We start from the raw sequence: 55,947 nt of genomic DNA on the forward strand, positions 1-55,947 counted from the left end.
TGTGCAAACTCGTAAGAGGACGTATACGGTGTGACGCCTGCCCGGTGCCGGAAGGTTAATTGATGGGGTTAGCTTCGGCGAAGCTCTTGATCGAAGCCCCGGTAAACGGCGGCCGTAACTATAACGGTCCTAAGGTAGCGAAATTCCTTGTCGGGTAAGTTCCGACCTGCACGAATGGCGTAACGATGGCCACGCTGTCTCCACCAGAGACTCAGTGAAATTGAAATCGCTGTTAAGATGCAGTGTACCCGCGGCTAGACGGAAAGACCCCGTGAACCTTTACTACAGCTTTGCACTGAACTTTGAGCCTACTTGTGTAGGATAGGTGGGAGGCTTTGAAGCAGTAACGCTAGTTACTGTGGAGCCGTCCTTGAAATACCACCCTGGTATGTTTGAGGTTCTAACTCTGGTCCGTTATCCGGATCGAGGACAGTGTATGGTGGGTAGTTTGACTGGGGCGGTCTCCTCCCAAAGAGTAACGGAGGAGTACGAAGGTGCACTCAGCATGGTCGGAAATCATGCAATGAGCATAATGGTATAAGTGCGCTTGACTGCGAGTCAGACATGACGAGCAGGTACGAAAGTAGGTCATAGTGATCCGGTGGTTCTGTATGGAAGGGCCATCGCTCAACGGATAAAAGGTACTCCGGGGATAACAGGCTGATACCGCCCAAGAGTTCACATCGACGGCGGTGTTTGGCACCTCGATGTCGGCTCATCACATCCTGGGGCTGAAGCCGGTCCCAAGGGTATGGCTGTTCGCCATTTAAAGTGGTACGCGAGCTGGGTTTAGAACGTCGTGAGACAGTTCGGTCCCTATCTGCCGTGGGCGTTGGAGATTTGAGAAGAGTTGCTCCTAGTACGAGAGGACCGGAGTGAACGAACCTCTGGTGTTCCGGTTGTCACGCCAGTGGCATTGCCGGGTAGCTATGTTCGGACGGGATAACCGCTGAAAGCATCTAAGCGGGAAGCCTCCTTCAAGATAAGATCTCCCTGACTCCTTGAGAGTCCTAAAGGGCCGTGGAAGACTACCACGTTGATAGGCTGGGTGTGGAAGCGCTGTGAGGCGTTGAGCTAACCAGTACTAATTGCCCGTGCGGCTTGACCATACAACAGAGATGGTTACTAACGACTAGCTAAGCTAGCGGATTGTGAGTAAGAGACATACAATCGCTTGCGGTGTATTACTACAGATTTTTTCACCGACCTTATTTGGGTTGACTGTTAACTGAGAAAAACTCAGTGGCAAACGGACAGTCAAACGGCAGCGCAGGGCAAACGCCCATAAGACCAAGCCAACCCAAGCCAGTTTGCCTGACGACAATAGAGTTGTGGAACCACCTGATCCCTTGCCGAACTCAGAAGTGAAACGCAACATCGCCGATGGTAGTGTGGGGTCTCCCCATGTGAGAGTAGGTCATCGTCAGGCTTCTAATCCGAAAGGGCCACCCAATGGGTGGCCCTTTTTTTATGTGTGAAAGAATTAATAAAAATAATAAAAGCGGAAAATAAAAAAATAGAGTTGGAAGAAAAATCCGCTCTAGAGAAAAATAAAATTCCGGCCAAACCCCAGTCGAATTTTTACTCGCAATACTCTCGCTGAAAAATCCAACTCGACAGAAAAACCAGAAAAATTCTAAGCTTCCACAAAAATTGGAACAGCTTCCGACCCTCTAAACAAAGCAGTTTTCTCAACATTTACGTTAAGCAAAAAATAGAAAATACAGAAAAACCTGTCGCTTTATTTGATCCTTAGATCAGATACAGCAAAAAAATCCTCCAAAATTAAAAAATAATCTCCAGTACATAAAAGCCATTGCACTGAAAAAACTGACACAACAATACCAATAAAAAACCGGTGATTTTTTGCACGTTTTGGTGAGCCTGAGCAACCACGGGCCCTGGCGCTGATATACCGCAGTTATGCACAAGTCTATCCAGGCTTTCTGTTAGTAAAGTCAGCCTGTGGAAAATGGATAAAGGGCTGGTGCTTTTTTACCCGTTGAAAAGGGCCCCACGGAAACAGGGGCCTGAGCGTGGATATCCCGGAGTTATACACAGGTCTGTCCATGGAATCTGTTAGTAACAGCCTGTTAATAGAATTGTCATTATGGGGAAACAGAGATTTGCTGTGGATATATGGGGAAATGGGATGGGCTTGATCGCATCAGCTAGAAGGCAATAAAAAGCCCCACAAGGGGCTTTGAAGAGGCTTTAGAGGTAGCTGGTATTTGTGTTACGCCATTTGTTCGTAGGCATTATCAGGAACCAGGTCGTATTGCATTTCCTTCAAGCTTAATTCATCGAGAGGGACGAGAGCAGAAGGAAGAGAAAACCGCCGAATCGGCGAGTCCCCATGGCAGTCCATGACTTCGATATCTTCTAAGCTCTCCTGCAATTTATGCAACAAACTCTTCAGGTGCGTTGCACTCGCCGAGGATAGCGATTGGTAATCGTATGTGCCATCGAGCTTAACAAAACGTGCCTCATTGCCAGCCTCTTCTATTCGGAGCCAGGCTGCACCTTTATTTGTACTTGGATCGCCAAGGATCATAGGCCCGAGAGGGTCCTCATAAACGGGAACTAGCTCTGTTTCTTTCGGAGATAGCAGGGTACCCACCCAGACCCAGCCAGAGAGGCTTATACGGCTTAATTGCCATTCACATAACCAGACAGTTTGATCGTCATCTATGCGAAATTCCCGGTAGTCTCGCTGGCCGAGATAATTGTCGAAAGAGACTTTGGCACTGGGGTTGTCTCTGCGAAAGCTGTGTAGTTGCTGGGTCATTTCATAATTGACTTCCCAGTGCTTTTTTAAACGCCACTGCATGGGGTATTGGCCCCACTCGACAATGTACTCTTCCCGTTCAGAAATGGTTTCAACTACCCGCCAGAAAGCACCATCAATCAGTATGCAGGTTTCACCGATTTTGCAGCCGGGTGCAATAAAGCTGCACTCTGGCGATGTCTCAGAGGCGCTGACGATATGCTCGGCGCGTCCCTCGATAACCTCATACCAGGGAAAACCATGGCGAAGTGGGGGAGGGAAAGCCAGTGCAGGTCGGCCGCCAAGTAAGCGGCGGAAAAGTACCGATTTTTCAATTTCCAGGTCAGAAAGTGTATACCCCTCCTGCTGGGTGATCTGGCCCCAGGCAAAAGCGGCTCGAATTAAATGTTTTTCACGGTCTGAAAAGCTCATGGGTGCAGTCATGGGCAAGCTAAAACAGAAACCTTACCACTGAGCGCAGATGGGTGCTAATGCAATTCTTCGATTGAGAGCTGTATAGGACATGGATACAGGAAGTTGGATACACTGCTGTGATCGACACCATAGGTTAAGGAGAATAATGTCGTGTTTGGTGTTAAAAGGCCGCTAAATGACATAGCCATAGTATGTAGCCTGTTATTCGCATCGGTCTCGGTCTCGCAAGAATTGTCTGGTGCTCAGGATTGCTATTTGGATGGCTGGAGACATCCACTACAGTGTGAGCGAATTCCAGTGGGTGAGGGAGATAGTAAAGTTGAATTGGCGGTATTTGTTTCACCGGCTTTAGATAAGGCAGAGCGCGAACCTTTATATCTTCTTGCCGGTGGGCCAGGGCAAGCGGCGAGTGATCTCGTTCCTCTACTGAATAAGTTCCGTAAAATTAATCAAAATCATGCAATCGTCATGGTAGATCGAAGAGGAACTGGACTTTCCCGGCCATTTAATTGTGGTATTGATCGGCATACGCCAATGGACTTAACGCTTATCTCCAGGGAGTTGGAACAGTGTTATCTACAGCAGGCTAACTTTGCTAATTCCTTGAGCAGTCGACAAGCTGTTGAGGACCTGGAAGCGGTGCGAAAGCACCTCAATCACAATCGAATCTCTCTGTGGGGGGGATCCTGGGGGACGCGGACAGCGCTTCTTTATCAGCAGTGGTATCCCAACAGTTTAAAAGCTCTAGTACTTGATGCTGTAGCACCCATTGATACGAAGGTATTTCTCAGTGCGGCGGCCGCCGAAAGTGCTCTTCAAATATTGATGCGAGACTGTCAGTTCGATCCAACCTGTTCTGAGTTCGGTAACTGGAGGAAGGTTTTGGACGATCTGTTAAGTCAGTGGAGTGAGTCTATGGCAATAGACTTCCGTGATCCACTGACAGGAGAAACAATGAAATACCCAATGTCTCGTTGGGTTTTACAAAATACGATACGTACTGCGCTTTATTCTCCAGAGGCAGCTGCACAATTACCCTTTGCTATTCAGCAAGCGGGTTTGGGTAATTACAACCCTCTCGCCGGAATTGCCGGACTATTTCCCGACTCGGCAGTAGGCATGTCCCTTGGGTTAACGCTTTCAATAGCCTGTGCGGAAGAATTATCTCGTATTACGGATGAAGAAATTTCAGCGGATACCAGTAACACCTTTGTGGGGAATGCTTTTTTAGAGATATTTGAGCGTGGTTGTGAAGTCTGGCCAGTAGCCGATAGGCACTATGCTAAGCCACAACTCCGCGATCATCCGGTGCTGCTGATTTCCGGTGAGGCCGACCCAATCACACCGCCAAAATATGCGGAAAAGCAACTTGGCTACTTGGCCAATAAACAGCATTTGATTATTGCCAGTGGCGGTCATATTAATTCGATGAGAGGTTGTGTTCCTCGATTGATCAAAGAGTTTCTGGACTCCCCAGAGGAAGAACTGCAAAAAACCTGTGTCAATAAAATCCAGAGGCCACCCTTTATGAGTGGAATTTATGGGCCTGAGATCATGCCGGATATAACTCCTACAGCCGAAAATGAAGAGCTTAAGGAGAAAGTGTTGTGATTATATTGGAAGGAGTAAATAAGCAGTTTTCTGGAAATACTGTACTTCACAATCTGCAATTTTCTGTGCCCGATGGTCGGATTACAGCCTTACTAGGAGCTAACGGTACAGGAAAAACGACATGCTTGAGAATTATTGCAGGGCTACTGAAAGCCGATAGCGGTAATGTTTCTGTAGGTGGTTTCGATCCCTATAAAAACCCAAAGGGTGTTCGTCAGCAGCTCGGCATTGTCGGTGATAGGGAAGGGCTTTATGAGAGGCTCACCGTCGCAGAGTACTTATCCTTTTTTGCCGGTGCACAAGGATTGGCAGGGGCAGAATTGGAAAGGGCTTTACAGTCGGTGAGGGATGAGCTGGAACTATCCAGCCTTTGGAATCGCCGAACCAAGGGATTCTCCCAGGGAGAACGAATGAAAGTTTCTCTCGCCAGAGCATTGGTGCATAGACCTAGGCACTTGGTGCTTGATGAGCCAACCCGGGGGTTGGATGTGCTTGCGGCCCGCCTGCTGCGCAAAACCCTCTTGCGGTTACGCGAAGAGGGAACGGCTATTTTATTTTCCAGCCATATTATGGCTGAAGTCCTTGAACTTTCCGATGAGGTTTTGGTTATGGCCGAAGGTGCAATAGTGGGAAGTGGTGCCCCAATTGAGCTTATGCGGCAAACCGGTTGTGAAAATCTTGAGGATAGCTTTGTAAAGCTCGCCTACGGAAATTTGGCAGAGAGAAGTAAATATGGTGAGCCGGCATGATGTTTTTTAAAAATAGGCTTACCCAACAAATGCGAGTACTACTTCTCAAAGAGTTGCGCGAAGTTTGGCGAGACCGGCGCGCTTTACTGATCACACTGGGTTTTACCTTGTTGTTTCCCGCGCTGATGGTTGGCAGCGGGGCTTTATCTTTGAAGGTAATGTCTGAAACCACCTTTAATGTAGCGATTGTTGGAGCAGAGTATGCTCCTCTCTTAGAGGAGAAGTTGCAGGGAGGGGACCTTAATGTTGAGCGATTGCAGGATGGGGTTCCACAAGCACTTTTGGCAGGTAATTATGATGTGGTTTTGCAAATAGAGGAAAGTTTTGCAGAAGATTATCGAAGCCTGTTGTCTCCCAAGGTTTATTTGTATGTGGATAGCGCGGATCAGTCCGGTGGGCGCGGAGCACAATTGGTACAGCAGCATCTGGCACAACTTCAACAGCTGGTTGTGCAACAACGCTTAGCGGCTCGAGGTTTAGCCACACAGGTTTTAGCCCCATGGCAACTTGAAGTGAGGGATGTCAGTACGCCTTCTAGTCGAGGATTGGCAATGTGGGGGCTGATGGTTCCCGTGCTACTGATAATGGCATTACTGGTGTGTAGCGCGGCCCCCTCTATCGACACTTCTGCTGGGGAGCGTGAACGCATGACCATTGAGGTGTTGTTGCAGCAGCCTTTTAGTGGTTGGCAACTTCTAGTGGCAAAGGTTGTGGCCGTTACCAGTATTGGCTGGTTTGGTGCGCTCCTTTCACTGGCAGTTTTAACCGTTTCATTTAGCTTGCTTCCTCTGGCTGAGATTGGGGTTCGCTTTTCTGCGGGGATCTTTGAGCTCATTACGATAAGTCTCATACTGCTCCCCCTTGCGCTTCTGATCGCTGTACTGCAGATCCTGTTGTCGTTGCGCTCCCGCTCCTTCAAGGATGCCCAGATCCAGCTGAGTATTTTGCAGGCGCTACCTGTCACACTATTAGTTGCATTAAAGCTCTCCAATATTGAGCTGGACTCTCCCTGGTGGCAGCTGACTCCGCTTATCGGGCAGCAACAGTGGTTGAGTGCGTTAATGGCCGGGGAGTCTGTTTCTGCGTTCCTGGCCATAGCTGGTTCCTTGGTCACCCTTTCTTTGGTGGGGCTGTGTATATTAGTAGGTGCCCGTGCTTTACGACGTGAAAGCTTACTGGGGGCAACCTAGCTGGTGAATAGAGAGTTGTGATGGCATGAACGATTTTCGCGAGGGGCTGCTGAGTATCAATTTGCAGTCCATTGCTGACAATTACCTGGATCTGACTAAGCGGTTGGCAACTGGTACCCGCTGTGGCGCAGTGGTCAAAGCCGATGCTTATGGTCTTGGTATGAGCCAGGTTGTGCCTGCTCTTTACAGGCAGGGTTGCCGAGACTTTTTTGTGGCAACTCAGACAGAAGGGGAGCGCTTGCGCAAGGAGCTGGGAGATAGTGTTCGCATTGTTATCTTGACCGGAGTACGCGCTGGTGCGGAGCTGGAGTGTGCTCGCGCAGGATTAATGCCGACGCTCTTCACTCTAGAGCAGCTTCGCAACTGGGTAGATATTTGCGCCAGTGCCAAGGTTGAGGCCCCCTGTGCGGTAAAAATAGACTCGGGTATGACCCGCCTGGGTATGGCTCCAGAGGAGTTTGACGAGTTACTAAAGGATAGTCAGTTACTGCACTCGGCGGAAATCCGTCTATTGCTGAGCCACCTTGCGTGCGCGGATGAGCCACAGCATCCGCAAAATGATTTTCAGTTGCGTAGCTTCAAGGAAGCAGGGGAAAAACTGCGTGCGCTGTGCCCAGAGGTTCAGCTGAGCCTTGCCAATTCATCGGGCATTTTCCTCGGCGAGGACTATCACTTTGATATCGCACGACCGGGCTCTGCGCTTTATGGGGTCAATCCGATACCCGGTACCCCTAACCCAATGCGCCCCGCCGTGTCGCTGAGCCTGCCTATCGTGCAAAAGCGTTATGTCAGCCGCGAACAGTGGGTGGGTTATGGAGCGACCCAGCAGATAGCAGCGGGCAGCTGGCTGGCAGTGGCCCGCGGTGGTTATGCCGATGGGATAATCCGGGCTCAGGGCGGGCGTGGTTGTGGCTGGGCATATGGCCGCCAGCTGCCAATAATTGGCCGGATTTCCATGGATTCCACAACGTTTGATATTTCTGCGCTCTCCCAAGAAGAGCGAGAATCCCTCCAATCGATTGAGGTCCTGAACAAAGACCTAACCGTAGATGAGGTAGCTGAATACGCTGGTACCATAGGTTATGAAGTGCTGACCAGCTTAGGGCACCGCTATTTCCGTCGCTACATAAAAAGTTGATTACCTTGCTAGATACTATTGCGAAGAGTCCGCTGGAGCCGTTGCGTCCGGTATTGGAATTATTGGCTGATGGTGAAATGCACTCTGGTGAGGCCCTCGGCGCAGCCTTGGGGGTCAGTCGCGCTGCGGTTTGGAAACAGCTGCAGAAGCTTGAACAGTATGGATTGATACTGCAGTCCATTAAGGGGCAGGGTTATCGCTTGCCTGGAGGCTTGGAGCTCTTATCTGCCGAAAGTATTTACAGGGCACTCGGCGAGGAAGCTGGGGCGTTATTGCGGGAGCTGATCCTATTTGATGAGGTGGACTCCACCAATACCCAGTTGTTATCGCTAATGGAAAAGGGCGAAGGTCATGCGGTTGCACTGCTTTCAGAGCGTCAGAGTGCAGGCCGCGGACGTCGTGGTCGCCAGTGGATTAGCCCCTATGGTGCGGGTATCAGTCTTTCTGTTGGCTGGGAGTTCAATGGCGGTGTGCAATGCCTGGAGGGGTTGAGTCTCGCCGTGGGGGTGGCCATCGCCAGGGCATTGAAGCGCTTTTCGGTACCGGATGTCCGCCTCAAGTGGCCGAATGATGTTTGGTGTCGAGGTCGAAAGTTGTCCGGTGTTTTACTGGAGTTAAAAGGCGATCTCACGGATCGCTGCGCTGTGGTGATTGGTATTGGCTTAAATAGTGGCCTGCGAAATGAGAGTGCTACTGCTATTGATCAGCCTTGGGCGGATTTGCAGCAGGTAAAGCCTGGAATTTCACGGAATCAATTGATCGCAGCGATCCTGGCTGAGCTACTGCCACTTTTATACAGTTATGCCGAACAAGGTTTTTCTGCTTACCGAGAAGCCTGGATGCAGCTGGATCAGTTTGCCGGGCAAAAGGTTACTCTGCAGGCTGGCACCCAAACCTGGTGCGGAATTGCCGCAGGAGTCAGTGAAAAGGGTGCTTTAGAGTTAAATATTGATGGTGAGATACAACACTTCCACGGTGGGGAGATCTCTTTACGGGGGCAGGTTTGATTCTCGAACTGGACATCGGTAATACCCGGGGCAAGTGGCGCTTGCTGAGTGAGGGGCAGGTGCGTTCCAGAGGCAGTTTTAAAACGGCTGATCTGCGTGCGGGACATTTGCCCGAAGGGTGGGATCTGCTGGATCCCCGGAGAGTGCGGGTGGTCAATGTGGCGGGGCCGCAAGTCGCGGAAACGCTGATTGGGCATGTACAGGAGTTGTTCTCTCTCGAGGTGGAGTTTTCCCAGGTTCTGCTGGAGTGCGCTGGAGTAGCCTGTGGCTATGACAACCATCGCCTGCTTGGCGTCGATCGCTGGCTGGCGATGCTGGCGGCTTATGATCGAGAGCGCCGGGCGGCTCTAATTGTGGACTGTGGCAGCGCAGTGACTTTGGATCTGGTCGACAATAATGGGTGTCATTTGGGGGGCTACATAGTCCCCGGTATCGGCCTTATGCAGCGCTCACTGTATCTCGATACCCACGCGGCCAAGAGTGCGCAGGATATCACCTTAATAGAGTCCCTCGGCGCCGGTCGCAGCACCGATGACGCTATTAACCGAGGCCTCCTGTTGATGGTGCTCGGAGCTATTGATCGCGCACTGGAAGAGTTGCGCGGATATTGTGAGGAGGAGCCGTTGTTATGGCTAACAGGCGGCGATGCCCCTCTATTGTCAGCACTTTACCAGCGGGAGCACCACCTGGTTCCAGAGCTGGTAATGGACGGCTTAGCATTAAGTAACCCTTGAAAAATAAATAATGCTCTATGCGTTGGACAGCTCTTTCTTTACTACTGTTGAATTTCGGCGTTTTCGCTTGGTTTGTCAGCACCACAACCGCTGAAAAAGAGAGGGTAAGGATCGCCGACAAGCGGGCGGAGGCCCAGATTCAGGGTATTACCCTGGTCAGCGAAATGTCGCGGAAGGATCTATCTCCTCTGGCAGCGCCTTCTGCGCCGCCACCTGCCGAGCACTCAGCAGAACAGCTTTGTACATTACTTGGCCCCTTTGCAGAGGAATTCCTGGGTGAGGCGATAGTACAGCGCTTAAAGGCCTTACAGGTTGACGCCATTTTGCGAGATGTGGAAATGCAGGGGCAGATGCGTTATTGGGTCTTTCTGCCCCCCTTAAATTCCCGTCGAGAAGCCTATAACCGCTTGCGTGAATTGCAGGCGCAGGGGATCGATAGCTATGTGATTCCCAAGGGGGCGCTGGCGGATGGAATTTCCTTTGGTATTTTTAGTGAACGTTTACGGGCTGAATCACTGACCAGTGAGCTGCTTGAGAAAGGGATTCGCGCGCAATTCCGTGAGGAGCCACAGACCCATAGCGAACGCTGGATTGTGTTGGTACCAGGGGCATCCGATGATTTGGCTCCCGAGTTTTGGCTCCAGCTACAGCAGGAGTACCCCGATTTGGATCGTCGTCGAAATCTCTGTGCAGAGGTGGCGGGTTGAAAGGGGTTGGGCTATAGGTCTAGATCCTCAAACGCTGATCGTACGCGGCCGTTTTTTGCTGCATGTAGCAATAGGCGACACAAAAAATTCTGATTTATCTGCAAAAAGGGTGTTGCTTGTCGGGATAACTTCCCCTAGAATCCCGCCTCCATTGACGAGGGTGACAATTCAACTTCGACAATGGATGGGATAGGGCTGGCGTAGCTCAGTTGGTAGAGCAGCTGACTTGTAATCAGCCGGTCGGGGGTTCGACTCCTCTCGCCAGCTCCATTTTTATCCCGGCGCTGTCCAGCATTAAGTTTTGTAGCTAAGTCTGTGAAATTTAAAGAAAAAAATGTTGACAGCGCGGCGGAAGGTGTAGAGAATGCACCCCGCATTGAGGCAGGGGTTCCCGAGTGGCCAAAGGGATCAGACTGTAAATCTGACGCGAAAGCTTCGGTGGTTCGAATCCACCCCCCTGCACCATTTTTTACACCGTAAGGTGTTGCCGGCGAAACAGGTAGTTTCGTCTGGAGGCTCCCGCAAGCGGGCATAGTTCAATGGTAGAACCTCAGCCTTCCAAGCTGATGATGCGGGTTCGATTCCCGCTGCCCGCTCCAATTATGGGTTCGGCTGGAATGCTCTCCAAAACGGCAAGCCTTGTGGTCGCCTAGAAAAGGCGGTGATTTGCTCATGTAGCTCAGGGGTAGAGCACACCCTTGGTAAGGGTGAGGTCGGCGGTTCAAATCCGCCCATGAGCTCCATTTTTCAATAGCCGCAAGAGTGAGAGCTCTTGCGGTTGTTTGTGTCCGGGGTCGGGGTTTTTCCGGGTCGGATGCGCATGTTCTGGACGTGGGTGGTGTCGTTAGCGGCTCATCCATATTAGGAGGCTGCAATGGCAAAAGAAAAGTTTGAACGTTCCAAGCCCCACGTGAACGTGGGCACCATCGGTCACGTTGACCACGGTAAAACCACCCTGACCGCTGCTCTGACTCGCGTATGTGCCGAGGTTTGGGGCGGTGCTGCCGTTGCTTTCGACGGTATCGACAATGCTCCAGAAGAGCGTGAGCGCGGTATCACCATCGCTACCTCTCACGTTGAGTACGAGTCCCCGACTCGCCACTACGCGCACGTAGACTGCCCCGGACACGCCGACTACGTTAAGAACATGATCACCGGTGCTGCTCAGATGGACGGCGCTATCCTGGTATGTTCCGCAGCTGACGGCCCCATGCCGCAGACTCGTGAGCACATCCTGCTGTCCCGTCAGGTAGGTGTACCTTACATCGTGGTATTCCTGAACAAAGCGGACATGGTAGACGACGAAGAGCTGCTCGAGCTGGTAGAAATGGAAGTTCGCGAACTTCTCGACCAGTACGAGTTCCCGGGTGACGACACTCCGATCATCGTTGGTTCTGCTCTGATGGCCCTGAACGGCGAAGACGATAACGAAATGGGTACTACCGCTGTTAAGAAGCTGGTAGAAACTCTGGACGAGTACATCCCTGAGCCGGAGCGTGCGGTAGACCTGCCGTTCCTGATGCCGATCGAAGACGTATTCTCTATCTCTGGCCGTGGTACTGTTGTTACCGGTCGTGTAGAGCGTGGTGTAATCAATACTGGCGACGAAGTTGAGATCGTTGGTATTAAAGAAACCACCACCACCACCTGTACTGGTGTTGAAATGTTCCGCAAGCTGCTCGACGAAGGTCGTGCTGGTGAGAACATCGGTGCGCTGCTGCGTGGCACCAAGCGTGACGAAGTTGAGCGTGGTCAGGTACTGGCTAAGCCGGGCTCCATCACTCCGCACACCAAGTTCGAAGCGGAAGTGTACATCCTGTCCAAGGACGAAGGTGGTCGTCACACTCCGTTCTTTAAAGGCTACCGTCCTCAGTTCTACTTCCGTACTACCGACGTAACTGGTGCGGTAGAGCTGCCGGAAGGCACTGAAATGGTAATGCCGGGCGACAACATTCAAATGGTTGTTACCCTGATCGCTCCGATCGCCATGGAAGACGGCCTGCGTTTCGCTATCCGCGAAGGTGGTCGTACCGTAGGTGCGGGCGTTGTTGCTAAGATCATTGAGTAATCTTTGATCTTCGTGTCGCCGGGATTCCCCGGCGGCGCAATAGATGAGAGGGTTGTCTGTAGCCCTCTCTATCTTCGGATGCTGTAGCATCCATGCTGTACAGGCCAGTAGTTCAATTGGTAGAGCACCGGTCTCCAAAACCGGCTGTTGGGGGTTCGAGTCCCTCCTGGCCTGCCATTTTAAACACTCCACTTGAAATAAGTTTAGGGGTGTCGCAAGACCCTACTTTTCAGTGGGGCTTTTGTGTTTTTGAGCACTAAGGGCTTATCTATAGTGCGCTAAGGGCTTCATATATGAATGCTAAAGCAGAAGCGAAAACCTTTCGTCTTGACGGCCTGAAGTGGCTGCTAATAGTGCTGCTGGTTGGTGGTGCTGTAGCGGGCAATTCTTATTATGCCGAATTTCCCCTGATTTACCGCGTACTGGCAGTGACTGCAATCTGCCTGGCTGCCCTGGTTGTTGCGGTGAATACTGCGAAGGGTAATGCACTCTGGCAACTTTTGCGCGAGGCGCAAACAGAAGTCAGGCGCGTGGTTTGGCCGACTCGCCAAGAGGCCACCCAGACGACAGTGATTGTGGTGGTTTTTGTGTTGATTATGGCGCTAATTCTCTGGGCGCTGGACTCCGCTTTAGGTTGGGCGGCATCCAAACTCATCGGCTAAAGGTTGATACATGGCAAAGCATTGGTATGTGGTCCAGGCTTACTCGGGCTATGAGAAGCGTGTCGCCAGCTCTTTGAAAGAGCGTATTGAGCTACACGAAATGGACCACCTGTTTGGTGAAGTGCTGGTTCCCACCGAAGAAGTGGTGGAGATGCGAGCAGGACAAAAGCGCAAGAGTGAGCGCAAGTTCTTCCCGGGTTATGTCCTGGTGGAAATGGAACTGAATGACGATACCTGGCACTTGGTGAAAGAAACCCCCCGAGTGCTCGGTTTTATCGGTGGCAAGGCAGATAGGCCGGCCCCGATTACCGATCGAGAGGCCCAGGCTATCCTGAATCGAATCGACGATTCCGCCGATAAGCCCAAGCCCAAGACCCTGTTTGAACCAGGTGAAATGGTTCGGGTTATCGACGGTCCGTTTAATGATTTCAACGGTGTGGTCGAAGAGGTCAACTACGAAAAGAGCCGCCTGCGCGTGGCCGTATTGATCTTCGGGCGCTCCACCCCCGTTGAACTGGAGTTTAGTCAGGTAGAAAAGACCTGATTCCAGTGTAAATTTTTTGCCCTCTTTCGCCGCAAGGTGGAAGGGGGTTTTCGCGTCCCCGGAAAATATATTTTGTTGTTTTTTGGGGCGGGGAGCCAGCTCTCTGCCGAGAGGTAAGTTGTGGCTGGCGTTACCACCCATCTAGAGGAGAGCTGTAATGGCTAAGAAAGTAGAAGCTTATATCAAGCTGCAAGTTAAGGCCGGTCAGGCCAACCCAAGTCCGCCCGTTGGTCCTGCACTGGGTCAGCACGGCGTGAACATCATGGAATTCTGTAAGGCGTTCAACGCCCAGACTCAAAGCCTTGAGCCGGGTCTGCCGGTGCCGGTTGTGATCTCTGTATACAGCGATCGCTCCTTCACCTTCATCATGAAGTCCCCGCCTGCTGCAGTACTGCTGCGCAAGGCTGCCAAGATCAAGAGCGGTTCCGGTCGTCCGAACACCGACAAGGTAGGTAAGGTTACCCGCGCTCAGATCGAAGAGATCGTAGAAATGAAGAAAGCCGACCTGACTGCATCCGATATGGACGCGGCCGTGCGCACTATCGCCGGTTCCGCACGCAGTGCCGGTATCGAAGTGGAGGGTCTCTAAGTGGCTAAATTGAGCAAGCGTCAGCGCGTAATCGCTGAGAAAGTTGAAGCTGGTAAAGCCTACGGTATCGAAGAAGCCGTAGCTCTGCTGAAAGAGCTGTCCAACGTTAAGTTTGCAGAGACTGTAGACGCCTCTGTAAACCTGGGTATCGACCCACGTAAATCCGATCAGGCTGTTCGCGGTGCGACCACTCTGCCGCACGGTACCGGTAAAGAAGTTCGCGTAGCTGTTTTCACCCAGGGTGCAAACGCTGATGCCGCTAAAGAAGCGGGCGCTGACCTGATCGGTATGGACGAGCTGGCTGCCGACGTTAAAGCGGGCAAGATGGACTTCGACGTAGTGATCGCTTCTCCAGATGCGATGCGCGTTGTGGGTCAGCTGGGTCAGATCCTCGGCCCGCGCGGCCTGATGCCGAACCCGAAGACTGGCACTGTAACTCCAGACGTTGCTACCGCTGTTAAAAATGCTAAAGCTGGTCAGGTGCGTTTCCGCGCTGACAAAGGCGGCATCATCCACGGTGGTATCGGCAAAGTTGCTTTCGATGCTAACTTGCTGAAAGAAAACCTGGAAGCTCTTGTAGCAGACCTGAAGAAAGCCAAGCCGGCTTCTGCAAAAGGTGTGTACCTGAAGAAGATCACCCTGAGCACCACTATGGGCCCAGGTCTGGTTATCGACCAGTCTTCCCTGAACATCTAATTGAAGCTGTGCGCTAACAGTTTTAACGCACAGTAAATCGAACTTTGGGGTCCACTTGATGCTTCGGCAGAAATGTGGGCCGTCAAAGACCGTAGGTGCCAGGTACGTTGAGGTTTAACGTGTCTGGCTTAATCCAAGCCTCGGCCAGGTTGGCCGTTAAGAGGCTTGAGCCTACGCAGACGGTGTCGCCCAAACCAGTATTTTTACTGGATTTGAGCTTTATGCACCGGAACGGATCGGGCGTTGAGCCCGGTTTTTTTCAAATCCAGGAGTGACACTATGGCTATTGGACTCGAAGACAAGAAAGCGATTGTCGCAGATGTCCAGCAAGCTGCTGAGGGTGCTCTGTCTGCGGTTGTTGCGGATTCCCGCGGCGTTACCGTAAATGACATGACTGCCCTGCGCAAAGAGGCTCGCGAGAACGGCGTTTGGTTAAAAGTCGTCCGCAATACTCTGGCGCGTCGCGCTCTGGCAGGAACCGATTACGAATGTCTGACTGACAAATTCGTAGGTCCTAGCATCATTGCATTCTCTAACGAACACCCAGGTGCCGGCGCGCGTATCCTGAGCCAGTTCGCCAAGGGCAATGACAAGCTGGAACTGAAAGGTGCTGCCTTCGAAGGCGCGATCACCGACGTCGCATTGTTGGCAAGCCTGCCGACTTACGACGAGGCGATCGCCAAGCTGATGAGCGTATTGAAAGAAGCATCTGCTGGCAAGCTGGTCCGCACTATTGCGGCCGTTCGCGACCAAAAAGAGCAGGAAGCTGCGTAATACATTCGCTTTGGCGAATCGCGGTTTCAAAACGAAATACGAGCAGCTACTGCTCAAACCAATTCAGGTAATGACTCATGTCTCTGACTAAAGAAGATATCATCAACGCTGTTGCCGAAATGTCTGTTAAGGACGTTGTTGAACTGATCGAAGCAATGGAAGAGAAGTTCGGTGTAACTGCTGCTGCAGCAGTTGTAGCCGGCCCGGCGGCTGCTGAAGCAGCTGAAGAGAAAGACTCTTTCGACGTAGTTCTGACTTCTGCAGGCGACAAGAAAGTAAACGTGATCAAGGTTGTTCGCGGCATCACCGGCCTGGGCCTGAAAGAAGCCAAGGCACTGGTTGACGGCGCTCCAAGCCCGCTGAAAGAAGGCGCAACCAAAGACGAAGCTGAAGCCGCTAAGAAAGAGCTGGAAGAAGCTGGCGCTACTGTAGAACTGAAGTAATTCAGTTACTGCGATTCCCGCTAGCGGTCGCGTAAAGCGACAGATAGCGGTAAGGCTGGTGGACTTTTGTCCGCCGGCCTTTTTGCCGTTTGCGGTACTGAGGTTTTAGCGGTGCCGGCGGTATAAAACCGTGGCAAACCTCAATTTAACCATAGCGCAGTTGCGCTGCCCGAAAGCAAGCGGAGAGGTTTCTGAACAGTGCAGGCAATCTGTATTGTTCAGAGGCTTCTCGCCCGGAGGGGCTCCCGAATGGAGTCCCACGAAGTCTTGTCACTGATCAAGCTGGGGAATTTGAATGGCTTACTCATATACTGAGAAAAAACGTATCCGCAAGGATTTTGGCAAACTGCCTAAGGTCATGGATGTGCCCTTCCTGCTTGCGATACAGCTGGATTCATATCGCAATTTTACACAGGCCGACAAGCGCCCCGACGACCGCTTGGACGTTGGCCTGCAGGCGGCGTTTAAATCCGTATTTCCGATTGTTAGCTATTCCGGAAATGCCGCCCTGGAGTACGTGAGCTATACCCTGGGTAAGCCCGCCTTTGATGTCAAGGAATGTACCCTGCGCGGCGTGACTTACGCCTGCCCGCTGCGTGTACGTGTGCGTCTGATTATTTACGATAAAGAGTCTGCCAATAAGTCCATCAAGGACATCAAAGAGCAGGAAGTCTACATGGGCGAGATTCCGCTCATGACGGACAACGGTACCTTTGTGATTAATGGTACCGAGCGTGTAATCGTTTCCCAGCTGCACCGCTCCCCAGGTGTTTTCTTCGATCACGATAAAGGCAAGACTCACTCCTCCGGTAAGCTGTTGTACGCCGCGCGCGTAATCCCCTACCGTGGTTCCTGGCTGGACTTCGAATTCGATCCAAAAGATCTGGTATTCGTACGTATCGACCGCCGCCGCAAACTTCCAGCGACGATTCTGCTGCGCGCTCTGGGTTATAGCTCCCAGGAAATGCTGGAAATGTTCTTCGAGACCAGCAAGTTCGAACTGCAGGAAGACCGCGTTAGCCTGGAACTGATTCCCTCCCGCCTGCGCGGTGACGTGGCTTCTTTTGATATCAAAGATGGCCAGGGCAAGGTGATTGTGGAAGAGGGGCGTCGTATCACTCCGCGCCATATTCGCCAACTGGAAAAAGCCGGCGTAGAAAAGCTGGACGCGCCGTTGGAGTACCTATTTGGCCGTATTCTGGCTCACGACATTATCGATGAGTCTACTGGTGAAATTGCAGTCGAGTGTAATGCTGAGATTACCGCTGAGGTGATCGCGCAGCTGCGTGCTCTGAATATCAAGCAGTTCGAAACGCTGTATACCAACGATCTGGACCGCGGACCGTTTATCTCCGATACCCTGCGTGCAGAGCCTTCCCGCACCCAGCTGGAAGCGCTGGTAGAAATCTACCGTATGATGCGCCCGGGCGAGCCGCCCACCAAGGAGTCTGCGGAATCCCTGTTTGAAAACTTGTTCTTCACCGACGAGCGCTACGACCTGTCTGCCGTTGGCCGTATGAAGTTCAACCGCCGTCTGGGCCGCGAAGACGAAACTGGCCAGGGTACCTTAAGCAAAGAAGATATCGTCGATGTACTGAAAACATTGATTGATATCCGCAACGGTCAGGGTATGGTCGACGACATCGACCACCTGGGTAACCGCCGCGTGCGTTCCGTGGGTGAAATGGCCGAGAACCAGTTCCGTGTTGGTCTGGTACGTGTTGAGCGCGCGGTGAAAGAGCGCCTGTCCATGGCGGAGTCCGAAGGCCTGATGCCGCAGGACCTGATCAATGCCAAGCCGGTGGCCGCTGCAGTGAAGGAATTCTTCGGTTCCTCACAGCTGTCCCAGTTTATGGACCAGAACAACCCGCTGTCGGAAGTGACCCACAAGCGCCGTGTTTCCGCACTGGGCCCAGGTGGTCTGACCCGCGAGCGCGCCGGCTTCGAAGTGCGCGACGTACACCCGACGCACTACGGCCGCGTATGCCCGATTGAGACGCCGGAAGGACCGAACATCGGTCTGATTAACTCCCTGGCAACTTATGCCCGTGCCAACCATTACGGTTTCCTCGAGAGTGCCTACCGCAAAGTGGTTGACGGCAAGGTAACTGACGAAATCGAGTATCTGTCTGCGATCAACGAAGCAAACTACGTTATCGCCCAGGCCTCTGCGGCAGTGGATGACAACGGTAACTTCGTTGACGACCTGGTGAGCGTGCGTCACCACAACGAGTTTGCTTTGAAAGCTCCGGCAGAAATCCAATATATGGATGTCTCTGCCAAGCAGGTGGTCTCCGTAGCTGCGGCGATGATCCCGTTCCTTGAGCACGATGACGCCAACCGCGCATTGATGGGATCGAACATGCAACGTCAGGCGGTTCCAACCCTGCGCGCTGAAAAGCCGTTGGTGGGTACCGGTATGGAGCGCACCGTAGCGCGCGACTCCGGCGTGTGCGTGGTTGCCAAGCGCGGCGGCATTATTGAGCGTGTCGACTCCAGCCGCGTGGTAGTCCGTGTAGCGGACGCCGAGGTTGAAGCCGGCGATGCAGGTGTGGATATCTACAACCTGACCAAGTACATCCGTTCCAACCAAAATACCTGTATCAATCAGCGTCCGATTGTTAACACTGGTGATCGCGTAACCCGCGGCGATATCCTCGCCGATGGTCCTTCGGTAGATCTGGGTGAGCTGGCTCTGGGCCAGAACATGCGCATCGCGTTTATGCCCTGGAACGGATACAACTTTGAGGACTCCATCCTCATTAGTGAGCGTGTTGTACAGGAAGACCGTTTCACCACGATCCATATTCAGGAACTGACCTGTATCGCCCGTGACACCAAGCTGGGCAGCGAGGAAATCACTGCGGATATCCCCAACGTGGGTGAGTCTGCGCTGAACAAGCTGGACGAGTCCGGCATTGTATATATCGGTGCGGAAGTAGGTGCCGGCGATATCCTGGTGGGTAAGGTGACTCCTAAAGGCGAAGCTCAGCTGACCCCGGAAGAGAAGCTGCTGCGCGCTATCTTCGGTGAAAAAGCTTCCGACGTTAAAGACACCTCTCTGCGCGCGCCCAGTGGCACCCGCGGTACCGTGATCGACGTTCAGGTGTTCACCCGTGACGGCCTGCAGAAAGATCAGCGCTCCATCGATATTGAGAAGGCGCAGCTGGATGAGGTTCGCAAGGATCTCAACGAGGAATACCGCATTGTTGAAGGTGCGACTTTTGAGCGTCTCCAGCAAGCGCTACAGGGCCAGAAGGCTGCCGGTGGCAAAGGTATCAGCAAGGGCCAGGAGCTCACTGCTGAAGTACTGGGTGGACTGCCGCGCGAAGACTGGTTCAAGCTGCGCATGGAAGACGAGAGCCTCAACGAGCAGCTGGAGAAGGCCGAAGCACAGCTGAAAGAGCGTCGCAAGCTGCTCGACGAAGCCTTCGAAGACAAGAAGAAAAAACTGGAGTCTGGCGATGACCTGGCTCCGGGCGTGCTGAAAATCGTCAAGGTTTACCTGGCGATCAAACGCCGCATCCAGCCGGGTGACAAGATGGCCGGTCGCCACGGTAACAAGGGTGTGATCTCCGTGATCAAGCCCGTTGAGGATATGCCTTACGACCAAAACGGTGAACCAGTCGATATCGTTCTGAACCCGCTGGGTGTTCCCTCGCGGATGAACGTTGGTCAGGTTCTGGAAATGCACCTGGGTATGGCCGCGAAAGGTCTTGGCGTAAAAATCGACAAAATGATCAAGGACCAGCAGGAAGTCGCCAAGGTGCGTGGGTTCCTGGAAGAGGTATACAACTCCACAGGCGGTCGCAAGGAAGAACTGGATCAGTTCTCCGATCAGGAAGTCATGACCATGGCGCAAAACCTGCGTCGCGGTGTGCCCATGGCGACTCCGGTATTCGATGGTGCCGATGAGAGCGAGATCAAGCAGTTGCTGCGCCTCGCCGATATCCCCGATTCCGGCCAGATCACTCTGCACGACGGTCGTACCGGTGATGCTTTCGAGCGTCCGGTTACCGTGGGCTACATGTACATGCTGAAGCTGAACCACCTGGTAGACGACAAGATGCACGCGCGTTCTACCGGTTCCTACAGCCTGGTTACCCAGCAGCCGCTGGGTGGTAAGGCACAGTTCGGTGGTCAGCGCTTCGGGGAGATGGAAGTGTGGGCGCTGGAAGCCTACGGCGCCGCATACACCCTGCAGGAGATGCTCACGGTCAAATCCGATGACGTGGAAGGGCGGACCAAGATGTACAAAAACATCGTGGATTCCGACCACCGTATGGAGCCCGGCATGCCGGAGTCCTTCAACGTACTGGTTAAGGAAATCCGCTCTCTCGGTATGAATTTCGAGCTCGAGCACGAGTAAGACCGATTGGTGCAAAAGCCTGTTCGCAGGTGAATTGAGACAAGTGCCGGCACCCCAAAGCTGTGGGATTGCCGGCCCGCCCGGCCCGGCGTAACGGCCGGGTTGACTACCCCCTAGTGGAGGAAAGGCCTTGAAAGATTTATTAAATCTGGTGAAGTCCCAGGAGCACCTGGAAGAGTTTGATGCGATTCGTATCGGTCTGGCTTCGCCGGACATGATCCGCTCCTGGTCCTACGGCGAAGTGAAGAAGCCGGAGACCATCAACTACCGTACCTTCAAGCCCGAGCGCGAAGGTCTGTTCTGCGCCAAGATCTTCGGTCCGGTCAAGGACTACGAGTGCCTGTGCGGTAAGTACAAGCGCATGAAGCACCGCGGCATCATCTGTGAGAAGTGCGGTGTTGAAGTCACCAAAGCCAAGGTACGCCGCGAGCGTATGGGCCACATCGAACTAGCCAGCCCGGTTGCGCACATCTGGTTCCTGAAATCTCTGCCGTCCCGTATCGGTCTGCTGCTGGATATGACCCTGCGCGATATCGAGCGTGTGCTGTACTTCGAATCCTATGTGGTCACCGAGCCCGGCATGACTACCCTGGAGCGCGGCCAGCTGCTGAACGATGAGCAGTACTTTGAGGCGATGGAAGAGTTCGCCGACGAGTTCGAAGCGAAAATGGGTGCCGAGGCAATCCAGGAACTGATGGCAGATATCGAGCTGCCAGCGGAAATCCAGCGTCTGCGCGAAGAGATTCCGGCGACCAATTCCGAAACCAAGATCAAGAAACTGTCCAAGCGCCTGAAGTTGCTGGAAGCCTTCTACAAATCCGGCAACAACCCGGAGTGGATGGTGATGAAGGCTCTGCCGGTTCTGCCGCCGGATCTGCGTCCGCTGGTACCGCTGGATGGTGGCCGTTTTGCGACCTCCGATCTGAACGACCTCTACCGTCGCGTGATCAACCGTAATAACCGCCTGAAGCGCCTGCTCGAGCTGAATGCGCCGGATATTATCGTGCGCAACGAAAAGCGCATGCTGCAGGAATCTGTGGACGCACTGCTGGATAACGGCCGCCGCGGCCGCGCCATCACCGGCTCCAACAAGCGCCCGCTGAAGTCCCTGGCGGACATGATTAAAGGTAAGCAGGGCCGCTTCCGTCAGAACCTGTTGGGTAAGCGTGTGGACTACTCCGGTCGTTCCGTGATCGTGGTTGGCCCGACCCTGCGCCTGCACCAGTGTGGTCTGCCCAAGAAAATGGCTCTGGAGCTGTTCAAACCGTTTATTTTCGGCAAGCTCGAAACTCGCGGTTTGGCCACTACCATCAAAGCCGCCAAGAAAATGGTGGAGCGCGAAGAGGCTATCGTTTGGGATATTCTCGACGAGGTGATCCGCGAGCACCCGGTGCTGCTCAACCGTGCACCGACCCTGCACCGTCTGGGTATTCAGGCGTTCGAGCCGGTACTGATTGAAGGTAAAGCGATCCAGCTGCACCCGCTGGTTTGTGCGGCCTATAACGCCGACTTTGACGGCGACCAGATGGCGGTACACGTACCCTTGACTATCGAGGCGCAGCTGGAATCCCGCGCGCTGATGATGTCCACCAACAACATCCTATCGCCAGCCAACGGTGAGCCGATCATCGTACCGTCCCAGGACGTGGTACTGGGTTTGTACTGGATGACCCGCGAGCGCGTGAATGATAAAGGCGAGGGCATGTTCTTCTCCGATATCAAAGAAGTGAGCCGCGCCTTCTACGCCAAGCAGGTTGGCCTGCAGGCGAGGGTTAAGGTGCGTATCCGCGAAAATATCGTCGGTGAAGATGGTGAGAAGCACGAAACCATCTCCGTACAGGACACAACTGTTGGCCGCGCGCTGCTATGGAATATCGTACCGGAAGGCCTGCCGTTCTCGCTGGTTAACCAGCCGATGAAGAAGAAGTCCATCTCCCGTGTACTGAACGAGTGCTACCGTAAGGTGGGCCTGAAGGCGACCGTTATCTTCGCCGACCAGCTGATGTACACCGGTTTTGATTTCTCCACCAAATCCGGCTCCTCCATTGGTGTGAACGACTTCGAAATCCCGGCAGAGAAAGCTCAATTGATCGAATCCGCCGAAGCGGAAGTAAAAGAGATCGAAAGCCAGTTTGCCTCCGGTCTGGTAACCGCCGGTGAAAAATACAACAAGGTCATCGATGTTTGGTCCCGTACCAACGATAAGGTGACCCAGGCGATGATGGCGGGCATTAAGAAAGAGCCCGTGATTGACCGAGAGGGCAAAGAGACCAAGCAGGACTCTTTCAACTCTGTTTTCATGTATGCAGACTCCGGTGCACGGGGCTCCGAAGCACAGATTCGTCAGCTCGCTGGTATGCGTGGTCTGATGGCCCGACCAGACGGCTCCATTATCGAGAACGCCATTACCGCGAACTTCCGTGAAGGTCTGACCGTACAGCAGTACTTCATCTCGACCCACGGTGCTCGTAAAGGTCTGGCGGATACCGCACTGAAAACCGCGAACTCCGGTTACCTGACCCGCCGTCTGGTAGACGTTGCTCAGGACGTGGTAATTACCGAACTGGATTGTGGCACCGACGACGGCCTGACCATGGCGCCGGTGATCGAGGGCGGTGACGTTATCGAATCTCTCGGTGACCGTATCCTCGGCCGTGTTGTGGCTCGCGATGTATTGAAGCCCGGCAGCGATGAAATCGCCGTTTCCGCCGGCACCATGATCGACGAGAAGTGGGTAGAGCGCATCGAAGCCATGGGTATCGATGAGGTTCTGGTTCGCTCCCCGATCACCTGTACCACTGCACACGGTATCTGTGCCCAGTGTTACGGCCGTGACCTGGCCCGTGGCCACCGCGCCAACCCGGGTGAATCTGTGGGCGTTGTTGCCGCACAGTCCATCGGTGAGCCGGGCACCCAGCTGACCATGCGTACCTTCCACATCGGTGGTGCTGCGAGCCGTGCTTCTGCCGCAGACAGCATCCAGGTGAAGCTGGGTGGTACCGTACGTCTGCACAATGTGAAGACCGTTAAGACCGAAGCTGGCAACCTGGTTGCGGTTTCCCGTTCCGGTGAATTGGCGATTGCCGATAGCGCCGGCCGCGAGCGCGAGCGCTACAAGTTACCTTACGGTGCTGTGATCAGCGTCAACGAGGGAAGTTCGGTCGATGGTGGCCAGATCGTGGCCAAGTGGGATCCGCACACCCACCCAATCATTACCGAAGTTGCCGGCTGGGTGAAACTGTCCGGCATGGAAGAGGGCCTCTCGATCCGCAAGCAGACCGATGAAATTACCGGTCTGTCCTCAATCGAGATTATCGATCCGGCCGAGCGTCCCTCTGCGGGTAAAGACCTGCGTCCAGCGGTGACCCTGGTTGATGAGAATGGTGAAGAGCTGACCCTGGCTAACAGTAATGCGCCTGCGCACTACGCACTGCCAGCGCGCGCGATCCTCAGCCTGAAAAATGGCGACAAGGTGAACGTGGGCGACGTTATCGCACGTATTCCGCAGGAATCCGGCGGTACCAAGGACATCACCGGTGGTCTGCCACGTGTTGCCGACCTGTTTGAAGCGCGTAAGCCGAAAGAACCGTCCATCCTGGCGGAGATCTCCGGTACCGTTTCCTTCGGTAAAGAGACTAAAGGCAAGGTGCGTCTGCAGATCACCCCGCGCGACGGCAAGCCGCTGGCCAACGGTAAGGACCACTACGAGGTTCTGATTCCTAAGCACCGCCAGCTGACTGTGTTCGAAGGTGAAACTGTAGAGAAGGGCGAGGTTATTTCCGATGGCCCGTCCAACCCGCACGATATTCTGCGCCTGAAAGGCGTTGAAGAACTGGCGCGCTACATCACTAACGAGATCCAGGAAGTTTACCGTCTCCAGGGTGTAGGCATTAACGATAAGCACATCGAGACCATCGTGCGCCAGATGCTGCGCAAGGTCGAAATCCTCGAAATGGGCGATTCCGGCTTCATTAAAGGCGACCAGGTGGAATACCAGCGCGTGATCGAAGAGAACGAGCAGCTGCGCGCCGAAGGCAAGCAGCCCGCACAGTTCGAGCGTCTGCTGCTGGGTATCACCAAAGCGTCTCTGGCCACCGAATCTTTCCTGTCTGCGGCTTCGTTCCAGGAGACCACCCGCGTTCTGACCGAAGCGGCGGTAACCGGCAAGGAAGACAGCCTGCGCGGCTTGAAAGAGAACGTGGTTGTTGGCCGCCTGATTCCGGCCGGTACCGGTCTGGCCTACCACGCAGAGCGCAAGCGCAAGCGCAACCTGCAGCTGGAAGAAACCTTCGGCGAAGGTCCTTCCGCAGCAGAGGTAGAAGCGGCACTGACCGAGGCCCTCAAGTCCTCTGGCGAATAAGGCGTATTCCACTCCATCCGATGATGGAGTGGGGTAGGTCGGGGCACTTCGGTGCCCGATCTGATATTGGCGACTGTCTGTGATGTAAGCACTTACTTCTGTCGCCGATTGACTAGGCGGGTTGTCGCTTATAGAATGCGGCCCCCGCTGATGTGGGGTGTTTCGTTCGACCTCTGGGTCGGCGCTACACACAGACGACAGGCCCTCACTTTTAGAGGTGGGGGCATTTTATTTTTGGAGTGATTTTTAATGGCAACGATCAACCAGTTGGTTCGTAAGCCGAGAAAACGCAAAGTCGAAAAAAGCGACGTTCCCGCTCTGCAGGCTAGCCCGCAGCGTCGTGGAGTTTGCACTCGTGTGTACACCACTACACCGAAAAAGCCGAACTCCGCACTGCGCAAGGTTTGCCGTGTGCGTCTGACCAACGGTTACGAAGTAACTTCGTACATCGGTGGTGAAGGCCACAACCTGCAGGAGCACAGCGTGGTACTGATTCGCGGCGGTCGTGTAAAAGACCTGCCGGGTGTGCGCTACCACACTGTACGCGGTGCACTTGACTGTGCCGGCGTAAACGACCGCAAGCAGGGCCGTTCTAAGTACGGCGCCAAGCGTCCTAAAGGTTAATCTCCTTTAACGATTTGCGTTTCGGTTTCCAACCGGAGTAAGGCTGAGCTCGCCGGATTGTAAGGTTTTACGGCGGCGTCTCAGAATAACCCTGAAGAGAGGCAATACCCATGCCGAGAAGACGAGTAGTCGCCAAGCGCGAAGTACTACCCGACCCCAAGTTCGGGAACGTCACCCTGGCCAAGTTCATGAACCACGTCATGATCAGCGGCAAGAAATCAGTAGCAGAGCGTATCGTATACGGTGCCCTTGAGACTATTTCTGAAAAATTGAACAAAGACCCGATCGAAGTATTCGAAGAGTCTTTGGAAAACATCGCGCCTATGGTGGAAGTTAAATCCCGCCGTGTTGGTGGTGCGACCTATCAGGTGCCTGTAGAAGTGCGCCCCTCGCGCCGTACGGCTCTGGCAATGCGTTGGCTGGTAGAGTTCTCCCGCAAACGCGGCGAGAAGTCTATGGCTCAGCGCCTGGCCAATGAAATGATCGATGCAGCTCAGAACAAGGGCGGCGCGGTCAAGAAGCGTGAAGATGTACACCGCATGGCGGAAGCCAACAAGGCGTTCTCTCACTACCGCTTCTAAGTCTGATGATTACCAACATCGGAAATTAATACCGAAAGGCAGCACGGAAATTTCCAGGCTGCCTTTTGCCGTTATATCGAGGATACAACTGTGGCACGTAAAACGCCTATCGCACGCTACCGTAACATCGGTATCTGTGCCCACGTAGACGCCGGTAAAACCACCACTACTGAGCGCGTACTTTTCTACACTGGTCTGTCCCACAAAATTGGTGAGGTGCACGAAGGCGCCGCAACCATGGACTGGATGGAGCAGGAGCAGGAGCGTGGTATTACCATCACCTCCGCTGCAACCACCTGTTTCTGGGCCGGCATGCAGCAGCAGTTCGACCAGCACCGCGTAAACATCATTGACACCCCAGGACACGTTGACTTCACCATTGAAGTAGAGCGTTCCCTGCGCGTACTCGACGGCGCGGTTGTTGTACTGTGTGGTTCCTCTGGTGTTCAGCCGCAAACTGAAACCGTTTGGCGCCAGGCCAACAAATACCACGTACCGCGTATGGTATTCGTGAACAAAATGGACCGCGCCGGTGCGAACTTCCGCAACGTTGTGGACCAGCTGAAAGATCGTTTGAACGCGAACGCCGTACCGCTGCAAATGACCATCGGTGCCGAGGACGAGTTCAAGGGTGTTGTTGACCTGGTGAAAATGAAGGCCATTCTGTGGAATGAAGCCGACCAGGGCATGACCTTCGACTACGCTGACATCCCCGCTGAGCTGCAGGACGAGTGCGACGAAATGCGCGAGTACCTGGTAGAGGCGGCCGCTGAAGCCAGCGAAGAGCTGATGGAAAAGTACCTGGAAGAGGGTGAGCTGACCGAAGAAGAGATCAAGGCAGCGATCCGTCAGCGTACCCTGGCCAATGAAATCGTACCGGTTCTGGGCGGCTCTGCGTTCAAGAACAAGGGCGTGCAGGCCATGCTGGACGCGGTTATCGAATACCTGCCGGCGCCGACTGAAGTAAAGGCGATCGAAGGTACTCTGGAAGACGGTGAAACCGTTGAGACTCGCGAAGCCGACGATGACGCTCCTTTCGCCGCTCTGGCGTTCAAAATTGCTACTGACCCCTTCGTTGGTACTCTGACTTTCTTCCGCGTTTACTCCGGTAAGTTGGAGAGCGGTACTGCGGTATACAACTCCGTAAAAATGAAGAAAGAGCGCGTTGGTCGTATGGTGCAGATGCACTCCAACGATCGTAAAGAGATTAAAGAAGTACTGGCAGGTGACATCGCCGCTGCGATCGGTCTGAAAGACGTGACTACTGGTGACACTCTGTGTGCCGAAAACGCCAAGATCGTCCTCGAGCGCATGGAATTCCCGGAGCCGGTAATCTCCGTAGCGGTTGAGCCCAAGTCCAAGCCGGACCAGGAAAAAATGGGTATTGCCCTCGGCAAGCTGGCCCAGGAAGACCCGTCTTTCCGCGTGAAGACCGACGAAGAAACTGGCCAGACCATTATCTCTGGTATGGGTGAGCTGCACCTGGACATCATCGTCGACCGTATGCGTCGCGAGTTCAACGTTGAAGCAAACATCGGTAAGCCTCAGGTGGCCTACCGCGAAGCGATCCGTAACACTTCTGAGATCGAAGGTAAGTTCGTTCGTCAGTCCGGTGGTCGCGGTCAGTTCGGTCACGTTTGGGTGAAATTCGAGCCCGCCGAAGACGAGTCTGCGGAAGGCTTGGAATTCGTTAACGAGATCGTGGGCGGTGCAGTGCCTAAGGAATATATCCCAGCGGTATCAAAAGGTATCGAAGAGCAGATGCAAAACGGTGTTCTGGCTGGCTACCCGCTGCTGGGCCTGAAAGCGACTCTGTACGACGGTTCCTACCACGATGTGGACTCCAGTGAAATGGCGTTTAAAATCGCCGGCTCCATGGCAACCAAGAAACTGTCCTCCGTGGGCGGTGCGGTACTGCTCGAGCCGATGATGAAGGTGGAAGTGGTTACTCCCGAAGAGAACATGGGTGACGTGGTCGGCGACCTCAACCGTCGTCGCGGCCTGATCCAGGGTATGGAAGACAACCCCGCTGGTAAGGTTGTAAACGCAGAAGTGCCTCTGGCAGAGATGTTCGGTTACGCAACCGATCTGCGTTCTGCAACTCAGGGCCGTGCTACCTACACCATGGAGTTCCTGAAGTACGCCGAAGCGCCGAAAAACGTTGCCGATGAGATCATCGCCAAGAACAAAGCCTAATTAACTTCTGCTCAAAAGGGTCCCCGGAAATAAAATAAACCGGGGGTTCCTTTGGCAAACTTTTAGCTAGAGGACATCTAAGATGGCAAAAGAAAAATTTGAACGTTCCAAGCCCCACGTGAACGTGGGCACCATCGGTCACGTTGACCACGGTAAAACCACCCTGACTGCTGCTCTGACTCGCGTATGTGCCGAGGTTTGGGGCGGTGCTGCCGTTGCTTTCGACGGTATCGACAATGCTCCGGAAGAGCGTGAGCGCGGTATCACCATCGCTACCTCTCACGTTGAGTACGAGTCCCCGACTCGCCACTACGCGCACGTAGACTGCCCCGGACACGCCGACTACGTTAAGAACATGATCACCGGTGCTGCTCAGATGGACGGCGCTATCCTGGTATGTTCCGCAGCTGACGGCCCCATGCCGCAGACTCGTGAGCACATCCTGCTGTCCCGTCAGGTAGGTGTACCTTACATCGTGGTATTCCTGAACAAAGCGGACATGGTAGACGACGAAGAGCTGCTCGAGCTGGTAGAAATGGAAGTTCGCGAACTTCTCGACCAGTACGAGTTCCCGGGTGACGACACTCCGATCATCGTTGGTTCTGCTCTGATGGCCCTGAACGGCGAAGACGACAACGAAATGGGTACTACCGCTGTTAAGAAGCTGGTAGAAACTCTGGACGAGTACATCCCTGAGCCGGAGCGTGCGGTAGACCTGCCGTTCCTGATGCCGATCGAAGACGTATTCTCCATCTCTGGCCGTGGTACTGTTGTTACCGGTCGTGTAGAGCGTGGTGTAATCAATACTGGCGACGAAGTTGAGATCGTTGGTATTAAAGAAACCACCACCACCACCTGTACTGGTGTTGAAATGTTCCGCAAGCTGCTCGACGAAGGTCGTGCTGGTGAGAACATCGGTGCGCTGCTGCGTGGCACCAAGCGTGACGAAGTTGAGCGTGGTCAGGTACTAGCTAAGCCGGGCTCCATCACACCGCACACCAAGTTCGAAGCGGAAGTGTACATCCTGTCCAAGGACGAAGGTGGTCGTCACACCCCGTTCTTTAAAGGCTACCGTCCTCAGTTCTACTTCCGTACTACCGACGTAACTGGTGCGGTAGAGCTGCCGGAAGGCACTGAAATGGTAATGCCGGGCGACAACATTCAAATGGTTGTTACCCTGATCGCTCCGATCGCCATGGAAGACGGCCTGCGCTTCGCTATCCGCGAAGGTGGTCGTACCGTAGGTGCGGGCGTTGTTGCTAAGATCATTGAGTAATCGCTACTCTTGATCTAAATAAAAAACCGCAGCGGACGCGCTGCGGTTTTTTTGTTTAAAGTTTCCCTTTTCTCTTTTCTCTTTTCTCTTTGGTCGCTCCGCGCAGTGGCTTTCTGTCCAAGCTCAGCGCTATCCCTAAACCTTTTCCAATTGTAAAAAAGTTAAGGCTGGCTCTTAGGTCTATAAGAGTTTCACGGTGAAAATTCATTGGGTGTGTTTTTACGGTGGCGATATTGAATCGCGCTGCCTTAGTTTGTGTTGGGTAAAGTGCAGGGCTGTATTGTTTAGATCGCAAGTGCGCTAAATCCTCTAGAGGCGCTCTGTAGCCCGCTGTGAGTTGAGCTGTTACCAGCTGGTCGCTCTTTCCAGTAAGCCTTGCGTAGGTGTCTGTAGGGGGTAGTACTGCTTCAGATGCGCACCCTGTGGATTTGCTAGGGGCTCATTGATGAATTCGATAGTGCGTGAAGGTGAGCTGTCTACCAATTAAAGCCCTGTGGTGCTCAATTTGATCTGCACCACAGGGTCATCTTGCTTAATGGGTACTCCTTTGCTGTAAAGGAGCTATTTAGAGCACAAAACTGTTATGGCCAGTCTTTGCTGAGGTCTGCACTTCGGCACCCGGCAAACAGTTTATTGAATTGTGGACCATTCATTTCCACCAATTCTTCGTGATCTCCCGCCTCAAAAAAGATCGTTTCACAGCGGCTGAGCCCGCTGTCTAGCAGAGTAGTAATGCCATAAGCCTGTCCAATGGGGGGGAGGGCGCCCAGTTCGCAGTCGGGGAAAACTGACCCCAGTTCATTCTCTGCGACCATCTCCAGGCCATTCCGGCCGGTTTCCATGTGTACGGCACGCAGATCCAGGCTGCTGCTAGCGGGGATAACCACCATGACAAAGCCTTCTTTGTCCCTCAAGAGTATGGCTTTGGCTACTTGGTCTTCGCGCACATGCGCAGAGTGCGCGCTCTCACGGCTGGTACTTGTGTGGGGATGCTGTATCAGATGGTAATCGACCGATTGGTCGTTCAAGTATTGACTCAATCTTGCGGCAATAGTCACGGCTGTACCCTCGTTTTACTTAAGGTACTTCATTGTAGTTTGAGCAGATTGAAATTTGATCAGGCTGTACAGTTGACAGCCTCTTGCGTGGCTCGTAGAATTCGCGCTCCTTTTCGCCCGCCCTCGGGGCTGCGAGAAAGGACGTTCTTTAGTTCATAAGTTGGAGTTTGATTCCATGCAGGGTCAACGTATCCGAATTCGCCTGAAGGCGTTCGACCACAAGCTGATCGACGCGTCTACCCAGGAGATCGTAGAGACGGCTAAGCGCACTGGCGCGCAAGTTCGCGGTCCAATCCCGCTGCCGACTCGCAAAGAGAAGTACACCGTACTGATTTCCCCGCACGTTAACAAAGACGCTCGCGACCAGTATGAGATCCGTACTCACAAGCGTTTGCTGGACATCGTTGAGCCTACCGAGAAAACCGTCGACGCGCTGATGAAGCTCGATCTGGCGGCCGGTGTTGAGGTCCAAATTAGTCTCGGCTAAACACTTTTAACTAACTACCGAACCCCAGGCGAAAAAGGTCTGGGTAGTGTAACGCTCTGAAACTGGGCGGCCGCAGTGGGTTAAAGCCCCGTGCACTGAGAGGTTAATAAGATGACTATAGGTATTGTCGGCCGCAAGAGCGGCATGACTCGCATCTTCACTGAAGATGGCGTATCCATTCCGGTAACCGTTGTTGAGGTTGCTCCGAATCGCGTCACCCAAGTGAAAACCGTGGAAACCGATGGCTATACCGCTGTTCAAGTAGCAGTGGGTACCCGTAAGGCTTCCCGTGTCTCCAAGCCCGAAGCGGGCCACTTCGCCAAAGCCAATGTAGAGGCTGGCACTAATCTTTTCGAACTGCGCACTGACGGTTCTGAAGAGACTTTCGAAATCGGTTCTGAAATCACTGTTAGCAGCTTTGAAGCTGGCCAGAAGATTGACGTAACCGGCACTTCCAAGGGTAAAGGTTTCCAGGGTGGCGTTAAGCGCTGGAATTTCCGCACTCAGGACGCAACTCACGGTAACTCTCTGTCTCACCGCGCTCCCGGTTCTATCGGTCAGTGCCAGACTCCTGGCCGCGTGTGGAAAGGCAAGAAAATGGCCGGACACATGGGTGCTGAGCGTGTGACCGTGCAGAACCTGGAAGTAGTTCGTGTTGATGCCGAACGCAACCTGCTGCTGGTTAAAGGCGCTGTTCCCGGTGCTCCCGGTGGCAACGTTATCGTTCGTCCGGCAGTAAAAGCCTAAGTCTGAGGGGAATTAGATATGGAACTGAATATCGCTACTCCCGAAGGCGCTAAAGGCACAGTAGCTGTCTCTGAAGTGACTTTCGGACGTGAGTTCAACCAAGATCTGGTACACCAGGCAGTTGTCGCCTATATGGCTGGCGCTCGTCAGGGTACCAAGGCGCAGAAGAATCGTTCTGATGTTTCCGGTGGCGGTAAAAAGCCCTGGCGCCAAAAGGGTACTGGCCGCGCGCGTGCCGGTACTATCCGTAGCCCGCTGTGGCGTTCCGGTGGTGTAACTTTCGCCGCTGATCCGCGCGATCACAGCGTTAAGCTGAACAAGAAGATGTACCGCGCTGCACTGCGCTGCATCCTGTCTGAGCTGGCTCGTCAGGAGCGCCTGGTAGTGGTTGAGTCCTTCGACGTGGACGCACCCAAGACCAAGCAACTGGTAAGCAAATTGGCTCAGTTCGATCTCGCTGAAGCGCTGATCGTGACTGAAGAGGTTAGCGAAAACCTGTACCTGGCCGCTCGCAACTTGCACAAAATCGATATCCGTGATGTGCAGGCGATCGACCCAGTAAGCCTGATTCGCTTTGATAAGGTCGTGGTTACCGTTTCTGCACTCAAGAAAATTGAAGAGGTGCTGGGATGAACCAAGAGCGACTCTACAAAGTACTGCTGGGCCCGGTAATTTCCGAAAAAGCTGCTGTGCTGGCCGATAGTGCCAACCAGGTAGTTTTCAAGGTTTCCACCGATGCCGAAAAAGCTGAGATCAAGGCCGCGGTTGAAAAACTGTTTAACGTTTCTGTTGAGCAGGTTCGCACCGTGAACGTAAAAGGCAAAACCAAGCGCACCCGCTACGGCATGGGCCGTCGCAGCGACTGGAAAAAAGCCTACGTTCGCCTGGCCGAAGGCAGCGACATCAACTTTGAAGCTGCTGAGTAAAGGGGACTGTTACAATGGCAATTGTAAAAACAAAACCGACCTCCGCCGGCCGTCGTCACCTGGTTAAGGTTGTTAACCCCGACCTGCACAAGGGTGCTCCTTACGCTCCTCTTTTAGAGAGCAAGAGCAAAAGCGGTGGCCGTAACAACAACGGTCGTATCACCACTCGTCATATCGGTGGTGGTCACAAGCAGCACTACCGTGTAATCGACTTCAAGCGCAACAAAGACGGTATTCCGGCTAAAGTTGAGCGCCTGGAGTACGATCCCAACCGCAGCGCACATATCGCTCTGGTTTGTTACGCGGATGGTGAGCGTCGTTACATTATCGCACCGAAAGGCCTCAAGGCTGGCGCCACCATTCAGTCCGGCGATGCCGCACCGATTGCTGTGGGCAACACCCTGCCTCTGCGCAACGTTCCGGTGGGTTCTGTAATTCACGGTATCGAGCTGAAGCCTGGTAAAGGTGCTCAGCTGGCTCGCTCCGCTGGTGCTTCTGTACAGCTGGTAGCCCGTGAAGGCCAGTACGCGACTATTCGTCTGCGTTCCGGCGAAATGCGCAAGGTTCTCTCTGAGTGCCGCGCGACACTGGGCGAAGTAAGCAACTCCGAGCACAGCCTGCGCAAGCTGGGTAAAGCCGGTGCTGCTCGCTGGCGCGGTGTTCGTCCTACCGTTCGCGGTGTGGCGATGAACCCGGTAGATCACCCGCACGGTGGTGGTGAAGGCCGTACCTCTGGTGGCCGTCACCCGGTTACTCCGTGGGGCGTTCCGACCAAGGGTAAGAAAACGCGCAAGAACAAGCGCACCGATAAGATGATAGTACGTCGCCGCGGCAAATAAGCCGCGCGGTGTCTGAGCAGCTAGAGAGGAATCGACAGTGCCACGCTCATTAAAGAAAGGTCCCTTTATTGATCTTCACTTGATCAAGAAGGTGGAGGCAGCGATTGAAGCAAACGATCGTCGGCCGATTAAAACCTGGTCCCGCCGTTCCATGATTATGCCGGAAATGGTTGGACTGACGATTGCCGTGCACAACGGTCGTCAACACGTGCCCGTTTTGGTTAACGAAGAAATGGTTGGCCATAAACTGGGCGAGTTCGCTGCTACCCGCACTTACCGCGGTCACGCTGCGGACAAGAAAGCGAAGAAGCGCTAAGCCGAGGTTAAAAAGATGGAAGTAGCAGCAAAATTACGCGGCGCACGTCTATCGGCGCAAAAGGCGCGACTGGTAGCTGATCAGGTTCGCGGCAAAGGCGTTGAAGAAGCCCTGGATATTCTTGCATTTAGCAATAAAAAGGGTGCGGCGATCGTTAAGAAAGTACTGGAGTCGGCCATTGCCAACGCCGAGCACAACGAAGGTGCTGACGTTGACGAGCTGAAAGTTTCCACAATTTTTGTGGACGAAGGTATGACCATGAAGCGCATTAAACCGCGTGCGAAAGGTCGTGCAGATCGCATTCTTAAGCGTACTTGTCACATCACTGTGAAAGTGGCCGAGAAATAAGAGAGCAGGCGAGAAAACCATGGGACAAAAAGTACATCCTACCGGCATTCGTCTGGGTATCGTTAAAAAGCATACCTCTGTTTGGTATGCCGGCAGCGACGAGTACGCAGACAAGCTGTACACGGATCTGAAAGTTCGCGAATACATTCGCAAAAAACTGGCCCACGCTTCCGTGAGCCGCATCGAGATCGAACGTCCGGCGAACACCGCTCGTGTGACTATTCACACTGCGCGTCCGGGCATCGTGATCGGTAAAAAAGGTGAAGACGTAGAACGTCTGCGCAACGACGTAAGTGCGCAGATGGGCGTACCTGTGCACATCGACATCGAAGAAGTGCGCAAGCCTGATATGGACGCCGCTCTGGTTGGCCAGAACGTTGCCCAGCAGCTGGAACGCCGCGTTATGTTCCGTCGCGCTATGAAGCGTGCCGTACAGAACGCTATGCGTCAGGGCGCTGAAGGTATCAAGATTCAGGTAAGTGGTCGTCTCGGTGGTGCGGAAATCGCACGTACCGAATGGTACCGCGAAGGTCGTGTGCCTCTGCACACCCTGCGTGCCAACATCGACTACGCCACTGCTGAAGCGATGACTACCTACGGCATCATCGGTATCAAGGTGTGGATCTTTAAAGGCGAAGTCATCGGTGACGAAATGCCCGATGAGAAGCCGGCTAAGACCCGCAAGAAAGCTGCTAAATAAGGGGTACGCAGATGCTGCAACCAAAGCGTACAAAATTCCGCAAGGTACAGAAGGGTCGCAACCGCGGTCTTTCTCAGCGCGGCTCTAAAGTGAGCTTTGGCGAGTTTGGCCTCAAGGCCATCGGTCGCGGTCGCATTACTGCGCGCCAGATCGAAGCGGCTCGTCGCGCAATGACTCGTCACGTTAAACGTGGCGGTAAAATCTGGATTCGCGTGTTTCCGGACAAGCCAATTACCAATAAGCCCCTCGAAGTCCGTATGGGTAAAGGTAAAGGTGGCGTTGAATACTGGGTAGCTCAGATCCAGCCGGGCAAAGTCCTCTATGAAATGGAGGGTGTGTCCGAAGAGCTGGCTCGTGAGGCTTTCGCACTTGCTGCGGCCAAGCTGCCTGTAAAAACAACTTTCGTTAAGCGTTCGGTGATGTAATGAAGACTGCAGATCTACGCGAAAAGTCAGTTGAAGAGCTGAACCAGGAACTGCTGAACCAGCTCGAAGCTCAATTTAAGCTTCGTATGCAAAAGTCCACCGGTCAGCTGGCTCAGACTCATCTGCTGAAGCAGACTCGTCGCGACATTGCTCGCATAAAGACTGTGTTGACCGAGAAGGCAGGTAACTAATCATGGCTGAAGCAAAACTGAAGCGTACTCTGACCGGTAAGGTTGTGAGTGACAAGATGGATAAAACCATCACCGTTTTGATCGAGCGCCGTGTTAAGCACCCGATCTACGGCAAAATTGTGAGCAAGTCCACCAAGCTCAAGGCACATGACGAGAACAATGATTGCAACATCGGTGATGTTGTAACCATCGAGGAATCTCGTCCGCTGTCCAAGAGCAAGTCCTGGTCCTTGCAGAAAATTGTAGAGCGTGCGGCGAAGGTATAACCCCTAGCGCATTGACTGCCGAATTGAAAGGTTTCGGAGAGAGACAATGATTCAAGCGGAATCCTACTTAGAAGTAGCTGACAACAGTGGGGCTCGCCGCGTCATGTGCATCAAGGTGCTGGGCGGCTCCCATCGTCGTTATGCCGGCGTGGGCGACATTATCAAGGTAACCGTTAAGGAAGCCATTCCCCGCGGTAAAGTAAAGAAAGGTCAGGTAATGAACGCTGTTGTGGTTCGCACCAAAAAAGGTGTGCGCCGTAACGACGGTTCCCTGATTAAATTTGACGATAACGCAGCGGTACTGCTGAACCAGCAATTGGCGCCGGTTGGCACCCGTATTTTTGGTCCGGTAACTCGCGAACTGCGCGGTGAGAAGTTCATGAAGATCATCTCGCTCGCCCCCGAAGTTATCTAAGCCTCGAGCGGAGAAGAGTTATGCGCAAGATCAAGCGTGACGATGAAGTGATCGTTATCGCCGGTCGCGACAAGGGCAAACGTGGTTCAGTACGTAAAGTACTGAACGACGGCCGCCTGATTGTTTCCGGCATACAGATGATCAAGAAACACCAAAAGCCAAATCCCCAGCTGGGCATTGCTGGTGGCATCGTTGAGAAAGAAGCTGCTATTCAAGCTTCCAACGTAGCCATCTTCAACCCTAACACCCAGAAGGCTGACCGGGTGGGCTTTAAAGTACTGGAAGACGGCACTAAGATTCGCGTCTTCAAATCCAGCGGCGAAGCCATCTAAGGCTCTTGACGCAAAAGCAGGTTGGTAGATCATGGCAAAGCTTAAAGAGCTCTACACTAAGGAACTCGCGCCCAAGCTTAAAGAAGAGCTGGGTCTCGAGAATGTGATGGCAGTGCCGCGCATCACCAAGATCACCATCAACATGGGTGTTGGTGAAGCGATTGGTGATAAAAAGGTGCTGGAGCACGCTGTCAACGATATGACAGCAATTACTGGTCAAAAGCCCATCGTTACTAAAGCGCGCAAGTCTATTGCGGGCTTTAAGATTCGCGACGGTTGGCCGATCGGCTGCAAGGTAACTCTGCGCGGTGAGCGCATGTATGAGTTCCTGGAGCGTTTGGTAGACATCGCGATTCCGCGTATCCGTGACTTCCGTGGCATTAGCCCGAAGCAGTTCGACGGCCGCGGTAACTTCTCTATGGGCGTGACCGAGCAAATCATCTTCCCGGAAATTGACTACGACAAAGTAGACAAGCTCCGCGGTCTGGATATTTGTATTACCACTACAGCTGCAAGCGACGATCAAGGTCGCGCGCTGCTGAAAGCGTTCAACTTCCCTTTCAAGGGATAAGAGGATTCCATGGCGAAGAAATCCATGATTGCGCGTGAAAACAAACGCGCTCGAACCGCAGCTAAGTACGCTGAAAAGCGTCAAGAGCTGAAGGCGATCATCGCCAGTGCCACTGCTTCCGAAGAGGAGCAGTGGGAGGCTCAACTCAAGCTGCAAAAAATGCCGCGCGATGCAAGCCCGGTACGTCAGCAACGTCGCTGTCGTATCACTGGTCGCCCCCACGCCGTTTACCGCAAGTTCGGCCTGTGCCGTAACAAATTGCGTGAAGCCGCTATGCGTGGTGATGTTCCTGGCCTCGTGAAGTCCAGCTGGTAATTACCAGCTGGTTTAAGGCAGATTTGAGGAGTCTCATAAAATGAGTATGCAAGATCCGTTGGCAGATATGCTGACTCGCATCCGCAATGCCCTGGCACGCGGAAAAGCGGAAGTCACCATGCCTTCATCCAAACTGAAAGTAGCTGTAGCCAAAGTCCTGAAAGACGAAGGTTATGTTACTGATTTGAATGTAAGCGAAGGTAGTAAGCCGGAGTTGACCATTGCCCTGAAATACTTCCAGGGTAAACCGGTTATCGCCGAGCTGAACCGCGTTTCCCGTCCGGGTTTGCGCGCTTACACTGGTAAAAAAGCTCTGCCAACCGTACGCGGTGGTCTGGGTATCGCGATCGTTTCCACCTCCAATGGTGTGATGACTGATCGCGCTGCGCGTCAGGCCGGTGTCGGTGGTGAAGTGCTTTGCACCGTATTCTAAGCGGGGGTCGCAATGTCTCGAGTAGCAAATAGTCCGGTAGTTATCCCCGCAGGTGTTACCGTTGACCTGAAAGGTCAAAACATCGCTGTTAAAGGCGGTAGCGGTAACCTGGATATGGTTATTCACGGTGATGTAGAAGTTGGCCAGGCTGACAGCCAGCTGACTTTTGCCGCGCGCAATAACTCCAAGCAAGCCAGAGCTCTTGCGGGTACCACCCGTGCACTGGTTAACAACATGGTGATAGGCGTAAGCGCTGGCTTCGAGAAGAAGTTGCAGTTGCTGGGTGTAGGTTATCGTGCGAAAGCCGCCGGTAAAACGGTTAACCTGACCCTGGGCTTCTCCCATCCGATCGATTATCAGTTGCCGGAAGGTGTGACTGCGGAAACACCATCCCAGACTGAAATCGTACTCAAGAGCAGCAATAAACAGCTGTTGGGCCAAGTGGCCGCTGAGATCCGTGCGTTCCGTCCGCCGGAGCCCTACAAAGGTAAGGGTGTCCGTTATGCCGATGAGCGCGTGTATCGCAAAGAGGCCAAGAAGAAGTAAATAGGGCATAGATATGAACGTTAAGAAAGCATCTCGCTTGCGTCGTGCACGTCGTGCCCGCGCTAAGATCCGTGAGCTGGGCGCCGTTCGCCTCACCGTGAACCGCACACCGCGTCACATTTACGCACAGATCCTGTCTGCCGAAGGCAACTCGGTATTGGCTTCCGCCTCTACCCTGGACAAGGACCTGCGCGAAGGTAAAACCGGTAACGCCGATGCCGCTTCCGCGGTTGGCAAACTGATCGCTGAGCGCGCGAAAGCCGCTGGTGTTGAAGAAGTTGCCTTCGATCGCAGTGGCTTCAAGTACCATGGCCGTATTAAGGCTTTGGCTGACGCTGCCCGCGAAGCCGGTCTGAAATTCTAAGGGTTGAGTTATGGCTAGAGAGAAAGACAAAAGCAACGACGAAGGCCTGCAGGAAAAGCTGGTCCAGGTTAATCGCGTTGCCAAGACTGTTAAAGGTGGTCGTATCTTCGCCTTTACCGCACTGACCGTAGTTGGCGACGGCAATGGCCGTATCGGTTTCGGTCGTGGCAAGGCGCGTGAAGTGCCTGTTGCGATTCAGAAAGCGATGGAAGCTGCACGCCGCAACATGATCCAGGTAGAACTGAATGGTGATACCATCCAGTACGCTACCAATGGTCGTCACGGTGGTTCCAAGGTTTACATGCAGCCCGCTTCCCAGGGTACCGGTGTAATTGCCGGCGGTGCCATGCGCTCCGTACTGGAAATGGCCGGTGTACACAACGTATTGGCTAAGTGCTACGGCTCCACCAACCCGGTGAACGTAGTGCGTGCAACTTTCAAAGCTCTGGATCAAATGCAGAGCCCGGGAGATGTTGCAGCCAAGCGCGGTAAATCAGTCGAAGAGATTCTGGGCTAATCACAGCTCGGATTTAAGGTTATTGGTGGGTTAAGACCATGGCTAAGAAGACCATTAAAGTCACCCAGACCAAAAGCATCAACGGACGCCTGAAAAGTCATCAGGCGTGCGTTGCGGGTCTGGGCCTGCGCCGCATCGGCCACACAGTGGAAGTGGAAGATACTCCTTCCGTGCGCGGCATGATCAATAAAGTAAACTACCTGGTTAAGGTTGAGGGGGAATAACATGCGTTTGAATGACCTGTCTCCCGCACAAGGCCACAAGCACAGCGCTAAGCGCGTTGGTCGTGGTATTGGTAGTGGTTTAGGTAAGACCGGTGGCCGCGGCCACAAAGGTCAAAAAGCGCGTTCCGGCGGCAGCGTTCGTCCGGGCTTCGAAGGCGGTCAGATGCCTTTGCAGAAGCGTCTGCCTAAGTACGGTTTTACCGCTCGTGTTTCTCGCTTCACCGCAGAAGTACGTCTGGCAGAGCTGGCCAAGGTAGAAAGTGACGTAATCGATTTGGCAGCGCTTAAGAATGCCGATATCATCGGCAGCCATATTAAACGCGCCAAAGTGTTCCTCTCAGGTGAGCTGACTAAAGCTGTTACCGTAAAGGGTCTGGGAGTGACCAAAGGTGCAAAGGCGGCTATCGAAGCTGCTGGCGGTAAAATAGAAGACTAATCGAGGCGCCAATGGCACGACCAGGATCCGGTGGAAATCCCCTGGGCAACAGCAAGGGATTGGGCGAGCTTTGGGCTCGCCTTCGTTTTCTGTTTCTAGCGATACTAGTTTATCGCCTGGGAACACACATTCCGGTGCCCGGCATTGATCCGGAAAAGCTGTCAAACCTGTTTAATCAGAACCAGGGAACCATCCTTGGCCTGTTTAACATGTTCTCAGGCGGCGCCCTGGAAAGGATGAGTATTCTGGCTCTGGGCATCATGCCCTATATCTCCGCATCCATCATCATGCAGTTGATGAGTGCGGTGACTCCCTCTCTGGAAGCTCTGAAGAAGGAAGGGGAGGCCGGAAGGCGTAAGATCAACCAGTACACCCGTTACCTGACGGTAGTGTTGGCCCTGATTCAGGGTATCGGCATGACTTTCGGGTTGGCAGGGCAGAACCTGGCTTACTCATCTGAGCCTGCGTTTGGTTTTTACTTTGTGGCGGTAACGTCACTGGTGACCGGTGCTGTATTCATGATGTGGCTCGGTGAGCAGATCACTGAGCGCGGAGTGGGCAACGGCATTTCCATGCTGATTTTTGCCGGTATCGTGGCAGGCTTGCCCGGCGCCATCGGCCAGGCGTTTGAGCAGGCCCGTCAGGGTGAGCTGCATATTCTTATGCTGCTGATCATCGGTGTTATCGCTCTAGCCGTGGTGTTCTTTGTGGTGGTGATGGAGCGCGGTCAACGCCGAATTACCATCAACCACGCCAGGCGTCAGGCCGGTCGTTACTCCGCAGCACCCGCTGCGCAGGCGAGCCACCTGCCTCTGAAGGTGAACATGGCCGGTGTTATTCCGGTGATCTTCGCCAGCAGTATTCTGCTGTTCCCAGCGACGCTGGCACAGTGGTTTGGCCAGGGTGGTGAGGGTGTTGGTGCCCAGATCCTGCAGTGGATGGCATTGCAGCTGGGGCCGGGGCAGCCGCTGAACATTATTCTGTTCGCACTGCTGATTGGTTTCTTCTGTTTCTTCTATACGGCGTTGATGTTCAACCCGAATGAAGTTGCAGATAACCTGAAAAAGTCTGGTGCCTATGTACCTGGTATTCGTCCAGGTGAGCAGACAGCCCGCTATATCGACAGCGTGCTGACCCGACTCACTCTGGTAGGTGCTGTGTATATCGCACTGGTATCCCTGCTGCCGCAGTTCCTGGTAGTTGGGTTTAACGTTCCCTTCTATCTGGGGGGTACCTCACTGCTGATCGTTGTAGTAGTGGTGATGGACTTTATGGCGCAGGTACAATCGCATCTGCTGTCGCACCAGTACGAAGGCTTGATGAAAAAAGCGAACCTGCAAAGCTACGGTCGTCGCTAGTGCGTCACCTGCTCGCAGTTTGATTGAATTGAGGTAAGGTCATGAAAGTACGCGCTTCTGTAAAAAAGATCTGCCGTAACTGCAAAATCGTACGTCGCAAAGGCGTTCTGCGGGTAATCTGCAGCGCTGAGCCACGTCACAAGCAGCGTCAAGGCTAATAGGGGCCAGCCCCTTACAGAGAGCGTCCAGTGGGCGCCTCTGTAGAAGCTGGAAAAATTCGCCACTTGTTACAGCCCCGTAACAAGTGGCAACACCATAAGGAATTTCTTTGTGGTGGGAGGTCAGTCCAAAGGGTGGGCCTCCAATAGGGGGCGTTGACTGTCGTCCACATCCGCTGCGGGAGGCCGTGGTGGGCGTGGGCTATTGCAATTTGGTGTCTGAAAAGCTATTCTTGCGCGCCTTTTTGGTGGCGCCGTCGGTTTTTTAGTCGCTGTCAGCGCCGAAATCAAAGTAGAGTCACATACTTAATATAAAGCAGTGACTCCCAATACGTGGAGTACGCCTCTATGGCACGTATTGCTGGTGTCAATGTACCAGACCACAAGCACGCCGTGATCTCCCTGACCCACATTTATGGGGTCGGTCTTACTACGGCTAAGTCTATTTTGGCAGCGGTTGGTATCGCTGAATCCACCAAAATCCGCGACCTGTCTGAAGAGCAGATCGAAACCATCCGCGGTGAAGTTGCAAAACTTACCGTAGAAGGCGACCTGCGCCGTGAAGTATCCATGAACATCAAGCGTTTGATGGACCTGGGTTGCTATCGCGGTCTGCGTCACCGTCGCAGCTTGCCGCTGCGTGGTCAGCGCACCAAGACCAATGCTCGTACCCGTAAGGGTCCGCGCAAACCGATTCGCAAGTAAGCCTGATTATCAAGGCGCGAAATCGCGGTTTAACAAGCCCCGCCCGGCGATTAGCCGAGGGGATTTGATACAGGATTTAGGATACTGGTATGGCTAAGCCAAAAACTACTGTTCGCAAAAAGGTCAAAAAGACCGTTGTCGACGGTATTGCCCACATCCACGCATCGTTCAACAACACGATCGTGACGATCACTGATCGCCAGGGTAATACCCTCAGCTGGGCCACCGCAGGTGGATCTGGCTTCCGTGGCTCACGTAAGAGCACCCCGTTTGCAGCCCAGGTTGCCGCTGAGCGCGCAGGTACTGCAGCTCAGGAGTACGGCCTGAAAAACCTCGACGTAGAAGTGAAGGGCCCTGGCCCCGGTCGCGAATCCGCTGTTCGCGCACTGAACAACTGCGGCTACAAAATCACCAACATCACCGACGTGACGCCGATCCCGCATAACGGATGTCGTCCGCCCAAGAAACGTCGCGTGTAAGAGGGGGCTGATAGAATGGCACGTTATATTGGACCAAAATGTAAACTGTCCCGTCGTGAAGGGACTGACCTGCAGCTGAAGAGTGGTGTGCGTCCGCACGACTCCAAATGTCGCGCAGAATCCAAGCCCGGTCAGCATGGCGCTGGTCGCGGCCGTCTGTCCGACTACGGCATCCAGCTGCGCGAGAAGCAAAAAGTTCGTCGTATCTACGGCGTACTGGAAAAGCAGTTCCGCAACTACTATAAGGAAGCGGCTCGCCTGAAAGGCGCAACTGGTGAAAACCTGCTGCAACTCCTGGAAAAGCGCCTGGACAACGTGGTTTACCGCATGGGCTTCGGCTCAACTCGCTCTGAAGCGCGTCAGCTGGTTTCCCACAAGGCGATTCTGGTAAATGGCACTACTGTAAACATTCCTTCTTACCAAGTTAAAGAAGGCGATGTAATTGCTGTACGTGAAAAAGCCAAGAAGCAGCTGCGTATCCAGAATTCCGTTTCCCTCGCTGCCCAGCGTGGCGATGTCGAGTGGGTAGACGTAAACGCGAGCAAGCTGGAAGGCACTTTCAAGCGCATTCCAGATCGTGTCGATCTGCCGGCAGAGATCAACGAAAACCTTATTGTGGAACTGTACTCCAAGTAACAATTAGTTCACTTTAAGGAATGCAACTGTAAACAGGTATGGCTATGCAGACTGCTGTCAACGAGTTTTTGACACCGCGTCGTATTGACGTCACCGAGTACAATCAGAATCACGCCAAAGTGGTTCTGGAGCCCCTGGAGCGTGGCTTTGGCCACACTCTTGGCAATGCGCTGCGTCGCATCCTGCTGTCCTCCATGCCGGGCTGCGCCGTCACCGAAGTAGAAATCGACGGTGTCGAGCACGAGTACAGCGCGATTGAAGGTGTGCAGGAAGATGTTATTGAAATCCTGCTCAACCTGAAAGAAATCGCGGTTGTTATGCACGGCAAGGATCAGGCTGTATTGAGCCTGAGCAAAAAGGGCCCGGGTGCGGTGACTGCTGGAGATATCCAGGTAGATCACGATATCGAGATTGTGAATCCTGAGCACGTGATCGCCAATATTACTGGTGATGTAGAACTCAACCTGCGCCTCACTGTTGCGCGTGGCCGTGGCTATCAGCCCGCCGACGCACGCCGTGACGAGGAAGAGGAAAGCCGCGCGATTGGCCGTCTGCAACTGGACGCATCTTACAGCCCGGTTCGCCGTGTTTCTTACAGCGTGGAAAGCGCGCGTGTAGAGCAGCGTACCGATCTGGACAAGCTGGTTCTGGACCTGGAGACCAACGGTACTCTGGACCCTGAAGAAGCTATTCGCCGAGCAGCCACTATTCTGCAGCAGCAGCTGGCAGTATTTGTGGACCTGGAAGGTGAGAAGGACGCACAACCGAAGGCGGAAGAGCCTGAAGTTGATCCGGTATTGCTACGCCCAGTTGACGACCTGGAGCTGACAGTACGTTCGGCTAACTGTCTGAAAGCGGAAAACATCTACTACATCGGTGACCTGATTCAGCGCACCGAAGTGGAGCTGCTTAAGACCCCGAATCTTGGTAAGAAGTCTCTGACTGAAATCAAGGACGTACTGGCTTCCCGTGGTTTGTCCCTGGGTATGCGTCTCGAAAACTGGCCACCGGCCAGCCTTAAAGGCGATAGCAAATTAAGCCCCCTGTAAGCATTTGGTAGTCGCGGCGACGCCGTGACTAGTAGAAAGAACCCGAGCGGTGCCACGGCTTAACGCGACACCGCTCCAGAACGACCTGCTGAGACAGCAACTGTGGTCGTAAGGAATTGAGTCATGCGTCATCGCTATAGTGGCCGTAAATTCAGCCGTACCAGCGCTCACCGCAAGGCCATGTTCAAGAACATGACCGCTTCTCTGGTAGAGCACGAACTGATCAAAACTACATTGCCAAAAGCCAAGGAGCTGCGTCGCGTTGCCGAGCCGCTGATTACCCTGGCTAAGAAGGACAGTGTTGCCAACCGTCGTCTGGCTTTTGCCCGTATCCGTGATAAGGATGCTGTGCGCAAGCTGTTCGATGAGCTGGGTCCCCGTTACGAAGCCCGTCCAGGTGGATATATCCGTATCCTGAAATGTGGTTTCCGCGCAGGTGATAAAGCACCGATGGCTTACGTTGAACTGGTGGATCGTCCACAAGTTGAAGACGAAGCTGCTGAAGCATAAGTTGCGCTAGCAATTTTGCTACGGAAGGCCGGTCATAGACCGGCCTTTTTTGTACATACGGGAGAGTTTTGTATGTCTTTTGAGCAGTTGTTAAATAATCTGAATCCACAAATTGTCGCCAGTCTGCGACGAGCTATTGAGTTGGGCAAATGGCCCAATGGTGTTGCTATTACTGCAGAGCAGCGCAATCTCTGTGCCGAGGCAGTTGCCAACTGGGAGACTCGTAATCTGTCTAAAGAGCAGCAAGTGGGCTATGTCGCGCCCAAAACTTCAAAAGATCCCTGTTCCGCCAAGAAGAGCGAAGAACAGCCTTTGAGCTGGGTTTAATTCTCCTCAGTTGATTCTTTTTATTCACTTTCCAGCTGTTTGACAGATATTGGCGTATATCTCTTCAGCTGGGACGCCCTTCCCATTCATCCCCTCGATTTTCTCTGCTTATATAGTTATCGATATAACGACATATAAATTTAAATTTGCTCGGTAACTGAATATGAAAAAACTGATATTGCTTGCCGGTGCAGTAAGCCTAGCCGTTGTGGGCATCGATCATTACGATATTGATGTCAAAAAAAGTGTGGCGAAAGTTCGGCAGTTCGTACAGCCTTTAACGGAAAACAATCAATTAGCGCAGGATATCTCTGAAAAAATACCCTGGTCAGAGTTAGAGAGTACTGAGATGGCGGAACTCCTGGATCATCCACGGGTTAAAGCCTACCTGGATCGAGAGCAGCTAAAGCAGGAAATAAAAGAGTATTTTGCGGATCTTGGGAATTTGTCCAGTTCAGAGGCTTGGGACGCTATTGAGAAGGTAGAGAATGAAAACCGGGTGACTGGTTATGAAGCATTGTCAATGAAACTGGCCTGGCTGGAGAAAAATAGCCTGAACGAGGCTGATTTCAAACAGCGCGCAGAAGAATTATTTAACCTCTATCGGGAGAAGGCTCAGTCAGTCATCAGCCGCTACGACCCACATACCCAGGTGCCAGGTTTTTCAACCTATAAAGATTTGGAGCGCTCTATTGTGGAAGAGGTTCAGCAAATGACTTCTTTTCCCAATGGGATGAATAAACACGAATATTTGCGCCAGCGCCTACAGGAAGCTCGGGAAACGGTTTACGGTAGCTAATCAATAAACAGTGCTGCTACTTTTAGTACTTTCAGCAGCAGCACTGCTCTACGTCTGATCCGAGTTACATAAACAGGCCAATAAGGTCATAGAACCAATTACTGTTGTTTTCAAAGTCGGAGACTTTGTCGGTCTCATAGGCGCGGATCATGCCGCCACCGTTGTGGTTCACGATATTGTTCAGAAAATCCTTTAATTCCAGTCCATGCTCGGCGATTTCACCGTATTTAAGGTCAATAATCGTGGTGCAGTGGCTTTCGTTTAGGTTGCGAAACATTGGGAAGTAATAGCCCCAATTACTGGTTTGATCCAAGAGTGGTATTAGGTTTTCATGGGTGTCCTTTTGCCAGCGTTCGCGTAGTTTATTTAAACGAGAGTTGGCATCTGGGTCGTTGTAAATATCTTCGTAGAAGCGCTCATAGGAGTATGAAGAAAAATTACCGTCTGCCAGAAAGTGTGTAATACCCAGGCGATCCATGGGAAATTTATCCGATAGTGCGCGGTATATCGAAGCCAGCTGATTGCTATCAAATCCTGGAGTAAACGACTTTATCGCATTAATGGGATTCTCTTCAGTGGGATCTCCATCAGTTGTGTAAGTGGTCCAGGAGCGAAGCACTTCGTTGTGTAACGGTAATGACGGATACTGAGTGTTGTTATCACTGTCAAAAGGCGCGTTGTAAAGCGGGCCGGAATCATCTATCAGATAGCCATAGTCGACATTCATATCCTCACGAAGTTTCGTGTAATTTAACAGAGCCCCTACGCTGCCTGCACTACAACCAGCGGCAAGCATTTGCTTGGGTTTCTGTAAATTATTCTTTACCCAGGAGGTTACTGCCTGCACATTGCGCAAGCCATTATGATGCCAAATTAGGTCCGAGTTCTGACCACTCTTATCCTTATATACCTCGGTTTTATCGCCTACATAAATATCACCAGTACAGTAGGGAACGTAAACCATGTTCCACTCGCCCGTTTTGTACTGGTTGTAGGGGTGGTGGGTATAAATAAGGGGAGAGACACCCGCGGTAGTGAGATTATCGAAGTTTGTGAAATCTAAGAGGTGTACGTTACTGAGATAATCATCGGGGATACCATTAGGATTTCGTGCGCCGCGGATGCCGGCCTGGCCGGAGCAGCTCTCGTAGTCCCAACAGGCGCCGCCACCTTCAAAATAAAAAATGGTATTGCTGGTATCGGGCACTCGATAAACGAAAAATTTATAGGGAGAACCATTTCCGCACATGGCGCCAGTGCTGGCAGGAACATCTACTTTTTGCCAAGTATTAAAATCTTTCGGCTTGAAATCATCGTTAAAACCAGGGTCGTGCATGGTCAGAGGGTACATGCCCTGAGCCTGCTGAGGGGTGACCGGCTCATCAGCATTAGGAGGGTCAAAAAGGTGCTTTAGAGTGGTCCAAAAATTGTAATCTCCCGGCTCGGCTTGCGCATAGGAGGTGATAAGAAGTGAGCAGGCAATAAATGCCGTTAGTAAACCACGGAGAATTTTTATCATTATTAATCCCCTTTAGGTAATTGGTGTTTTCTCTCTGGACTAGGCCGCATTAAAGACGCCAAGTATGGGAATAGAAGTCAGTCCTATGGCTGTGGGTCAGTTAAGTTGGACACTCGTCCAAATCGCTATTTAGGTAAAACTCAAAAAGACTAGTTAATAATGATCCTTCGGTCTAGCTGAAGTAGTGGTAGAACCAGCTGGTCAGCTGGGACTGTTCAGTCTAGAGAGAGTCATTGAAAATATTCTATTAAATTTACTATGCCCATTGATGTTTGTTTTGGAGCGATGATATTGATGCAGAAATGCTCTAAAGATTGTGGTTTTTTAATTAGGGGGAGGTAATTAAAAGAGATGCGGGGTCGTCGTTATTCAGTAATTTGAATTTATTTTATTATTTGTTTAAAGGTCCCTCTTCAAAGAATAAATGTTTCTCTGGTCCCTGATTTAATCGTGTTTTGTAGCTTTCCTAAAAGTTTATGTTTTTCCTGTAAAACTTTTCTTGCCTTTGCCTGTGTGACCAGCTGAAAATTGATTTTATCCTGGGGTTTGAGTTGCCCTAATCTATGGAGGTCGGCCCGAATAACATGAGCCAGTCGAGGGTAACCGCCGATGGTTTGCCCTTCTATAAATGAAATAATCGGCTCGCCATTGTTTGGTATCTGAATACTTCCGGGATAAAGTCCGGAAGAAACCATTTCCCCTGAGATATCTTTCAGTCTCTCAGAGTCTGACATTATCGATGGTGATAGGCGAATTCCCATGCGGTTACTCTGAGCGGATACTTGAAAAGTGGTAGAAAAAAAATTGTCCAATGCAGATTGGGTAAAGCGCTGACCCTCTGCTCCATGGACGACTCTTATTAAGGGGCGTAGTCGATAGTTTGGGATAAACTCTCTTTCTAAGTGTGCTTCTTTTATTATACGGGTTTTTTCTAAGTAGATTTTTTCCCCTGACTTAATTGCCCCGTTTCTGTGTCCGCCAAAGCCGCTGATTAAATGGGTGGATACACTATTTAGAATTTGAGGTGCAGAGATTTTGGCGGATAAACCTATATATGCCCGAGCACCGCTCATTAAACTGGAAAAATCTAGAATATCCCCATTTTTAATTTGGATAACTTTATAGCTTTCAATGGGGTTGTTGTTTAACAGAACTTTGAATTGCGCGCCTGTAATGGCTATCGAAACATCACAATCGAACTCAATAAGTGGGCCCGTTAAAGTTATTTCCAGTACCGGGTTATTTAGAGTGTTGCCTAATAGTAAGTTAGCAAGCTTCATTGATAAGGGGTCTGCGGCGCCCCCTTGAGGAATTCCGTAGTGCATCAAGCCAGGCCGGCCACAGTCCTGAATACTGGTTTGTAGTCCGGCTCGAATAAAATAGATGCTCATAAATGTCTAATTTATTAATCGTGGTGTTGGCTAATGATGGCGAACTCCAATTTATTGATAGGGAAGAATTCGACAGTGTCCAAAGGAGCAGCAATAAAAGGAGATTCACTATAAGGCTGAAATAGCTGGAGGGGGGTTTGCCCGATAATCTGCCATCCCCCCGGTGTAGCTTGTGGATAAATTCCGGTTTGACTCCCACCAATTCCAACCGCTCCGGCAGGAATACTCGCTCTCGGCTTGTCTTTGCGAGGACAATGTAGTCTGGGATCAAGGCCGCCCAGATACAAAAAACCGGGTGAAAAACCCAGCATGTGCACGAGATAGGGGCTTGCAGTATGTAACTGAATGATCTCCTCGGGTGATAAGTCTGTGTATTTGCTCAATACGGTCATATCGGGAGCAAAAGTTGATTCATAGCAAACAGGAATACGAATTGTGCGAGGCTTTCTTTTGATTTTCTCTGGGTTTTCTAGGAAGCTTCGGGTTAACCGATGAACTTCCTGAGAAAGCGATTCGTTATCAAATAAAGTAGGAACAAAAATTATTGTTAGGCATTGATATGAGGGAATTAGGTCGGTAAGTCCATTTGGGCCATGCTTAAGGATATACTGTCTTAGCCCAATAATGTAGCGACTGAGGTTTGCACTAGGTTTCGCGCTAAAGCGGATATCTAGGGCACTATCCCCATTCATAGACACATTAAAATCTAACTTTTTGGGGAAGTCTTTTTCGGGGAGTGTCACGAATGTATGCTCAATCCATGGAGCTGCAAGTGATTGACAAGCCTCTCTGCGATACGCACTGCTATTGGATTATCACTATGTAAACAAATAGTGTCGACTGAAAATTTTAGTGGTATGCCATGATAGCTTGTAATGCCTGTGCCTTTTGCCAATGCGACAGCTCTTTCGAGGCAGTGATCAATGTTGTTTAGAACTGATCCAGGCAAATCACGTGGCGCTAGTTTTTCTTTATTGATGTATTGCCTGTCCATAAAACCCTCCCGGTAAAAAATACGATTTTTTTCGGCTGCGGCGGCTTCCATGGTGCTATTAGCGAGGCCGATAATTTTCAGTGAGGGATATTCCTCGGAGAGTAGGGAGGTAATTCTTTGGGCCAGTAACTGGTCTGCTTCGGCATCGTTATATAGAGCGCCGTGCAACTTAATATGGTCGAGCTGCGTTCCTGCTGCAATAGCAAGGGTTTGAAGTTGATTGATCTGAGCGTATAAAGAGTCGAGTAATTGATTTGGCGAGATTGCGACAGATTTTCTTCCAAAGTTTTCCCGATCTGGGTAGCTGGGGTGGGCCCCTATTTTTAACTTATATTGCTGTGCGTTGCGAATAGAGAGGCGCATAATCTCCAGGTTGCCAGCATGGCCACCGCAGGCGATATTGCAGCGGGAGATAAAGGGCATAATCTGCGCATCCCTCTCGCAGCTGATTAAATCAGATCCTTCACCTAGGTCACAGTTGATATCGATCTTCATTCGTCGCGGCTCACAATTAGAGAAAACTTTGTTTAGAATTCTGTCTAATGAAAAGTATCTAAATGCGGTTGGTAGTACATGCTTCAACCTCCATAGAGGTTCCCTCGTTCTCTGAACGATAGCATCCACCCAAGGGTGAGCAGAAGCAGAAGTCGACAGATATTTTCTCTCTTTCTTTGTTAAGCTTTTCCCAAAGATCGTAAGATCGCTGGCCATAGAATAATGCAAATATTCGTCGCTTGGAGTTCGCAGGGATTAAGCTGTTGGATAAAGTTGAGGTGAGTATATTTCCTTTGTCTAGGCTGGCAGCGTCCTCATCGCTTGTCACTTTTTTTGTGAATTCTTGATATTCCTGTTGGCAGCAAGCATTCAGGAATTCCCTGGCGGTATGGTAGGTAGTTTGCTCATAGTTGATACTGAAACTCTTCAGTAGAGCTGGGCTTGCCCCCACATTGTAAAGTTCAAAATAAATCGATGGTTTGTCATCCTCAAGGTCGTAATTGCTCTGTGAAAATTGAATGACAGGCATGGTCATTATTTTGACTTGTTTATTTGCTGCTTCGGCCTGCAGATAAGTTGCATAGAAGGAGGCAAGGGAAACCATCATTGCGCATAGTGCAATAATTAAGTTTAACTTTTCTTGATCCAATTTTTTTATCATTTCCCACGTTCCGTCGCGATATGTATTCGGTGATTTAATTACTATAGGAGCCAGACTGCGATCCAGCTCCGTAGTATTGATCAGCCAAGCATCGGTTTTAGGAAGTGACCGGTATGGGAAACTTCCATTTCTGCCACTTCCTCGGGAGTTCCCGCTGCAATAATTTGTCCGCCGCCAGAACCACCTTCCGGACCCAGGTCCACGATCCAATCGGCTGTTTTGATCACATCTAGATTGTGTTCGATAACCACGATGGTATTGCCGTGATCGCGTAAGCGATGTAAGACATCCAGTAACAATTGGATATCGGCAAAGTGCAGGCCGGTAGTGGGTTCGTCGAGGATATAGAGGGTTTGGCCAGTATCGCGCTTGGATAGCTCGCGGGAGAGCTTTACTCGCTGGGCTTCACCGCCGGAGAGCGTCGTGGCAGCCTGACCAAGTTTGATATAGGAGAGGCCGACATCAATGAGTGTTTGTAATTTTTTGGCAATAGCAGGCACGGGATCAAAAAACTCCCGCGCATCTTCCACCGTCATTTCCAACACTTCGTGGATATTTTTACCCTTATAGTGAACTTCCAGGGTTTCACGGTTATAGCGTTTACCATGACAGGTATCGCAGGGTACATAGATATCCGGAAGGAAGTGCATTTCCACCTTGATTACACCGTCGCCCTGACAGGCTTCGCAGCGACCGCCTTTTACGTTAAAGCTAAAACGCCCAGGTTTGTAACCACGTGAGCGCGCTTCCTGAGTACCGGCAAACAGATCTCGAATCGGAGTAAAAATACCGGTGTAAGTGGCGGGATTGGACCTTGGAGTGCGCCCAATAGGGCTCTGGTCTATATCCACACACTTGTCGAAATGCTCCAACCCGTGGACGGCCTTATAAGGGGACGCCTTCAAGGTGGTGGCTTTATTTAGGGCTGTGGCTGCAAGAGGGTAGAGGGTGGTATTGATTAGGGTAGATTTACCTGAGCCGGAGACACCGGTGACACAGGTAAACAGCCCCACGGGTATTTCCAGGTTCACGTTTTGCAAATTATTGCCGCTGGCACCTTCGAGGCGCAGCATATAATCCGGATCTGGGATGTAGCGCTCTTCCGGTATGGCAATTTTCTTTTTGCCCGACAGGTACTGGCCGGTGAGGGATTTTTTGCACTTGGCAATTTTATCGGCGGTGCCAGCCGCGACGACTTCACCACCATGAACACCGGCACCGGGGCCAATATCGACAATAAAGTCGGCGCTGCGGATGGCGTCTTCATCGTGCTCTACGACAATCACGGTATTACCGATATCGCGCAGGTGGGTAAGAGTGTTGAGCAGGCGTTCGTTGTCCCGTTGGTGTAGGCCAATAGAGGGCTCATCGAGGATATACATCACACCCACCAGGCCGGCACCGATCTGGCTGGCCAGGCGAATCCGCTGCGCTTCACCGCCGGATAGGGTCTCTGCGCTGCGGTTCAGGGTCAGGTAGTTGAGGCCCACATCCACCAGGAAACGGAAGCGATCGCGAAGCTCTTTAAGAATTTTATCGGCAATTTCCTTTTGGGCGCCTTTGAAGCTCAGCTCGTGATCAAAATAATTGAAAGCATCGCCGACGGGCAGTTCGGTAATCTGTGCCAGGGTACGGTTATCCACAAAGACATGGCGGGCTTCACGGCGCAGGCGGGTGCCGTGACATTCGGGGCACCTTTGCGTGCTCAGATATTTGGCCAGTTCTTCGCGGACAGACTGGGATTCTGTATCCCGATAGCGGCGCTGGAAGTTGGGGATAATACCTTCAAAGGTGTGCTGTCGCACAGTGACATCACCGCGATCATTCACATAGCTAAAGTCAATTTCCTCATCGCCACTGCCCTGCAAAATGACTTTGCGGTGAGTTTTACGCAGTTTTTTCCAGGGTTTGTCCAGGTCGAAGCCATAGTGCTCGGCCAGAGAGTCGAGCATATGGTAGTAGTAGATATTGCGCCTGTCCCAGCCGCGAATAGCGCCTTCGGAAATACTGCTCTCCGGGTCGAGAATCACTTTATCTTCGTCAAAGAACTGCTTAACCCCCAGTCCGTCGCAACTGGGGCAGGCACCGGCCGGGTTGTTGAAGGAAAACAGACGCGGTTCCAGTTCGTCCAATGAATAGTCACAGACAGGGCAGGCGTGGCGGGCAGAAAAAAGGCGGTCTTCCTGGTCGCCATCCATAAAGCTGACGGAGGCGATGCCATCGGTGAGATTCAAAGCGGTCTCGAAGGATTCTGCCAGGCGTAACTGCAGGTCATCGCGCACCTTGAAGCGGTCTACCACCACTTCGACCGTGTGTTTGCGGCGCTTGTCCAATTTGGGGGTATCGTCCAAATCGCAGATAACCCCATCGATACGTGCGCGCACGAAGCCGTCGCGACGCAGCTGTTCGAATACATGCTGGTGCTCGCCCTTGCGGTCGCGAACGACCGGTGCTAGCAGCATCAGCTTAGTGCCTTCCGGCAGGGTTAGTACCTGATCCACCATCTGGCTGACCGTCTGGGCTTGCAGAGGCTCGTCGTGTTCCGGGCAGCGCGGCTCACCGACACGGGCGAACAGCAGTCTGAGGTAGTCGTAAATCTCGGTAATGGTACCCACGGTGGAGCGCGGGTTGTGGGAGGTGGACTTCTGCTCAATGGAAATCGCCGGTGACAGCCCCTCGACAGTATCTACATCCGGCTTTTCCATCATCGATAAAAATTGCCGTGCATAGGTGGAGAGAGACTCCACATAACGGCGCTGGCCCTCGGCGTACAGGGTGTCGAAGGCCAGGGAGGATTTACCGGAACCCGATAGTCCGGTGATCACGATCAGCTTGTCGCGGGGGATGTCGAGATCGATATTTTTCAGGTTGTGGGTGCGAGCACCCCTCACATAAATCGTGTCCACGCTCTACCTATATTGCTGCTAATACTGGGCCGGGCCACGGACTTGCTCCGCGCGGGGCGATCACAACTGCGGTGCCGGGAAAACAGTCGAGTATAAACTCGCCACTCAATGTGCCAAAATCGTCTGCCGCAAAAAACCAACCGATGAACAGATAGCGCTGATGATTCCTGTAATTCTCTGTGGTGGCACCGGTTCGCGCCTGTGGCCACTCTCTCGCGAAACCTACCCAAAGCAGTTTTTGCCGCTAACAGGTGAAGAAACCATGTTGCAGGCTACCGCAAGGCGGTTGGAGGGCGTGGCACAGCTACAGGCTCCGATTTTAGTGTGCAATGAGGAACATCGCTTTGCCGCTGCGGAGCAGCTGCGCGAGATTGGTCATGGCGCCCAGTCTATTTTACTGGAGCCCTGCGCGCGCAATACGGCACCAGCTATTGCCCTGGCGGCCCTGGCGGCGCTTGAGTCCGGTGAGGACCCCTTGCTGCTGGTACTGCCGGCGGACCACGCGGTGGCTGATGTGGCGGCTTTTCAGGAGGCGCTACAGCCGGCTCGGGCCCTGGCAGAGCAGGGACATTTAGTCACTTTTGGTATTGTCCCGACTCGGGCAGAGACCGGTTACGGCTATATCCGCCGCGGAGAGGCGCTTTCCACCGGTGCATGGTCGGTGGCAGAGTTTGTCGAGAAGCCAGATGCCGATACCGCCGAGTCCTATCTGGCCGATGGCGGTTATTCCTGGAACAGCGGTATGTTTCTGTTCCGTGCCTCCCGCTATCTGGAGGAGCTGGGCCAGCATCGCGAGGATATTCTCAATGCCTGTCGCACGGCCTACGAGCAGGCGGCTCGAGATCTGGATTTTACCCGGGTGGATAGAGAGGCTTTCGCCGCTTGCGCCGATGAATCTGTGGATTATGCGGTTATGGAGCCTACCGAGTCGGCGGCTGTAGTACCTATGGATGCTGGCTGGAGCGATGTGGGCTCCTGGCTGGGATTGTGGGAGCTGGCCGAGCGGGATGGCGACGACAATCTGCTGCAAGGTGATGTATTGCAGGAAGACAGCAGCGGTTGCCTGGTGCGTGCGGAGAGTCGCCTGGTCAGTTTGCTCGGTGTAGAGGACCTGGTGGTGGTGGATACCGACGACGCCCTGCTAATTGCTGATAAGCAGCGGGTTCAGGAGGTGAAGAAACTGGTGGGAAGCCTCAAGCGCTCCGGCCGCAGCGAGGCCCAGCGACACCGCAAGGTGTATAGACCTTGGGGTTACTACGACTCTATCGATGCGGGCCCGCGTTTTCAGGTAAAACGCATCGTGGTTAAGCCCGGACAACAGCTTTCCCTGCAGATGCACCACCACCGCGCAGAGCACTGGATTGTGGTGCGTGGCACCGCGCGAGTGACCCGTGGCGATGAGGAGTTATTGGTTACCGAGAATCAGTCCACCTATATCCCCCTGGGGGTGACGCACCGATTGGAAAATCCCGGCACTATTCCGTTGGAGCTGATTGAGGTGCAATCCGGCAGTTACCTGGGCGAGGACGATATAGTCCGCTTCGATGACGACTATGGCCGCGGTTAGATCTCCGCGAAAGTTGTACAGCTTCCACTACAGCCCAGCGCTCGCTCGCTGTACAATGCGCGCCCAATTTGACGCTGTTCCGGGAGCTGCATGAATTCCATTGAGCGCCGGGCCCTGGGTGGGCTGGCTTCCCTTTATGTCTTTCGCATGCTCGGCCTGTTTATGGTGCTGCCGGTACTCACGGTATACGGTGAGGGCTATCGCGATAGCACCCCGATGCTACTGGGGTTGGCCATGGGCGCCTATGGCTTGAGCCAGGCCTTATTGCAGATTCCGCTGGGGCTCTTGTCCGATCGCTGGGGCCGCAAACCCGTGATTTATACTGGCCTGGCGCTATTTGCCCTCGGTAGTATCGTCGCTGCACAGACGGACTCTGTATATGGGCTGATTGTTGGCCGGGTGTTACAGGGTTGTGGA

General features: G+C 52.8%; 60 protein-coding genes, 5 tRNA genes and 2 rRNA genes (2 of these 67 cut by a window edge). 59 read left to right on the forward strand and 8 right to left on the reverse strand.

The genetic code is table 11. The annotated features are described in order from the left end of the window. Window positions 1-1,109 (forward strand): 23S ribosomal RNA (locus FIU95_RS02200); it begins 1,773 nt to the left of the window's first position. Between the two features lie 204 nt (window positions 1,110-1,313). Continuing rightward, window positions 1,314-1,429: ribosomal RNA gene (rrf, locus tag FIU95_RS02205) — 5S ribosomal RNA — on the forward strand. An 807-nt stretch (window positions 1,430-2,236) separates the two neighbouring features. Here the strand turns inward: rrf and FIU95_RS02210 are convergent. Beyond that, window positions 2,237-3,199, reverse strand: coding sequence for a hypothetical protein (locus FIU95_RS02210; protein ID WP_152451098.1), 963 nt, complete (start codon window positions 3,197-3,199; stop codon window positions 2,237-2,239). Window positions 3,200-3,352: 153 nt separating this feature from the next. On the opposite strand from FIU95_RS02210, the gene FIU95_RS02215 reads away from it, so the two are divergent. The 25 genes from FIU95_RS02215 (at window position 3,353) to tuf (FIU95_RS02335) (ending at window position 29,520) form a co-directional block, all read left to right on the forward strand. After that, complete coding sequence (locus tag FIU95_RS02215; protein WP_253868809.1) at window positions 3,353-4,813, forward strand: alpha/beta hydrolase; 1,461 nt, start codon at window positions 3,353-3,355, stop codon at window positions 4,811-4,813. Further along, a complete protein-coding gene (locus tag FIU95_RS02220) occupies window positions 4,810-5,562 on the forward strand; it encodes an ATP-binding cassette domain-containing protein (RefSeq protein WP_152451100.1) in 753 nt (250 codons plus the stop codon). The genes FIU95_RS02215 and FIU95_RS02220 overlap by 4 nt, the downstream gene beginning before the upstream one ends. Further along, the gene (locus tag FIU95_RS02225) at window positions 5,559-6,752 is read left to right on the forward strand and encodes an ABC transporter permease (RefSeq protein WP_152451102.1); all 1,194 of its coding nucleotides are present in this window, start codon (window positions 5,559-5,561) and stop codon (window positions 6,750-6,752) included. The genes FIU95_RS02220 and FIU95_RS02225 overlap by 4 nt, the downstream gene beginning before the upstream one ends. 25 nt (window positions 6,753-6,777) lie before the next feature. Then, the gene (gene alr, locus FIU95_RS02230) at window positions 6,778-7,890 is read left to right on the forward strand and encodes an alanine racemase (RefSeq protein ID WP_152451104.1); all 1,113 of its coding nucleotides are present in this window, start codon (window positions 6,778-6,780) and stop codon (window positions 7,888-7,890) included. 5 nt (window positions 7,891-7,895) lie between these two features. Continuing rightward, window positions 7,896-8,897 carry a bifunctional biotin--[acetyl-CoA-carboxylase] ligase/biotin operon repressor BirA gene (gene birA, locus FIU95_RS02235; protein WP_253868811.1) on the forward strand — a complete coding sequence of 334 codons (1,002 nt, stop codon included), beginning with the start codon at window positions 7,896-7,898 and terminating at the stop codon, window positions 8,895-8,897. After that, window positions 8,894-9,631, forward strand: coding sequence for a type III pantothenate kinase (locus FIU95_RS02240; RefSeq protein ID WP_152451108.1), 738 nt, complete (start codon window positions 8,894-8,896; stop codon window positions 9,629-9,631). Before birA ends, FIU95_RS02240 begins: the two co-directional genes overlap by 4 nt. A gap of 17 nt (window positions 9,632-9,648) precedes the next feature. Continuing rightward, window positions 9,649-10,338, forward strand: a complete 690-nt coding sequence (locus tag FIU95_RS02245) for an SPOR domain-containing protein (RefSeq protein ID WP_152451110.1) — start codon at window positions 9,649-9,651, stop codon at window positions 10,336-10,338. A gap of 194 nt (window positions 10,339-10,532) precedes the next feature. Further along, a tRNA-Thr gene (locus tag FIU95_RS02250) sits at window positions 10,533-10,608 on the forward strand. A gap of 111 nt (window positions 10,609-10,719) precedes the next feature. Further along, window positions 10,720-10,803: transfer RNA gene (locus FIU95_RS02255), tRNA-Tyr, on the forward strand. Between the two features lie 60 nt (window positions 10,804-10,863). Beyond that, a tRNA-Gly gene (locus FIU95_RS02260) sits at window positions 10,864-10,937 on the forward strand. Between the two features lie 69 nt (window positions 10,938-11,006). Further along, window positions 11,007-11,081 (forward strand) — tRNA-Thr (locus FIU95_RS02265). A gap of 131 nt (window positions 11,082-11,212) precedes the next feature. Next, on the forward strand, window positions 11,213-12,406 hold the full coding sequence (tuf, locus tag FIU95_RS02270; protein WP_152451112.1) for an elongation factor Tu: 1,194 nt from the start codon (window positions 11,213-11,215) through the stop codon (window positions 12,404-12,406). A gap of 101 nt (window positions 12,407-12,507) precedes the next feature. Next, a tRNA-Trp gene (locus FIU95_RS02275) sits at window positions 12,508-12,583 on the forward strand. 116 nt (window positions 12,584-12,699) lie between these two features. Then, complete coding sequence (gene secE / locus FIU95_RS02280; protein WP_152451114.1) at window positions 12,700-13,068, forward strand: preprotein translocase subunit SecE; 369 nt, start codon at window positions 12,700-12,702, stop codon at window positions 13,066-13,068. Between the two features lie 10 nt (window positions 13,069-13,078). After that, entirely contained in the window at window positions 13,079-13,612 is a 534-nt protein-coding gene (gene nusG / locus FIU95_RS02285; protein WP_152451116.1) for a transcription termination/antitermination protein NusG, read from the forward strand. A 157-nt stretch (window positions 13,613-13,769) separates the two neighbouring features. After that, the gene (gene rplK / locus FIU95_RS02290; RefSeq protein ID WP_152451118.1) at window positions 13,770-14,201 is read left to right on the forward strand and encodes a 50S ribosomal protein L11; all 432 of its coding nucleotides are present in this window, start codon (window positions 13,770-13,772) and stop codon (window positions 14,199-14,201) included. Then, window positions 14,202-14,897, forward strand: a complete 696-nt coding sequence (rplA, locus tag FIU95_RS02295; RefSeq protein WP_152451120.1) for a 50S ribosomal protein L1 — start codon at window positions 14,202-14,204, stop codon at window positions 14,895-14,897. It abuts the gene before it with no gap. Between the two features lie 279 nt (window positions 14,898-15,176). Further along, entirely contained in the window at window positions 15,177-15,671 is a 495-nt protein-coding gene (gene rplJ, locus FIU95_RS02300; protein ID WP_020411124.1) for a 50S ribosomal protein L10, read from the forward strand. Window positions 15,672-15,748: 77 nt separating this feature from the next. Continuing rightward, window positions 15,749-16,114, forward strand: a complete 366-nt coding sequence (gene rplL / locus FIU95_RS02305; protein ID WP_152451123.1) for a 50S ribosomal protein L7/L12 — start codon at window positions 15,749-15,751, stop codon at window positions 16,112-16,114. Window positions 16,115-16,409: 295 nt separating this feature from the next. Beyond that, window positions 16,410-20,483 (forward strand): DNA-directed RNA polymerase subunit beta, encoded by a 4,074-nt coding sequence (rpoB, locus tag FIU95_RS02310; protein ID WP_152451126.1) that lies wholly within the window; start codon window positions 16,410-16,412, stop codon window positions 20,481-20,483. A gap of 130 nt (window positions 20,484-20,613) precedes the next feature. Further along, window positions 20,614-24,843, forward strand: a complete 4,230-nt coding sequence (rpoC, locus tag FIU95_RS02315) for a DNA-directed RNA polymerase subunit beta' (protein WP_152451129.1) — start codon at window positions 20,614-20,616, stop codon at window positions 24,841-24,843. A gap of 249 nt (window positions 24,844-25,092) precedes the next feature. Beyond that, window positions 25,093-25,467: a 30S ribosomal protein S12 gene (rpsL, locus tag FIU95_RS02320; protein WP_067150990.1), complete on the forward strand. Its 375-nt coding sequence runs from the start codon at window positions 25,093-25,095 to the stop codon at window positions 25,465-25,467. Between the two features lie 110 nt (window positions 25,468-25,577). Next, window positions 25,578-26,048, forward strand: a complete 471-nt coding sequence (rpsG, locus tag FIU95_RS02325; protein WP_152451131.1) for a 30S ribosomal protein S7 — start codon at window positions 25,578-25,580, stop codon at window positions 26,046-26,048. 90 nt (window positions 26,049-26,138) lie between these two features. Beyond that, entirely contained in the window at window positions 26,139-28,244 is a 2,106-nt protein-coding gene (fusA, locus tag FIU95_RS02330; RefSeq protein WP_152451134.1) for an elongation factor G, read from the forward strand. Window positions 28,245-28,326: 82 nt separating this feature from the next. Beyond that, window positions 28,327-29,520 carry an elongation factor Tu gene (gene tuf, locus FIU95_RS02335; protein ID WP_152451112.1) on the forward strand — a complete coding sequence of 398 codons (1,194 nt, stop codon included), beginning with the start codon at window positions 28,327-28,329 and terminating at the stop codon, window positions 29,518-29,520. A gap of 581 nt (window positions 29,521-30,101) precedes the next feature. Here the strand turns inward: tuf (FIU95_RS02335) and FIU95_RS02340 are convergent. Then, window positions 30,102-30,578 carry an aminoacyl-tRNA deacylase gene (locus tag FIU95_RS02340; protein WP_152451136.1) on the reverse strand — a complete coding sequence of 159 codons (477 nt, stop codon included), beginning with the start codon at window positions 30,576-30,578 and terminating at the stop codon, window positions 30,102-30,104. A gap of 175 nt (window positions 30,579-30,753) precedes the next feature. Here FIU95_RS02340 and rpsJ point away from each other — a divergent pair, with 175 nt between their 5' ends. From rpsJ to FIU95_RS02490, 30 genes are all read left to right on the forward strand, one after another. Then, window positions 30,754-31,065 (forward strand): 30S ribosomal protein S10, encoded by a 312-nt coding sequence (rpsJ, locus tag FIU95_RS02345; RefSeq protein WP_010133849.1) that lies wholly within the window; start codon window positions 30,754-30,756, stop codon window positions 31,063-31,065. A 111-nt stretch (window positions 31,066-31,176) separates the two neighbouring features. Then, window positions 31,177-31,812 (forward strand): 50S ribosomal protein L3, encoded by a 636-nt coding sequence (gene rplC / locus FIU95_RS02350; RefSeq protein WP_152451138.1) that lies wholly within the window; start codon window positions 31,177-31,179, stop codon window positions 31,810-31,812. Window positions 31,813-31,830: 18 nt separating this feature from the next. Beyond that, complete coding sequence (gene rplD / locus FIU95_RS02355) at window positions 31,831-32,445, forward strand: 50S ribosomal protein L4 (RefSeq protein ID WP_152451141.1); 615 nt, start codon at window positions 31,831-31,833, stop codon at window positions 32,443-32,445. After that, window positions 32,442-32,738: a 50S ribosomal protein L23 gene (gene rplW / locus FIU95_RS02360; protein WP_152451143.1), complete on the forward strand. Its 297-nt coding sequence runs from the start codon at window positions 32,442-32,444 to the stop codon at window positions 32,736-32,738. The genes rplD and rplW overlap by 4 nt, the downstream gene beginning before the upstream one ends. A 14-nt stretch (window positions 32,739-32,752) precedes the next feature. Continuing rightward, window positions 32,753-33,577, forward strand: coding sequence for a 50S ribosomal protein L2 (gene rplB / locus FIU95_RS02365; RefSeq protein ID WP_152451145.1), 825 nt, complete (start codon window positions 32,753-32,755; stop codon window positions 33,575-33,577). Between the two features lie 37 nt (window positions 33,578-33,614). Then, the gene (gene rpsS, locus FIU95_RS02370) at window positions 33,615-33,893 is read left to right on the forward strand and encodes a 30S ribosomal protein S19 (protein ID WP_020411388.1); all 279 of its coding nucleotides are present in this window, start codon (window positions 33,615-33,617) and stop codon (window positions 33,891-33,893) included. Window positions 33,894-33,908: 15 nt separating this feature from the next. After that, complete coding sequence (gene rplV / locus FIU95_RS02375) at window positions 33,909-34,241, forward strand: 50S ribosomal protein L22 (RefSeq protein WP_020411389.1); 333 nt, start codon at window positions 33,909-33,911, stop codon at window positions 34,239-34,241. A 19-nt stretch (window positions 34,242-34,260) separates the two neighbouring features. Continuing rightward, complete coding sequence (gene rpsC / locus FIU95_RS02380; protein WP_152451147.1) at window positions 34,261-34,941, forward strand: 30S ribosomal protein S3; 681 nt, start codon at window positions 34,261-34,263, stop codon at window positions 34,939-34,941. Window positions 34,942-34,952: 11 nt separating this feature from the next. Beyond that, a complete protein-coding gene (rplP, locus tag FIU95_RS02385) occupies window positions 34,953-35,366 on the forward strand; it encodes a 50S ribosomal protein L16 (RefSeq protein ID WP_020411391.1) in 414 nt (137 codons plus the stop codon). Next, window positions 35,366-35,557 carry a 50S ribosomal protein L29 gene (gene rpmC / locus FIU95_RS02390; RefSeq protein ID WP_020411392.1) on the forward strand — a complete coding sequence of 64 codons (192 nt, stop codon included), beginning with the start codon at window positions 35,366-35,368 and terminating at the stop codon, window positions 35,555-35,557. Before rplP ends, rpmC begins: the two co-directional genes overlap by 1 nt. Before the next feature lie 2 nt (window positions 35,558-35,559). Continuing rightward, a complete protein-coding gene (gene rpsQ / locus FIU95_RS02395; protein WP_152451149.1) occupies window positions 35,560-35,823 on the forward strand; it encodes a 30S ribosomal protein S17 in 264 nt (87 codons plus the stop codon). 46 nt (window positions 35,824-35,869) lie between these two features. Further along, window positions 35,870-36,238: a 50S ribosomal protein L14 gene (rplN, locus tag FIU95_RS02400; protein WP_020411394.1), complete on the forward strand. Its 369-nt coding sequence runs from the start codon at window positions 35,870-35,872 to the stop codon at window positions 36,236-36,238. Between the two features lie 20 nt (window positions 36,239-36,258). After that, window positions 36,259-36,570 (forward strand): 50S ribosomal protein L24, encoded by a 312-nt coding sequence (gene rplX / locus FIU95_RS02405; RefSeq protein WP_152451151.1) that lies wholly within the window; start codon window positions 36,259-36,261, stop codon window positions 36,568-36,570. 31 nt (window positions 36,571-36,601) lie between these two features. Further along, window positions 36,602-37,141: a 50S ribosomal protein L5 gene (gene rplE, locus FIU95_RS02410; RefSeq protein WP_152451153.1), complete on the forward strand. Its 540-nt coding sequence runs from the start codon at window positions 36,602-36,604 to the stop codon at window positions 37,139-37,141. 9 nt (window positions 37,142-37,150) lie between these two features. Continuing rightward, window positions 37,151-37,456: a 30S ribosomal protein S14 gene (gene rpsN / locus FIU95_RS02415; RefSeq protein WP_152451155.1), complete on the forward strand. Its 306-nt coding sequence runs from the start codon at window positions 37,151-37,153 to the stop codon at window positions 37,454-37,456. Between the two features lie 40 nt (window positions 37,457-37,496). After that, window positions 37,497-37,889 (forward strand): 30S ribosomal protein S8, encoded by a 393-nt coding sequence (gene rpsH, locus FIU95_RS02420; protein ID WP_152451157.1) that lies wholly within the window; start codon window positions 37,497-37,499, stop codon window positions 37,887-37,889. 12 nt (window positions 37,890-37,901) lie between these two features. Next, the gene (gene rplF, locus FIU95_RS02425; protein ID WP_152451159.1) at window positions 37,902-38,435 is read left to right on the forward strand and encodes a 50S ribosomal protein L6; all 534 of its coding nucleotides are present in this window, start codon (window positions 37,902-37,904) and stop codon (window positions 38,433-38,435) included. A 13-nt stretch (window positions 38,436-38,448) separates the two neighbouring features. Beyond that, window positions 38,449-38,799 carry a 50S ribosomal protein L18 gene (gene rplR, locus FIU95_RS02430; protein ID WP_152451161.1) on the forward strand — a complete coding sequence of 117 codons (351 nt, stop codon included), beginning with the start codon at window positions 38,449-38,451 and terminating at the stop codon, window positions 38,797-38,799. 10 nt (window positions 38,800-38,809) lie between these two features. Beyond that, window positions 38,810-39,316, forward strand: coding sequence for a 30S ribosomal protein S5 (rpsE, locus tag FIU95_RS02435; protein ID WP_152451163.1), 507 nt, complete (start codon window positions 38,810-38,812; stop codon window positions 39,314-39,316). Window positions 39,317-39,354: 38 nt separating this feature from the next. After that, window positions 39,355-39,540, forward strand: a complete 186-nt coding sequence (gene rpmD / locus FIU95_RS02440; RefSeq protein ID WP_020411402.1) for a 50S ribosomal protein L30 — start codon at window positions 39,355-39,357, stop codon at window positions 39,538-39,540. Window position 39,541: 1 nt separating this feature from the next. Beyond that, on the forward strand, window positions 39,542-39,976 hold the full coding sequence (rplO, locus tag FIU95_RS02445) for a 50S ribosomal protein L15 (RefSeq protein WP_020411403.1): 435 nt from the start codon (window positions 39,542-39,544) through the stop codon (window positions 39,974-39,976). 11 nt (window positions 39,977-39,987) lie between these two features. Then, complete coding sequence (gene secY, locus FIU95_RS02450) at window positions 39,988-41,334, forward strand: preprotein translocase subunit SecY (RefSeq protein ID WP_020411404.1); 1,347 nt, start codon at window positions 39,988-39,990, stop codon at window positions 41,332-41,334. A 41-nt stretch (window positions 41,335-41,375) separates the two neighbouring features. Continuing rightward, window positions 41,376-41,492, forward strand: coding sequence for a 50S ribosomal protein L36 (gene rpmJ, locus FIU95_RS02455; RefSeq protein WP_010133825.1), 117 nt, complete (start codon window positions 41,376-41,378; stop codon window positions 41,490-41,492). A 348-nt stretch (window positions 41,493-41,840) separates the two neighbouring features. Further along, window positions 41,841-42,197: a 30S ribosomal protein S13 gene (rpsM, locus tag FIU95_RS02460; protein WP_152451165.1), complete on the forward strand. Its 357-nt coding sequence runs from the start codon at window positions 41,841-41,843 to the stop codon at window positions 42,195-42,197. Between the two features lie 89 nt (window positions 42,198-42,286). Next, window positions 42,287-42,676: a 30S ribosomal protein S11 gene (rpsK, locus tag FIU95_RS02465; RefSeq protein WP_020411406.1), complete on the forward strand. Its 390-nt coding sequence runs from the start codon at window positions 42,287-42,289 to the stop codon at window positions 42,674-42,676. Between the two features lie 15 nt (window positions 42,677-42,691). Beyond that, complete coding sequence (gene rpsD / locus FIU95_RS02470; RefSeq protein WP_152451167.1) at window positions 42,692-43,312, forward strand: 30S ribosomal protein S4; 621 nt, start codon at window positions 42,692-42,694, stop codon at window positions 43,310-43,312. Window positions 43,313-43,356: 44 nt separating this feature from the next. Continuing rightward, the gene (gene rpoA, locus FIU95_RS02475; protein WP_152451169.1) at window positions 43,357-44,361 is read left to right on the forward strand and encodes a DNA-directed RNA polymerase subunit alpha; all 1,005 of its coding nucleotides are present in this window, start codon (window positions 43,357-43,359) and stop codon (window positions 44,359-44,361) included. Between the two features lie 123 nt (window positions 44,362-44,484). Further along, window positions 44,485-44,871, forward strand: coding sequence for a 50S ribosomal protein L17 (rplQ, locus tag FIU95_RS02480; protein WP_152451171.1), 387 nt, complete (start codon window positions 44,485-44,487; stop codon window positions 44,869-44,871). A gap of 72 nt (window positions 44,872-44,943) precedes the next feature. After that, complete coding sequence (locus FIU95_RS02485) at window positions 44,944-45,198, forward strand: YeaC family protein (protein ID WP_152451173.1); 255 nt, start codon at window positions 44,944-44,946, stop codon at window positions 45,196-45,198. Window positions 45,199-45,361: 163 nt separating this feature from the next. Then, the gene (locus FIU95_RS02490; protein WP_152451175.1) at window positions 45,362-45,997 is read left to right on the forward strand and encodes a hypothetical protein; all 636 of its coding nucleotides are present in this window, start codon (window positions 45,362-45,364) and stop codon (window positions 45,995-45,997) included. A 64-nt stretch (window positions 45,998-46,061) separates the two neighbouring features. On the opposite strand, the gene FIU95_RS02495 is transcribed toward FIU95_RS02490, so the two are convergent. From FIU95_RS02495 to uvrA, 6 genes are all read right to left on the reverse strand, one after another. Beyond that, window positions 46,062-47,516: a pectin acetylesterase-family hydrolase gene (locus FIU95_RS02495; RefSeq protein WP_152451177.1), complete on the reverse strand. Its 1,455-nt coding sequence runs from the start codon at window positions 47,514-47,516 to the stop codon at window positions 46,062-46,064. Window positions 47,517-47,929: 413 nt separating this feature from the next. Then, window positions 47,930-48,907, reverse strand: coding sequence for a biotin-dependent carboxyltransferase family protein (locus tag FIU95_RS02500; RefSeq protein ID WP_152451179.1), 978 nt, complete (start codon window positions 48,905-48,907; stop codon window positions 47,930-47,932). A 14-nt stretch (window positions 48,908-48,921) separates the two neighbouring features. Continuing rightward, on the reverse strand, window positions 48,922-49,650 hold the full coding sequence (gene pxpB, locus FIU95_RS02505; protein ID WP_152451181.1) for a 5-oxoprolinase subunit PxpB: 729 nt from the start codon (window positions 49,648-49,650) through the stop codon (window positions 48,922-48,924). Beyond that, complete coding sequence (gene pxpA, locus FIU95_RS02510; RefSeq protein ID WP_152451183.1) at window positions 49,647-50,396, reverse strand: 5-oxoprolinase subunit PxpA; 750 nt, start codon at window positions 50,394-50,396, stop codon at window positions 49,647-49,649. The genes pxpB and pxpA overlap by 4 nt, the downstream gene beginning before the upstream one ends. A 58-nt stretch (window positions 50,397-50,454) precedes the next feature. Next, window positions 50,455-51,057: a hypothetical protein gene (locus tag FIU95_RS02515; protein ID WP_152451185.1), complete on the reverse strand. Its 603-nt coding sequence runs from the start codon at window positions 51,055-51,057 to the stop codon at window positions 50,455-50,457. 80 nt (window positions 51,058-51,137) lie between these two features. Next, the gene (uvrA, locus tag FIU95_RS02520) at window positions 51,138-53,963 is read right to left on the reverse strand and encodes an excinuclease ABC subunit UvrA (RefSeq protein WP_152451187.1); all 2,826 of its coding nucleotides are present in this window, start codon (window positions 53,961-53,963) and stop codon (window positions 51,138-51,140) included. 160 nt (window positions 53,964-54,123) lie between these two features. On the opposite strand from uvrA, the gene FIU95_RS02525 reads away from it, so the two are divergent. Together FIU95_RS02525 and FIU95_RS02530 are read left to right on the forward strand one after the other, a co-directional pair. Then, on the forward strand, window positions 54,124-55,530 hold the full coding sequence (locus FIU95_RS02525) for a mannose-1-phosphate guanylyltransferase/mannose-6-phosphate isomerase (RefSeq protein ID WP_152451189.1): 1,407 nt from the start codon (window positions 54,124-54,126) through the stop codon (window positions 55,528-55,530). Between the two features lie 90 nt (window positions 55,531-55,620). Further along, window positions 55,621-55,947: the 5' end (the start) of an MFS transporter gene (locus FIU95_RS02530; protein WP_152451191.1), read on the forward strand. Its footprint extends 855 nt past the window's final position; only the first 327 of its 1,182 coding nucleotides appear in the window; its start codon is at window positions 55,621-55,623; the stop codon falls past the right edge of the window.

This window comes from Microbulbifer sp. THAF38, from assembly GCF_009363535.1.
Taxonomy (GTDB): domain Bacteria; phylum Pseudomonadota; class Gammaproteobacteria; order Pseudomonadales; family Cellvibrionaceae; genus Microbulbifer.

What these genes read in the sequence shown, in the direction of transcription:
- FIU95_RS02210 (WP_152451098.1), bottom strand. Translation starts at nt 3,199, where the DNA reads ATGAGCTTTTCAGACCGTGAAAAACATTTAATTCGAGCCGCTTTTGCC.
- FIU95_RS02225 (WP_152451102.1), top strand. Translation starts at nt 5,559, where the DNA reads ATGATGTTTTTTAAAAATAGGCTTACCCAACAAATGCGAGTACTACTT.
- alr (WP_152451104.1), top strand. Translation starts at nt 6,778, where the DNA reads ATGAACGATTTTCGCGAGGGGCTGCTGAGTATCAATTTGCAGTCCATT.
- FIU95_RS02245 (WP_152451110.1), top strand. Translation starts at nt 9,649, where the DNA reads ATGCGTTGGACAGCTCTTTCTTTACTACTGTTGAATTTCGGCGTTTTC.
- tuf (WP_152451112.1), top strand. Translation starts at nt 11,213, where the DNA reads ATGGCAAAAGAAAAGTTTGAACGTTCCAAGCCCCACGTGAACGTGGGC.
- secE (WP_152451114.1), top strand. Translation starts at nt 12,700, where the DNA reads ATGAATGCTAAAGCAGAAGCGAAAACCTTTCGTCTTGACGGCCTGAAG.
- nusG (WP_152451116.1), top strand. Translation starts at nt 13,079, where the DNA reads ATGGCAAAGCATTGGTATGTGGTCCAGGCTTACTCGGGCTATGAGAAG.
- rplK (WP_152451118.1), top strand. Translation starts at nt 13,770, where the DNA reads ATGGCTAAGAAAGTAGAAGCTTATATCAAGCTGCAAGTTAAGGCCGGT.
- rplJ (WP_020411124.1), top strand. Translation starts at nt 15,177, where the DNA reads ATGGCTATTGGACTCGAAGACAAGAAAGCGATTGTCGCAGATGTCCAG.
- rplL (WP_152451123.1), top strand. Translation starts at nt 15,749, where the DNA reads ATGTCTCTGACTAAAGAAGATATCATCAACGCTGTTGCCGAAATGTCT.
- rpoB (WP_152451126.1), top strand. Translation starts at nt 16,410, where the DNA reads ATGGCTTACTCATATACTGAGAAAAAACGTATCCGCAAGGATTTTGGC.
- rpsL (WP_067150990.1), top strand. Translation starts at nt 25,093, where the DNA reads ATGGCAACGATCAACCAGTTGGTTCGTAAGCCGAGAAAACGCAAAGTC.
- rpsG (WP_152451131.1), top strand. Translation starts at nt 25,578, where the DNA reads ATGCCGAGAAGACGAGTAGTCGCCAAGCGCGAAGTACTACCCGACCCC.
- tuf (WP_152451112.1), top strand. Translation starts at nt 28,327, where the DNA reads ATGGCAAAAGAAAAATTTGAACGTTCCAAGCCCCACGTGAACGTGGGC.
- rpsJ (WP_010133849.1), top strand. Translation starts at nt 30,754, where the DNA reads ATGCAGGGTCAACGTATCCGAATTCGCCTGAAGGCGTTCGACCACAAG.
- rplC (WP_152451138.1), top strand. Translation starts at nt 31,177, where the DNA reads ATGACTATAGGTATTGTCGGCCGCAAGAGCGGCATGACTCGCATCTTC.
- rplD (WP_152451141.1), top strand. Translation starts at nt 31,831, where the DNA reads ATGGAACTGAATATCGCTACTCCCGAAGGCGCTAAAGGCACAGTAGCT.
- rplW (WP_152451143.1), top strand. Translation starts at nt 32,442, where the DNA reads ATGAACCAAGAGCGACTCTACAAAGTACTGCTGGGCCCGGTAATTTCC.
- rplB (WP_152451145.1), top strand. Translation starts at nt 32,753, where the DNA reads ATGGCAATTGTAAAAACAAAACCGACCTCCGCCGGCCGTCGTCACCTG.
- rplV (WP_020411389.1), top strand. Translation starts at nt 33,909, where the DNA reads ATGGAAGTAGCAGCAAAATTACGCGGCGCACGTCTATCGGCGCAAAAG.
- rpsC (WP_152451147.1), top strand. Translation starts at nt 34,261, where the DNA reads ATGGGACAAAAAGTACATCCTACCGGCATTCGTCTGGGTATCGTTAAA.
- rplP (WP_020411391.1), top strand. Translation starts at nt 34,953, where the DNA reads ATGCTGCAACCAAAGCGTACAAAATTCCGCAAGGTACAGAAGGGTCGC.
- rpmC (WP_020411392.1), top strand. Translation starts at nt 35,366, where the DNA reads ATGAAGACTGCAGATCTACGCGAAAAGTCAGTTGAAGAGCTGAACCAG.
- rpsQ (WP_152451149.1), top strand. Translation starts at nt 35,560, where the DNA reads ATGGCTGAAGCAAAACTGAAGCGTACTCTGACCGGTAAGGTTGTGAGT.
- rplN (WP_020411394.1), top strand. Translation starts at nt 35,870, where the DNA reads ATGATTCAAGCGGAATCCTACTTAGAAGTAGCTGACAACAGTGGGGCT.
- rplX (WP_152451151.1), top strand. Translation starts at nt 36,259, where the DNA reads ATGCGCAAGATCAAGCGTGACGATGAAGTGATCGTTATCGCCGGTCGC.
- rplE (WP_152451153.1), top strand. Translation starts at nt 36,602, where the DNA reads ATGGCAAAGCTTAAAGAGCTCTACACTAAGGAACTCGCGCCCAAGCTT.
- rpsN (WP_152451155.1), top strand. Translation starts at nt 37,151, where the DNA reads ATGGCGAAGAAATCCATGATTGCGCGTGAAAACAAACGCGCTCGAACC.
- rpsH (WP_152451157.1), top strand. Translation starts at nt 37,497, where the DNA reads ATGAGTATGCAAGATCCGTTGGCAGATATGCTGACTCGCATCCGCAAT.
- rplF (WP_152451159.1), top strand. Translation starts at nt 37,902, where the DNA reads ATGTCTCGAGTAGCAAATAGTCCGGTAGTTATCCCCGCAGGTGTTACC.
- rplR (WP_152451161.1), top strand. Translation starts at nt 38,449, where the DNA reads ATGAACGTTAAGAAAGCATCTCGCTTGCGTCGTGCACGTCGTGCCCGC.
- rpsE (WP_152451163.1), top strand. Translation starts at nt 38,810, where the DNA reads ATGGCTAGAGAGAAAGACAAAAGCAACGACGAAGGCCTGCAGGAAAAG.
- rpmD (WP_020411402.1), top strand. Translation starts at nt 39,355, where the DNA reads ATGGCTAAGAAGACCATTAAAGTCACCCAGACCAAAAGCATCAACGGA.
- rplO (WP_020411403.1), top strand. Translation starts at nt 39,542, where the DNA reads ATGCGTTTGAATGACCTGTCTCCCGCACAAGGCCACAAGCACAGCGCT.
- secY (WP_020411404.1), top strand. Translation starts at nt 39,988, where the DNA reads ATGGCACGACCAGGATCCGGTGGAAATCCCCTGGGCAACAGCAAGGGA.
- rpmJ (WP_010133825.1), top strand. Translation starts at nt 41,376, where the DNA reads ATGAAAGTACGCGCTTCTGTAAAAAAGATCTGCCGTAACTGCAAAATC.
- rpsM (WP_152451165.1), top strand. Translation starts at nt 41,841, where the DNA reads ATGGCACGTATTGCTGGTGTCAATGTACCAGACCACAAGCACGCCGTG.
- rpsK (WP_020411406.1), top strand. Translation starts at nt 42,287, where the DNA reads ATGGCTAAGCCAAAAACTACTGTTCGCAAAAAGGTCAAAAAGACCGTT.
- rpsD (WP_152451167.1), top strand. Translation starts at nt 42,692, where the DNA reads ATGGCACGTTATATTGGACCAAAATGTAAACTGTCCCGTCGTGAAGGG.
- rpoA (WP_152451169.1), top strand. Translation starts at nt 43,357, where the DNA reads ATGCAGACTGCTGTCAACGAGTTTTTGACACCGCGTCGTATTGACGTC.
- rplQ (WP_152451171.1), top strand. Translation starts at nt 44,485, where the DNA reads ATGCGTCATCGCTATAGTGGCCGTAAATTCAGCCGTACCAGCGCTCAC.
- FIU95_RS02485 (WP_152451173.1), top strand. Translation starts at nt 44,944, where the DNA reads ATGTCTTTTGAGCAGTTGTTAAATAATCTGAATCCACAAATTGTCGCC.
- FIU95_RS02490 (WP_152451175.1), top strand. Translation starts at nt 45,362, where the DNA reads ATGAAAAAACTGATATTGCTTGCCGGTGCAGTAAGCCTAGCCGTTGTG.
- FIU95_RS02495 (WP_152451177.1), bottom strand. Translation starts at nt 47,516, where the DNA reads ATGATAAAAATTCTCCGTGGTTTACTAACGGCATTTATTGCCTGCTCA.
- FIU95_RS02500 (WP_152451179.1), bottom strand. Translation starts at nt 48,907, where the DNA reads ATGAGCATCTATTTTATTCGAGCCGGACTACAAACCAGTATTCAGGAC.
- pxpA (WP_152451183.1), bottom strand. Translation starts at nt 50,396, where the DNA reads ATGAAGATCGATATCAACTGTGACCTAGGTGAAGGATCTGATTTAATC.
- FIU95_RS02515 (WP_152451185.1), bottom strand. Translation starts at nt 51,057, where the DNA reads ATGATAAAAAAATTGGATCAAGAAAAGTTAAACTTAATTATTGCACTA.
- FIU95_RS02525 (WP_152451189.1), top strand. Translation starts at nt 54,124, where the DNA reads ATGATTCCTGTAATTCTCTGTGGTGGCACCGGTTCGCGCCTGTGGCCA.